36 protein-coding genes and 1 pseudogene (1 of these 37 running past the window's edge) are annotated in these 41,383 nt (G+C 72.0%); 21 read left to right on the top strand and 16 right to left on the bottom strand.

Annotated elements, in window-relative coordinates; all coding sequences use genetic code 11:
* Window positions 1–181 precede the first annotated feature (181 nt).
* Both AC07FT_RS02500 and AC07FT_RS02495 read left to right on the top strand, forming a co-directional pair.
* The gene (locus AC07FT_RS02500; RefSeq protein WP_479173347.1) at window positions 182–1,540 is read left to right on the top strand and encodes a sensor histidine kinase; all 1,359 of its coding nucleotides are present in this window, start codon (window positions 182–184) and stop codon (window positions 1,538–1,540) included.
* Window positions 1,537–2,262: a response regulator transcription factor gene (locus AC07FT_RS02495; RefSeq protein ID WP_479173345.1), complete on the top strand. Its 726-nt coding sequence runs from the start codon at window positions 1,537–1,539 to the stop codon at window positions 2,260–2,262. Before AC07FT_RS02500 ends, AC07FT_RS02495 begins: the two co-directional genes overlap by 4 nt.
* On the opposite strand, the gene AC07FT_RS02490 is transcribed toward AC07FT_RS02495, so the two are convergent.
* The gene (locus tag AC07FT_RS02490; RefSeq protein ID WP_479173343.1) at window positions 2,238–2,825 is read right to left on the bottom strand and encodes a carboxymuconolactone decarboxylase family protein; all 588 of its coding nucleotides are present in this window, start codon (window positions 2,823–2,825) and stop codon (window positions 2,238–2,240) included. The two genes, AC07FT_RS02495 and AC07FT_RS02490, sit on opposite strands and share 25 nt — an antisense overlap.
* 98 nt (window positions 2,826–2,923) lie before the next feature.
* On the opposite strand from AC07FT_RS02490, the gene AC07FT_RS02485 reads away from it, so the two are divergent.
* Window positions 2,924–3,391 carry a MarR family winged helix-turn-helix transcriptional regulator gene (locus tag AC07FT_RS02485; RefSeq protein WP_479173341.1) on the top strand — a complete coding sequence of 156 codons (468 nt, stop codon included), beginning with the start codon at window positions 2,924–2,926 and terminating at the stop codon, window positions 3,389–3,391.
* A 47-nt stretch (window positions 3,392–3,438) separates the two neighbouring features.
* On the opposite strand, the pseudogene AC07FT_RS02480 reads toward AC07FT_RS02485, so the two are convergent.
* From AC07FT_RS02480 to AC07FT_RS02470, 3 genes and pseudogenes are all read right to left on the bottom strand, one after another.
* Window positions 3,439–4,385, bottom strand: a pseudogene (locus tag AC07FT_RS02480) (hypothetical protein).
* Between the two features lie 99 nt (window positions 4,386–4,484).
* On the bottom strand, window positions 4,485–4,676 hold the full coding sequence (locus AC07FT_RS02475; RefSeq protein ID WP_479173339.1) for a YegP family protein: 192 nt from the start codon (window positions 4,674–4,676) through the stop codon (window positions 4,485–4,487).
* Between the two features lie 27 nt (window positions 4,677–4,703).
* Window positions 4,704–5,351 carry a GNAT family N-acetyltransferase gene (locus AC07FT_RS02470; RefSeq protein WP_479173337.1) on the bottom strand — a complete coding sequence of 216 codons (648 nt, stop codon included), beginning with the start codon at window positions 5,349–5,351 and terminating at the stop codon, window positions 4,704–4,706.
* 120 nt (window positions 5,352–5,471) lie between these two features.
* Here AC07FT_RS02470 and AC07FT_RS02465 point away from each other — a divergent pair, with 120 nt between their 5' ends.
* The gene (locus tag AC07FT_RS02465) at window positions 5,472–5,681 is read left to right on the top strand and encodes a helix-turn-helix domain-containing protein (RefSeq protein ID WP_244418743.1); all 210 of its coding nucleotides are present in this window, start codon (window positions 5,472–5,474) and stop codon (window positions 5,679–5,681) included.
* Window positions 5,681–6,247 carry a Clp protease N-terminal domain-containing protein gene (locus AC07FT_RS02460; protein ID WP_479173335.1) on the top strand — a complete coding sequence of 189 codons (567 nt, stop codon included), beginning with the start codon at window positions 5,681–5,683 and terminating at the stop codon, window positions 6,245–6,247. Before AC07FT_RS02465 ends, AC07FT_RS02460 begins: the two co-directional genes overlap by 1 nt.
* Before the next feature lie 22 nt (window positions 6,248–6,269).
* Here AC07FT_RS02460 and AC07FT_RS02455 read toward each other — a convergent pair whose 3' ends face one another.
* Window positions 6,270–7,826, bottom strand: a complete 1,557-nt coding sequence (locus tag AC07FT_RS02455) for a hypothetical protein (RefSeq protein ID WP_479173333.1) — start codon at window positions 7,824–7,826, stop codon at window positions 6,270–6,272.
* A 299-nt stretch (window positions 7,827–8,125) separates the two neighbouring features.
* Here AC07FT_RS02455 and AC07FT_RS02450 point away from each other — a divergent pair, with 299 nt between their 5' ends.
* From AC07FT_RS02450 to AC07FT_RS02435, 4 genes are all read left to right on the top strand, one after another.
* Window positions 8,126–8,650 (top strand): GNAT family N-acetyltransferase, encoded by a 525-nt coding sequence (locus tag AC07FT_RS02450; protein ID WP_479173331.1) that lies wholly within the window; start codon window positions 8,126–8,128, stop codon window positions 8,648–8,650.
* A gap of 89 nt (window positions 8,651–8,739) precedes the next feature.
* Window positions 8,740–11,559, top strand: a complete 2,820-nt coding sequence (locus AC07FT_RS02445) for an NACHT domain-containing protein (RefSeq protein ID WP_479173329.1) — start codon at window positions 8,740–8,742, stop codon at window positions 11,557–11,559.
* A 61-nt stretch (window positions 11,560–11,620) separates the two neighbouring features.
* On the top strand, window positions 11,621–12,367 hold the full coding sequence (recO, locus tag AC07FT_RS02440; protein WP_479173327.1) for a DNA repair protein RecO: 747 nt from the start codon (window positions 11,621–11,623) through the stop codon (window positions 12,365–12,367).
* Between the two features lie 99 nt (window positions 12,368–12,466).
* Window positions 12,467–13,303 carry an isoprenyl transferase gene (locus AC07FT_RS02435; RefSeq protein ID WP_479173325.1) on the top strand — a complete coding sequence of 279 codons (837 nt, stop codon included), beginning with the start codon at window positions 12,467–12,469 and terminating at the stop codon, window positions 13,301–13,303.
* A 21-nt stretch (window positions 13,304–13,324) separates the two neighbouring features.
* Here the strand turns inward: AC07FT_RS02435 and AC07FT_RS02430 are convergent, their stop codons facing one another.
* The 3 genes from AC07FT_RS02430 to AC07FT_RS02420 are packed head-to-tail and all read right to left on the bottom strand — an operon-like array spanning window position 13,325 to window position 17,495.
* Window positions 13,325–14,458 (bottom strand): (Fe-S)-binding protein, encoded by a 1,134-nt coding sequence (locus tag AC07FT_RS02430; RefSeq protein WP_479173323.1) that lies wholly within the window; start codon window positions 14,456–14,458, stop codon window positions 13,325–13,327.
* The gene (locus AC07FT_RS02425) at window positions 14,455–15,837 is read right to left on the bottom strand and encodes an FAD-binding oxidoreductase (protein ID WP_479173321.1); all 1,383 of its coding nucleotides are present in this window, start codon (window positions 15,835–15,837) and stop codon (window positions 14,455–14,457) included. Before AC07FT_RS02425 ends, AC07FT_RS02430 begins: the two co-directional genes overlap by 4 nt.
* Window positions 15,837–17,495 (bottom strand): L-lactate permease, encoded by a 1,659-nt coding sequence (locus tag AC07FT_RS02420; protein WP_479173319.1) that lies wholly within the window; start codon window positions 17,493–17,495, stop codon window positions 15,837–15,839. The genes AC07FT_RS02425 and AC07FT_RS02420 overlap by 1 nt, the downstream gene beginning before the upstream one ends.
* Window positions 17,496–17,664: 169 nt before the next feature.
* Between AC07FT_RS02420 and AC07FT_RS02415 the strand changes: the two genes are divergently transcribed.
* The 4 genes from AC07FT_RS02415 (at window position 17,665) to AC07FT_RS02400 (ending at window position 23,474) form a co-directional block, all read left to right on the top strand.
* Window positions 17,665–18,333 carry a GntR family transcriptional regulator gene (locus tag AC07FT_RS02415; RefSeq protein ID WP_479173317.1) on the top strand — a complete coding sequence of 223 codons (669 nt, stop codon included), beginning with the start codon at window positions 17,665–17,667 and terminating at the stop codon, window positions 18,331–18,333.
* A gap of 169 nt (window positions 18,334–18,502) precedes the next feature.
* The gene (locus AC07FT_RS02410; protein WP_479173315.1) at window positions 18,503–18,883 is read left to right on the top strand and encodes a WXG100 family type VII secretion target; all 381 of its coding nucleotides are present in this window, start codon (window positions 18,503–18,505) and stop codon (window positions 18,881–18,883) included.
* Window positions 18,880–23,229, top strand: coding sequence for an RHS repeat-associated core domain-containing protein (locus AC07FT_RS02405; protein WP_479173313.1), 4,350 nt, complete (start codon window positions 18,880–18,882; stop codon window positions 23,227–23,229). The genes AC07FT_RS02410 and AC07FT_RS02405 overlap by 4 nt, the downstream gene beginning before the upstream one ends.
* Window positions 23,226–23,474, top strand: coding sequence for a hypothetical protein (locus AC07FT_RS02400; protein WP_479173311.1), 249 nt, complete (start codon window positions 23,226–23,228; stop codon window positions 23,472–23,474). The genes AC07FT_RS02405 and AC07FT_RS02400 overlap by 4 nt, the downstream gene beginning before the upstream one ends.
* A 165-nt stretch (window positions 23,475–23,639) precedes the next feature.
* On the opposite strand, the gene AC07FT_RS02395 is transcribed toward AC07FT_RS02400, so the two are convergent.
* From AC07FT_RS02395 to AC07FT_RS02380, 4 genes are all read right to left on the bottom strand, one after another.
* Entirely contained in the window at window positions 23,640–24,062 is a 423-nt protein-coding gene (locus tag AC07FT_RS02395) for a Fur family transcriptional regulator (protein WP_254740304.1), read from the bottom strand.
* Between the two features lie 73 nt (window positions 24,063–24,135).
* A complete protein-coding gene (locus AC07FT_RS02390) occupies window positions 24,136–25,008 on the bottom strand; it encodes a metal ABC transporter permease (RefSeq protein WP_479173308.1) in 873 nt (290 codons plus the stop codon).
* Window position 25,009: 1 nt separating this feature from the next.
* Entirely contained in the window at window positions 25,010–25,882 is an 873-nt protein-coding gene (locus AC07FT_RS02385) for a metal ABC transporter ATP-binding protein (protein ID WP_479173306.1), read from the bottom strand.
* A gap of 20 nt (window positions 25,883–25,902) precedes the next feature.
* Window positions 25,903–26,937 carry a metal ABC transporter substrate-binding protein gene (locus tag AC07FT_RS02380; protein WP_479173304.1) on the bottom strand — a complete coding sequence of 345 codons (1,035 nt, stop codon included), beginning with the start codon at window positions 26,935–26,937 and terminating at the stop codon, window positions 25,903–25,905.
* Window positions 26,938–27,089: 152 nt separating this feature from the next.
* On the opposite strand from AC07FT_RS02380, the gene AC07FT_RS02375 reads away from it, so the two are divergent.
* Both AC07FT_RS02375 and AC07FT_RS02370 read left to right on the top strand, forming a co-directional pair.
* Window positions 27,090–28,472, top strand: a complete 1,383-nt coding sequence (locus tag AC07FT_RS02375) for a glycine--tRNA ligase (RefSeq protein WP_471204401.1) — start codon at window positions 27,090–27,092, stop codon at window positions 28,470–28,472.
* A gap of 131 nt (window positions 28,473–28,603) precedes the next feature.
* Window positions 28,604–28,897 (top strand): hypothetical protein, encoded by a 294-nt coding sequence (locus tag AC07FT_RS02370; protein WP_471204399.1) that lies wholly within the window; start codon window positions 28,604–28,606, stop codon window positions 28,895–28,897.
* A gap of 19 nt (window positions 28,898–28,916) precedes the next feature.
* Here the strand turns inward: AC07FT_RS02370 and AC07FT_RS02365 are convergent, their stop codons facing one another.
* From AC07FT_RS02365 to AC07FT_RS02355, 3 genes are all read right to left on the bottom strand, one after another.
* The gene (locus AC07FT_RS02365; RefSeq protein WP_479173302.1) at window positions 28,917–29,513 is read right to left on the bottom strand and encodes a TetR/AcrR family transcriptional regulator; all 597 of its coding nucleotides are present in this window, start codon (window positions 29,511–29,513) and stop codon (window positions 28,917–28,919) included.
* Between the two features lie 8 nt (window positions 29,514–29,521).
* Window positions 29,522–30,541, bottom strand: a complete 1,020-nt coding sequence (locus AC07FT_RS02360) for an aldo/keto reductase (protein WP_479173300.1) — start codon at window positions 30,539–30,541, stop codon at window positions 29,522–29,524.
* A gap of 167 nt (window positions 30,542–30,708) precedes the next feature.
* Complete coding sequence (locus tag AC07FT_RS02355; protein WP_479173298.1) at window positions 30,709–32,157, bottom strand: MFS transporter; 1,449 nt, start codon at window positions 32,155–32,157, stop codon at window positions 30,709–30,711.
* A 101-nt stretch (window positions 32,158–32,258) separates the two neighbouring features.
* Between AC07FT_RS02355 and AC07FT_RS02350 the strand changes: the two genes are divergently transcribed.
* Window positions 32,259–33,134, top strand: coding sequence for a helix-turn-helix transcriptional regulator (locus AC07FT_RS02350; protein ID WP_479173297.1), 876 nt, complete (start codon window positions 32,259–32,261; stop codon window positions 33,132–33,134).
* 27 nt (window positions 33,135–33,161) lie between these two features.
* On the opposite strand, the gene AC07FT_RS02345 is transcribed toward AC07FT_RS02350, so the two are convergent.
* Window positions 33,162–34,649: an MFS transporter gene (locus tag AC07FT_RS02345; protein WP_479173295.1), complete on the bottom strand. Its 1,488-nt coding sequence runs from the start codon at window positions 34,647–34,649 to the stop codon at window positions 33,162–33,164.
* Window positions 34,650–34,774: 125 nt separating this feature from the next.
* Here AC07FT_RS02345 and dusB point away from each other — a divergent pair, with 125 nt between their 5' ends.
* The 5 genes from dusB to AC07FT_RS02320 form a co-directional block, all read left to right on the top strand.
* Window positions 34,775–35,914, top strand: coding sequence for a tRNA dihydrouridine synthase DusB (gene dusB, locus AC07FT_RS02340; RefSeq protein ID WP_479173294.1), 1,140 nt, complete (start codon window positions 34,775–34,777; stop codon window positions 35,912–35,914).
* Between the two features lie 95 nt (window positions 35,915–36,009).
* Entirely contained in the window at window positions 36,010–37,248 is a 1,239-nt protein-coding gene (locus tag AC07FT_RS02335) for a hypothetical protein (protein ID WP_479173292.1), read from the top strand.
* The gene (locus tag AC07FT_RS02330; RefSeq protein ID WP_479173291.1) at window positions 37,245–39,497 is read left to right on the top strand and encodes a VMAP-C domain-containing protein; all 2,253 of its coding nucleotides are present in this window, start codon (window positions 37,245–37,247) and stop codon (window positions 39,495–39,497) included. The genes AC07FT_RS02335 and AC07FT_RS02330 overlap by 4 nt, the downstream gene beginning before the upstream one ends.
* Window positions 39,498–39,520: 23 nt before the next feature.
* Window positions 39,521–40,495, top strand: a complete 975-nt coding sequence (locus tag AC07FT_RS02325) for an AAA family ATPase (RefSeq protein ID WP_479173289.1) — start codon at window positions 39,521–39,523, stop codon at window positions 40,493–40,495.
* Window positions 40,495–41,383, top strand: partial view of an SAV_2336 N-terminal domain-related protein gene (locus AC07FT_RS02320; protein ID WP_479173383.1) — the start only. 2,576 nt of this gene lie beyond the right edge of the window; only the first 889 of its 3,465 coding nucleotides appear in the window; the start codon lies at window positions 40,495–40,497; its stop codon lies off the right edge, out of view. The genes AC07FT_RS02325 and AC07FT_RS02320 overlap by 1 nt, the downstream gene beginning before the upstream one ends.

Here is a 41,383-nt window from a genome sequence, read left to right as displayed (position 1 = left end):
GGAAGGAGAAGAAGGCAGGACCCACCCCCTCGCGTTAAAGGAAACACGCGGGGCCCCCCCCCCCCCCCCCCCCCCCCCGGGTCCGTACGCCGGGCCACCGCCCATGACCGTGCGACGCGAACGTGAACGCGGGCCGGACCGCCCCTGGTCCGGCCCGCGGCCGATCCCCGAGGATGAAGCCGTGACCCCACACCCCAAGCCCCCGCCCCGGCCTCCCCGGCGGCCGGGGCGTCAGCTGCCGGGCCGGCCCCCGCTGTGGGCGTTGCTGCACGCCCTCCACAGCGGCAGACGGCCGAGCGAGTCCCGCGCCGAGGCCCGGACGCGGCGGCGTACCGATGCCGCGATCGCTGGTGCCGTACTCCTCCTCCAGTGCGCCCTGGCCCTGTTCGACCCCGGCGGCAACGGCCACCGTCCGGACACGATCGGCTGGCTGCTGCTCACCGGCAGCGCCGCGGTGCTCGTCGGACGGCGGCACAGCCCCATGCTGGTGACGGCGGCCGTGGTGTTCATGGTCGGCCCGTACCACGCGCTGGACAATGTGCACCTCGCCGTCGTCCCGGCCGGACTGCTCGCCGTCTACACCCTCGCCGTCATCGGCCCGCCGCTGCGCTCCTTCCTGACCGTCTCCCTGGTCATCGCGCTCATGGTGACGGTCATGGCCGTGGGCTCCGCACCGCACGCCGGGGTCGACATGCTGCGCAGCTCCGGCTGGGTGCTGTCGGTCGTGGTGATCGGTGAGGCGGTCCGGATCCACCGCAAGTACATCGCGGCCATCCTGGAACGGGCCGAACGCGCCGAGCGCACCCGTGAGGAGGAGGCCGCCCGCCGGGTCGCCGAGGAGCGGCTGCGGATCGCCCGGGATCTGCACGATCTGCTCGCGCACAGCATCACCCTCATCGGCGTCCAGACCTCGGTCGCCGCACATGTCCTGATCGCCGATCCGGACCGGCTGGACCGCGAGGCGCTGTCCACGGCGCTCGACGGGATCTCCGACACCTGCCGGGACGCCCGCGCCGAACTGCGCGCCACGCTCCAGGTGTTGCGCGGGGACGAGAACGAGGGCAGCGGGGGCGGGGGCGGTGAGGACCCCGACGCCGTCGCGCCGCCTCCGGGGCTCACCGGACTGGCCGACCTGGCCGCGGCGGCCGAGGCGGCGGGCGTCCGCGTCGAACTCACCGTCGGCGTGGCCGGGTCGGAGCTGTCGCCCGCGGTGGGCGCCGCCGCGTACCGGATCGTGCAGGAGGCGCTGACCAACACGGTGCGCCACGCGCCCGGCACCCGGGTGCGGATCACCCTCGTCCGGGACGGGACGGCGCTCGCCGTCTCCGCCGTGGACGACGGCCCGGCCGGCGGGGGGACACCGCCCGACGGGGCGGAACCGGGCCATGGCATCGTCGGGATGCGCGAACGCGCCCGCAGCGTGGCCGGAACCCTGACCGCCGGACCGCGCGGGGACGCCCCCGGGTTCGCCGTCCGCGCGGCGCTGCCCTGGGGCAGGGCCGGTTCCGTCCCCGCGAGCCCCCTGGAGGCCATCCCGTGAACCCGAGCGAGACCGCGGACCCGCGGATCAGGGTGCTGCTCGCCGACGACCAGACGCTCGTGCGCTCCGCCTTCGCCATGCTCGTGGACTCCGCGCGGGACATGGAGGTGGTCGGTCAGGCGGGCACCGGCCGCCAGGCCGTCGAACTCGCCCGTGACGCCCGCGCCGACCTGGTGGTGATGGACATCCGGATGCCCGATCTCGACGGGATCGAGGCCACCCGGCGCATCGCCGCAGACAAGGACCTGGCCGGGGTCAGGATCCTGGTACTGACCACCTACGACACCGATGACCACATCATGGAGGCACTGCGCGCGGGCGCCTCCGGCTTCCTGGTCAAGGACACCCGGCCCGCCGAACTCCTGGACGCCATAAGGACGGTGGCGGCGGGGGAGTCCCTGCTGTCGCCCGGTCCGACCTCCCGGCTGATCGCGCGGGTGCTGCGCGCCCCGGCCGTCCCGGTGCCCGGTGTCCCGGCGGGCGCGACGGCGGCGCTGTCGGAGCGGGAGCGCCAGGTGCTCGTCCTGGTCGCGCGCGGGCTGAACAACGCCGAGGCGGCGGCGACGCTCGGGCTCTCCCCGCTCACCACCAAGACGCATGTCAGCCGGATCATGGGCAAGCTGGGTGCCCGGGACCGGGCCCAACTGGTCATCGCCGCCTATGAGTCCGGTCTGGTCGCCCCCTCCGGCGCCGGGGGTCAGCCCGCGGTCGGACCCTCCTGAGCCGGGTCCGTCGCGGGCTCGCGCAGCGGCGCCCCGGTCATCCGGTTGGCGAACGTCGACAGAGTGTACGCGCCGATGCCGAGCACCACCTCCAGCGCGTTGCGCCGGGTGTACCCGTGGGCCAGGAAGGCGTCCAGGGCACCGGGGCTCAGCGCACCGGCGGTGGCGAGCACGTCCAGGGCGAAGACCCGTACCGCGTCCAGCCGTGCGTCCTCCAGCGGCCGGGCCCCGCGCAGATCCTCGATGAGCGCGGTGTCCGCGCCCCGCGCCCGGAGGGTGGCGGTGTGCATCTCGACGCAGAGGTGGCAGGCGTTGCGGACCGCGACCGTGAGGATGAGCACCTCTCGGGCGATCGGATCGAGGGTGGTCCTCTCGAACGCCCCGCTGAGCGTGAGGAATCCCTCCAGCAGCTCCGGCGATTCGGCCATCCGCGCCACGGCGGGGGAGAGGTGGCCGAGGTGCTTGACCGTGGCCTCCATGGCCCGCCGGGCGCCGGGCGGCGCGGAGTCCAGGGTGTGTGCGGGGAAGGCGTGGTCGACGGTGGTGGTGGCGGACGCGGACATGGGGAACCCCCGGAGTAAAATGGTCAACGTGGTTGTCGAAAAGGTAAACCAGGTTGTCGACCGGTGCAAGGGCGACAGGGGTCGCGAGGGGGATTCGCATGGCTGAGGACGCTCCGGGATTCGAGCTGCCGCTGCTGCTCTTCGCCGGGTTCCGGTCGATCGCCGACCAGTTGCACGCCGAACTGGCCCGCCAGGGCCATCCCGACATCCGTCCCGCCCATGGCTTCGCGATGCAGGCCATCGGACGGGACGGCACCACCGCCAGCGAACTGGGCCGACGGCTCGGGGTCTCCAAACAGGCCGCGGGCAAGACCGCCGACCGGCTGGCGGCGCTGGGCTACGCGGCCCGGGTGGACGACCCGGCCGACGCCCGCCGCAAGCTCATCCGGCTCACCCCGCGCGGCTACGACGTACTGGCCCGGTCGGCCGCCGTCTTCGACGAACTGCGCGCGGCGTGGGCCGAGCGGCTGGGCGAGGACCGGCTGCGCCGACTCGAGGCGGACCTGCGGACGATGGCGCCGCCCAGCGGCTTCCGGCTGGACGTGGCGGGCTGGTTCGGAGCCTGACAGGCCCGGGCCCGGGGGCCTCGCGCCCGCGGTGCGCTGTGACCCGCTCACCCCGTACCCGGCGCTCCCCAGCCCGTCCGGTAGGCACGCCAGTCCTCCTCCGTGGCGGCGAAGTCCACGTACAGCGCCGCCCCGAACCGCTTCCGGTGGCGGTCCTGACGGCCGAGGCCGAGCCGGGTGCCGCGTACCGCCGCCGTGACCGTCTCGGCCCAGGCGTGACGGCCGATGTTGTCGGTGTGGTAGCCGGGCAGGCCCATCAGCAGATCCGTACATAGCCGCCGTACAGGCTCTCCAGCGGCATGGCGGTGTCGTACGACATCACCGCGATCTGGTCGACCCGCCGTGCCACCTGGCTGAAGTACTTCTGGGACCACCACTTGGGGTGGCCGGTGAAGAAGTCCGCCGCCGTGTGCAGCCCCGGCAGTGGGTCGATCTGATGGGCCGCCACCGACAGCGGGGCGCGGCGGGCGCGGGTGAGGGGGTGCAGTGCGTCGAGGAGCGCGAGGTAGGCGCGGTCACCGGAGTGCAGTGGCTCCAGGTCGAAGTGCACCCCGTCGAAGCCCGCGTCCAGCACCTGCCGCGCGGACCGCACCACACGGACGCGGTTGTCCCGGTCCTCCAGCCGGAGCCCGGTCGGGCCCTCGGTGGCCAGCACATCGCCCAGCCACGCCTGCACCCGGACCCCGGGCAGTTCGCGGTGGACGGCCTTCAGCAGCCAGGCGGCCTCGGGATAACGGGCCGCGGGCAGCGTGCCGTTGTGAGCCAGCGGGCCCGCGTGGACGTACAGATCGCGGATGCCGCTGCCGCGTACCCGCCGGGCCAGCGCCGCCAGTTCCCGTTCGCCGTTGCGGCCGTCCACCCAGGCGTGGCCGAGCCAGACCGCGTCCCGGCCCCGGGTCTGGGTGCCGGGCTTGACGTCCCCCGCGTACAGCAGCCGCAGTGAGACCCCGGCGGCGAGAACGGCGAGGGCCGGAGCGCCCGCCAGAGTCGCCATGACGCGCTTGGGCCACTTCAGCCGTGGATGTCTCCAGACGCGTCGCACGCCGCGCAGCGCCCCCGCATCGCGTCTACGCCCGCCCCTTCCGCGCCGATGTCACATCGTGTCGTGCGGGATTTCCTTGACCTCGGCCGTGGGCGCGTTCTTCTTGACCGATTCCACGCCTTTCTCGGCGGCGCCCTTGGATTCGTATGCCTCGCCGACCGCGATGATCTCGCCATTGCCCGCCTTCAGGCGGAAACGGTGCTTACCGGCCTTGTCCTCGTAGATTTCGAACTTGCCCGCCATAGGATCTCCACCTCCACTGCGGGGCTGTCACCGGGCACCGAACAGTGCGCGGCACGGCTCGAGTCCGGTGATCTCCACCGGGGTGGCGGTGCGGTGTTCCGCCCAGGCGGCGCGGTCCAGCCGCAGCCGCTGGAGGGTCCGGGCCGTGCCCCGCACCGCGACGGTCTCCTTTCCGTCGGGGCGGTAGCCGAGCCGTCGAGACACCCCGAGCGAGCGCCCGTTCTCCATCATCGCGCCCGAGGTCAGCGAGCGCGCCCCCAGGCCCTCGAAGGCCAGGTGCGCCACCGCGGTCCGCATCTCCGTGCCGAAGCCCCGGCCCTGGTGGACCCGGCCCAGCCAGGAGCCGGTCTGCGCCTCGCGGGTCACCGCGAAGTCGCGCGCCGTCAGGTCCTGCCGTCCGATCACCGTTCCCTCGTGCAGTACAGCCAGGCTCAGTGTCCACTCCTCCGGGTGCCACTCCGCGACGGTCCGCAGGACGTGCTGGAAGGTGGCGCGCCCGCGCTCCTCCGGGGTGGTGTCGGTCCACGGCACGCTGAACGGCATCTCGGCCGGGTCGTGCACCCCCTCCGCCGCGACCGCGGCCAGCTCGTCGAGCCGGGGGAGGTCGGGCAGGCGCAGTTCGAGGCGCGGGGTGCGGACGCGGAGCCCGTACAGGGGCCAGAAACGAGGGTCCATGACGGGAGGTTGCCCGACCCCGGCGACCGCGTCGAACCCATGACGCCCCGGGCGCCGTGCCGGCCTCCGTCTCTGTCAATCAGGGTTGACGCGAGGGGAGCGTCAACCTACATTGACACCATGACCGAAGCAACGGATCTCGCCGAGCGGGCGGGCGACCGGGACCCGCGGATCGGACTGCGCGCCGTCGCCGCGCTGCGGCGGCTGCTGGAGCAGCTGGAGGCCGTCCAGGTCCGCAGCGCCCGCGCCAAGGGCTGGTCGTGGCAGGAGATCGCCGCCGAACTGGGCATCAGCAGGCAGGCGGTCCACAAGAAGCACGGGAGGCGTTGATGTTCGAGAGGTTCACCGGCAGTGCCCGTGAGGTCGTCCACGGGGCCGTACAGCACGCACAGCGGACGGGCAGTCCCACGGTCGGCGAACCGGAGCTGCTGCTCGCGCTCCTGGACCGCGCCGGGAGCCCCGCCGCCACGGTGCTCGCCGGCCTCGGCGCGCACCGGAGGCGGGCGTCCATCGAGCGTTCGCTGGCCGAGGTGCGCCGCCGCGGCGGCCTCTCGGACGCGGATACGGAGGCCCTGGCGGGGCTCGGTATCGACGTCGGGGAGATTGTCGCCCGGGTGGAGGAGGCGCACGGCGTGGGCGCTCTCGCCGCCACCGGCCCCGGCACCCGGCCCGGCCCCCGGCGGGGCGGGCGGCGCCCCTTCGCACCGGAGGCCAAGTCGGTGCTGGAGCGGTCGCTGCGGATCGCCGTCGGCCGCGGCGACCGCTCCATCGGCGACGAACACCTGCTGCTGGCGCTCCTCGCCCGGCCCGGCGTCGCCGCCCATGTCCTCGCCGACCACGATGTGACCTACGTCCGGGCCGAACGCGCCCTGGGCGTACGTCCGGAGGCGAGCTGAGCCCGCCTCCGGCCGTACGGGGTCATTCGGTGCCGATCACCATGGCCAGCGGTACGTCCAGCTTCTTGTGGTACTCGCTCGACGGTTTGCCGGCGCTCTCCTTGCCCAGGTAGAGCCGCTTGCCGGCGTACAGGTACTGCGCGTGCGTCTCGATGTACGACTCGACCTCGGCGTTCTCCGGCGGGTTCCGCATCAGCTGCTTCTTCTTGTACGACGCCGGATCGATCTGCCAGACCGCGCTTCCCTCCGAGAGCGTGGGCCTCTGGTAGGCGATGACGGAGCCGTTCTCGTCGAGCCCCAGCGGCATCAGCGGACCCGCCTCGGTGCCGTCGGCCTTGCCCGCCACCTTGCCGGTCTCCAGGTCGATGCCCACGATCTCGTTGCTGGGGCCGGAGGCGGACCCGGCGCGGTAGTCCGTGCCCAGGAAGAGGGTCATGGACCCGGGGTCGACGGCGACCTGCGCACAGCCTCCGAGCTCGGTCGCCGGGCAGCCTTCCTCGTACTCGTACCTGCCGCCCTTCAGGGCGACCGTGCTGAGCTGCTTGCCCCGCTTCCCGCTGTCGTCGATGGTCAGGACCTCGGAGACGCCGGTCCCGCCCTTGTTGATGCCGACCACCAGCGGGGAAGTGGAGATCACATGGGCGTATTCGGTGCCCGGCTCCAGCGTGTAGGCCGATGTCACCGCCCGGGTACGGGGGTTGAGGGTCCGGATCTCGAGCTGTTCGGTGTCCGACGCGGACGCCTGGCAGGAGCGCAGCGCGATCAGCTTCTTCTCGTCGCCGACATAGCCCTTGTCCTCGCAGTCCCCCGAGGAATCCGGCATCCACAGCGGTGTGCCGTCGGTGGTCCACGCCGCGCCGCCGCTGATACCGCCCGCCGCGACGGTGCCGCCGCCGATGGACACCTCGTCGAACATCACGGGCCCGTCCGACGCCAGTTCACCGGTCTCCTTGCCCTGCTTCGTCCAGAGCAGCTTGCCCTGGTCGAGGTCGACGAGGCCCACCTGGGTGCAGACCGACGGGTCCTTGGAGTCGTCCTCGAACAGCACGGTGGTCAGACCGTCCTTGGTGACCTGCCGGGAGGACCAGCACAGTTCACCGCTGAGCGGGATCTTCCACCGGGCGGAACCGCCGTCCAGCGGATAGCCGACGATCTGTTTGACGCCGGCCTTGGCGAAGGTCTTGCCGGTGACCCACATACCCGGGGTGTTGACCATGTCGCCGCGGATCTTCGGCGCGGGGACCCTGCCGAGCACCTTGCCCTCGGCCGCACCGGCCGTCGAATCACCGCCTCCGCCACCGGAGTCCTTGTCCGCGGTGACCCAGATGCCCCCGCCGATCAGCAGTGCGACCGCCACCACCGCGCCGATCACCTTCGCCATGGGCGACTTCGGGGGGCGACGGCGGCTGCCGCGTCCCCCGCCGGGCGGCACGGGAGGCGGCCCGGGCTGCCCGGGAGTCGCCGGCGGCTGGTACGGCGGCGGCCCCTGCGGCGGATAGCCGTAACCGCTCGGATGGCCCGGGGCGGCGCCCGGATGCGGGGCACCGTCATAGGGCGGCTGCGGAGGCGGCTGTGACATGAAGAATTCTCCCTCTCGCGCGGATTGCGTATCCCGGCGGGCCAATTGCGGGAAGGATTGTTTATCAGTGGTCGCCACCACTGTGGAATCCGGGGGTCGAATTCCTGGAATTCCGCAGCTCAGGCAATTAGTTATCTCCGATCCAGCGAAAATGATCCGCGGTTCATTTCGCGGGACGGGGTGGCGTTGTCCGGTATGCCGGGGTCGCTCCGGCGCCCCGGCGGTGCCCCCGGCGGCTCCGTACTCCGCGGCTCACAAATCGGTTGCCCGTCCCCGGTTCCGGCGCCCACACTGTGCCGGTGCTGATCCGACGAGAAACCCCGGCAGACATCGCCGCCGTGGCCGACGTCACCGCGGCGGCCTTCGCGGGCAGGTCCGAGACCCCGGTCCCCATCGAGGTCACCCTCCTGGGGGAACTCCGCACCTCCGACGCCTGGTTGCCCGCGCTCTCCGTCGTCGCCGTCGGTGACGCGGGTGAGGTCATCGGTCATGTGGTGTGCACCCGCGCCCATATCGGCCCGGACCAGTCCCTGGCGCTCGGCCTCGGTCCGCTCAGTGTGGTCCCCGCCCATCAGCGGCGCGGGGTGGGCAAGGCGCTGGTGCACGCCGTACTCGGCGCGGCCGACGCGTTCGGCGAACCGCTGGTGGCCCTGCTCGGCAGCCCCGACTACTACGGCCGCTTCGGCTTCCGCCCCTCCACCGAGGTCGGTGTCACCGCGCCCGACCCGGCCTGGGGCGCGTACTTCCAGGTCCGCACCCTGACCACGTATCAGCCGACCCTCAAGGGCGCGTTCAGCTACGCCGAACCGTTCTCCCGCGTCTGAGGCCCGCGCGCCGGCCTGCGCCGAACACGGTCCCAACCGGTGGTGGTTGCGCTATAACGGAACGTCACGGGCCTCTCGGGGGGAGAACGGTGGCGGGTGGCAAGGGCGCTGAATTCCTGACGCGCGGTGCGCTGGCGACGGCGAGCCTGGTGCCGCCCGCGGTGCTGGGGGCCCGGTTCTGGTCCTCCGTGCACCGCCATCCGGTCGTCTCGCTGCTGCTGTTCCTGGTCTACGCGGCCCTGCTGGCGGGTGTCGCCTTCCTGGCCAAGGTGTACGGGAAGGTGGCAGACCGGTGGGTGGAGCGGGTCGCCGACGCGGTCGACCGGCGGCTCCAGTGGCGCGTCTCCCGCTTCGAACGCGACTACCGCGCCTATGTGCTGAGCCACCACCGGTTCATCGACCTCAAGGGGCTGGCGACGCGCGGTGACTACACCCCGGGGCTCGAGGAGGTCTTCGTCGACGTCAGCCTGATGCCGCGCTCCGCGCACCAGGTGGCGCGCGAGTCCCTGGCGGGCGCCGACGGCGGGGCCTTCCCCGCGCGGCGGTCGGTGCGGGACTTCCTCGGCGGGCCGGAGGGCACCGCCCTCGCCGTCATCGGCTTCCCCGGCACCGGCAAGACCACCATGCTCAAACACCTGGCCCTCGGCCTGGCCCGGGAGTCCGGCCGACGGGGCCGCCGCGACCTGCCGGTGCTGCTGTTCCTCCGGGACCACGCCGCGGCGATCACCGCGAACCCCGCGATCACCCTTCCGCAGATCATCGGCGCCTCACTGGGACGGCTCACCGGTGACCAGCCGCCCGGCTGGTTCAACGGCCAGCTCCAGCAGGGCCGCTGCACGGTGCTGCTGGACGGGCTGGACGAGGTGGCCCGCGAGGAGCACCGCCGTGAGGTCTCCCGCTGGGTGGAGCGGCAGATCGAGGGCTACGAGACCAATGACTTCGTCCTCACCTCCCGGCCGCAGGGCTACCAGGGCGCCCCGGTCAACCGCGCCCGGGTGCTCCAGATCCGCCGTTTCACCGGTGAGCAGATCGGCCGCTTCGTGCACGGCTGGTACCGCGCCATCGAGCGGCTGAGCACCGGCGCGGACGACACGGCGGTCGCCGACCGCGCCCACGAGGGCGCCGAGGACCTGCTGAACCGGCTGCGCGCCCGGACCGTCCTGTACGACCTGGCCGCCAACCCGCTGCTGCTGACGATGATCGCCAATGTCCACCGCTACCGGGGAGCCCTGCCGGGCAGCCGCGCCGAACTGTACGGCGAGATCTGCGAGGTGCTGCTGTGGCGGCGGCAGGAGGCGAAGGGCGGGACGGCCGCGGCGGCCGACGAACTCGGCGGCGCGAAGAAGGAGGTCGTCCTGCGCGAACTGGCCTTCGTGATGATGGCCGACCGGATGCGGGACATCCGGGGCGAGTACGCCTCCGACGTCCTGCGGCCGCTCCTGTTCCGGGTCTCCTCGGCCATGTCCTCCCAGGAGTTCCTGGACACGATCGTGGTCAGCGGACTGCTGGTCGAGCGGGAACGCGGACTGTACGCCTTCGCCCACCTCACCCTCCAGGAGCACTTGGCCGCCCTCCACATCCAGCACCGCCGTCTCGTCGACCATCTGGTGGCCCAGGTGGACGACGACTGGTGGCGGGAGACGACCCTGCTCTACGCGGCCCGGGAGGACCCGGCCCCGGTGGTCGAGGCGTGTCTGGCGTCCGGAACCGTCCGGGCCCTCGCGCTGGCCTACGACTGCGCGGCCGAGGCGACCGAATTCGCCCCCGAGGTGGCCCGGCGGCTGGAGGCGCTGCGCGAGGAGTCGCTCGGCGGGCCGGTCGGCTCCGCCCGGCGGCGGCTGATGACCGCGATCACCGTGCTGCGCGAACTGCGCCAGACCGTACGGCTGGGCGAGACCACCCTGGTCTGCGCGCGCCCGGTGACGCGGGAGATCTACCGGCTGTTCGCGGAGGAACGCGACCGGCCCGGCGCGCCCGGTCTCACGGACGGCGGGGCGGACGACATCGCGGTGGGGGCGACCCGGGCGGAGGCGCGGGAGTTCGTGAACTGGGTCAACTCCCTGGCCCCGGACGGGGACGCGTACCGCCTGCCGCTGGAAGAGGAAGCGACGGACGGGGCGTTCGACCTGGTGGCCGGGGTGGCCCGGCACACGGTGTGGTGCGCGAACACGGCGAATCCTTCGCTGTCGTTATGGGTGCCGGAGGGGACTCACCACCCCTGGGTGGTTCCGGCGCGGGAGACGGCCGGGCCGTGGCTCGGCCACGGCCCCGGGGACGAGGAGGCGCTGAACCGCGGGAACGCCGCGCTGGCCGCGGTCCTGGGCATGCCCCCCGCCATGGTCCGGAGCGGCGGCGTCAGCAGCCCCGATGTCCGCGCCCGGCTCCAGGCCGCTGATCTGGCCCAGGCCGGATTCCCCGAACGGGCCGACACCGCCGCCCGTGTCGCCGCGCTGCTGCACCTCATGGCCGAACCCGGGGGCGGATCCCTGCTCACCCTGCGGTCCCCCACCTTCGCGGAGCGGGTGGCGCCGCTGCTGAGCCACGCCGTCGACACCAGGTTTCCGGGGGACGCGGCGGACCTCTCCACCCTGGCCACCCTCTACACCGGAGAACTGGATGCCCTGCCCCGGTCCGCCCCGGAGTGGGCCGCACCGGCCCTGAACACCCTGGTGGAACGCATCACCGACTGGTCCAGGGCGCTGACGGACCGGCCGCGCTCCCTGGACCCCCAGGACGGTCCGTACGTCCGGCTGGCCGCCCTCACCGTCGCGGCCGTCGCCGAGCGGCTGCTGGGCGACCGGACCGTGGCCTACGCCTACCGCGGTATCGCCGCCCGCTTCCTGCTGCTGCAGCGTCGTGCCGAGGGCGTCACCACCCCCTGCGAGACGATCGTGCTGGTCCGCGCCTGATCCCCGGCGAACCGGCCGGGGGCGGTTCGATCAGGTGTGCCGCTGAGGGAGAATGGCCGCCATGAGTCTGTTCCGCGACGACGGCATCGTGCTGCGCACCCAGAAGCTGGGTGAGGCGGACCGGATCATCACCCTGCTCACCCGCCACCACGGCCGGGTGCGCGCGGTGGCGCGCGGGGTGCGCCGGACGAAGTCGAAGTTCGGGGCGCGGCTGGAGCCGTTCTCCCACGTCGACGTGCAGTTCTTCGCCCGCGGCGGGGAGCTGATCGGACGCGGGCTGCCGCTGTGCACCCAGAGTGAGAGCATCGCTCCGTACGGTGGCGCGATCGTCACCGACTACGCCCGCTACACCGCCGGTACCGCGATGCTGGAGACCGCCGAGCGGTTCACCGACCATGAGGGCGAGCCCGCCGTCCAGCAGTATCTGCTGCTCGTCGGCGCCCTGCGCACCCTCGCCTCCGGGGAGCACGCACCGCATCTCGTCCTCGACGCCTTCCTGCTGCGCTCGCTCGCCGTCAACGGCTACGCGCCCAGTTTCGACAACTGCGCGCGGTGCGGGATGCCCGGTCCCAACCGGTTCTTCTCGGTCGGCGCGGGCGGAGTGATATGCGGGGAGTGCCGGGTGCCGGGAAGCGTCGTACCCTCGGCGGAGTCGCTGACGCTGCTGGGCGCCCTGCTGACGGGGGACTGGGCGACCGCGGACGCGTGCGAAATGCGGCACGCCCGGGAGGGCAGCGGGCTGGTGGCGGCGTATCTGCACTGGCACCTGGAGCGCGGGCTCCGGTCGATGCGGTACGTGGAGAAGTAGGGAAGCGGCCGCCGGTCCGGCACCGGCGGCAGGGACGACGGACAGAAGCACGGCAACACCGGGACCGACCGGGACGACGGACGAGGAGACGTGGCAGGCATGGCACGACGCGGGATTCTGGGGCGACAGCGACGCGAGTACCGGGCGCCGGACCCCCACCCCTCCGGCGCCCGGCCGCCCAAGCTCCCCGGTGAGCTGGTGCCCGGCCACGTCGCCGTCGTCATGGACGGGAACGGCCGCTGGGCGAAGGAGCGCGGTCTGCCCCGCACCGAGGGCCACAAGGTCGGCGAGGCCGTGGTGCTCGATGTGCTCAAGGGCTGTCTGGAGATGGGGATCAAGAACCTCTCCCTCTACGCCTTCTCCACCGAGAACTGGAAGCGCTCGCCCGACGAGGTCCGCTTCCTGATGAACTTCAACCGTGACGTCATCCGCCGCCGCCGTGACGAGATGGACGAGATGGGCATCCGGATCCGCTGGGCGGGCCGGATGCCGAAACTGTGGAAGTCCGTTGCCCAGGAGCTCCAGGTCGCCCAGGAGCAGACCAAGGACAACGACGCCATGACGATGTACTTCTGCATGAACTACGGCGGCCGCGCCGAGATCGCGGACGCCGCGAAGGCCGTGGCGGAGGACATCCGGGCCGGTCGGCTCGACCCGTCGAAGGTGAACGAGAAGACCTTCGCCAAGTACCTCTACTACCCGGACATGCCGGATGTGGACCTCTTCCTGCGTCCCTCCGGCGAACAGCGCACCTCCAACTACCTGATCTGGCAGAGCGCCTACGCCGAGATGGTCTACCAGGACGTGCTCTGGCCCGACTTCGACCGCCGAGACCTGTGGCGCGCCTGTGTCGAGTACGCCTCCCGCGACCGCCGCTTCGGCGGCGCGATCCCGAACGAGGACCAGGCGGAGCAGGACGGCACCCAGCCCGCCTGAGCACCGTCCGCCCGCCGCCGGTCACGGTCCGGCCATGGCCAGGAACTCCGCGAGGTGGACCGCCCGGACCGGGGACCGGTGGCGGCGCAGGTTCTGCTGGAGCTGGCGCTGGCAGCCGGGGTTGACCGTGACGACGAAGTCGACGTCCAGCCGTGCCAGTGCCTCCAGCTTCGGGTCCAGGACGGCGCGGCTGTCGGCCGGGCGGAGCATCGCGTATGTCCCGGCGGCTCCGCAGCACTCGCCCGCGCCCGGGAGTTCGACATAGTCGGCGACGGCGGCGATCAGGTCGCGGGGCTGACGGGTGACCCCCAGGCCGTTGCGCAGATGGCAGGAGTCCTGGAGGGCCGCCCGCGCCCGGCGGCCGTCCACGGTGACCTGGCCGGTGGGGCGGTGGCCGGTTTCCTCCAGGTACTGGCTCAGCTCCCGCACCCGGTCCCGGCCCAGGTGGTGGGCGAGATGGGCGGCGCAGCCGCCCGCGGTGGTGACGATGGTGCCGGGCAGCCGTTCCCCGAGGGCGCGGGCCATCTCGCCGCCGGTGGTGGAGTCGCCGTTGTGGGCGTGCAGGGCACCGCAGCAGCCCTGGCGGGCGGGGACGGTGAGTTCCGGGCGCAGCGCGGTGGTGGCGCGGGAGACCTTCGGATACAGACCCCGTTCCACACAGCCCAGCATCAGGGAGGCGGTGTCCGGGTCCGCACCGGACCCACCGGACCCACCGGACCCACCGCCCCGGGCGTGGCGGCGGACCAGGCCCTGGAGCCACAGCAGCGCAGGGCGGGAGACCAGCGCCATCAGGATCCGGGCGATCCACGGCCGGTCGCGGCCCCGCCACTGGTGGTCGCGCCACTGCTCCAGCAGTGAGCCGTACTCCACCCCCGCCGGGCACACCGTCTCGCAGGCCCGGCAGCCCAGGCAGTACGAGGACTCCTCGGCCAGCGTCGGGTCGTCCTCGGGGAGTTCACCCGTCTCCAGCGCGCGCATCAGGGTGATCCGGCCGCGCGGGGAGGAGGTCTCCTCGCCGGTGAGGGCGTAGGTCGGGCAGGCGGGCAGACAGAAGCCGCAGGAGATACAGCGGTCGAGCTGCCGTTTGTCGAAGATGCCCAGGCCGCGGCCGGGTTCGGGGGCGGGACGGGGGCTGTCGTCCGTGGGTCCGGTCATGATCCGAGCTTTCCGGGGTTGAGGATTCCGGCCGGGTCGAAGGCCAGCTTGAGCCGGCGGGCCAGGGCGATCTGGTCGGCGCCGATCCGGTCGGCGAGATACGGCAGCTTGGCCGCGCCCACACCGTGTTCACCGGTGATGGTGCCGTCCAGGGCGATGGCCGCGGCGAAGATCTCGCCGAAGGCGCGGTGCGCGCGGTCCACGGCCGCTCCGTCGTCGGGGTCCAGCACACAGGTGGGGTGGAGGTTGCCGTCACCGGCGTGGCCGAAGGTGGCGATCCGCAGGTCGTGGCGGGCGGCGACGGCGTCGATGCGGTCCACCATCTCGGCGAGCCGGTGCCGGGGCACGGTGGCGTCCTCCAGGATGGTCAGCGAACCGAGCCGGGAGAGCGCGGGCAGGGCGCAGCGGCGGGCGGCGAGCAGCGCCTCGGCGCGGGCCACGTCCTCGGCGAGGGTGACCTCCAGCGCCCCGGCCCCGGTGCACACCTCCGCGATCCGGGCCAGGGTGCCCGCCACCGTCCGCGGGGCGCCGTCGTCGCCGAACATCAGCAGCGCGCCCGCGTCCGTCCGCAGGCCGAGCCCGGCGAACTCCTCGACCGCGGCGATGCACTTGTGGTCCAGGAACTCCAGCGTGGCCGGGACGATCCCGGCGGCGATGACGGCCGCCACCGCCCGGGAGGCGTCCGCGAGCGAGGCGAAGTAGGCCACGCCGGTGCCGCTGTCCTCGGGCGCGGGCAGCAGCGCCACCGTGGCCTCGGTGATCACCGCGAGGGTGCCCTCGGAACCGGTCAGCAGCCGGGTCAGGTCATAGCCCGCCACGTCCTTCCAGAGCCTGCCGCCGGTGCGGATGATCTCGCCGGTGGGCAGCACCGCCTCGAGGCCGAGGACGTAGTTGCGGGTGACGCCGTACTTGAGGCCGCGCAGTCCGCCCGCGCAGGTCGCCACGTTGCCGCCGATGGTGGAGACGGTGCGGCTGCCCGGGTCCGGCGCGTACAGCAGTCCCTCGCGCGCGGCGGCGTCGGCGAGCTTCTGGGTGGTCACCCCGGTCTGCACCCGTGCGAGCAGTTCCTCGGCGCTCACCTCCAGGACGCGGTCCAGCCGGGTGAGCACCAGCACGATGCCCCCGCGGAGCGGGACGGTCCCGGCGCACAGGTTCGATCCCGCGCCCCGGGGGACGACCGGTACGCCCCGGTCGGTGGCGTACCGGAGGACGGCGGCCACCTCCTCGGTGCTGCCGGGGAGCACCACCGCCTGCGGGCGGGCGTGGAAGAGCGGGGTGGCGTCGCGGGCGTAGGCGGTCAACGCGCCCTCGTCCACCCGCACATGGGCGTCGCCGACGATGGCCGCCAGGTCGCGGGCCAGCTCCGTGGCGGCGGCCATCAGCGCACCACCATCCAGCCGAGCACCGGGGTGGACTGGAGGTACACCAGCAGACAGACCGCGACCAGCAGGCCGAGTCCCCAGCCCACCACCTTGCGGAACAGCTCGCCCTCGCGGCCCTCCAGACCCACCACGGCGGCGGCGATCGCCAGGTTCTGCGGGGAGATCATCTTGCCCAGGACACCGCCGGTGGTGTTCGCGGCGCCGAGCAGATAGGGCGAGATGCCCGTCTTCTCGGCCGCGGTGACCTGGAGCAGTCCGAACAGGGAGTTGGAGGAGGTGTCGGAGCCGGTGACGGCCACGCCCAGCCAGCCGACGACAGGGGAGAGCAGGGCGAACGCGCCGCCCGTCTCGGCCAGCAGCAGTCCGAGGGTGACGGTCTGGCCGGACAGGTTCATCACATAGGCCAGCGCGAGCACCGCGGTGACGGTGACGATGGTCCAGCGGAACTGCCGGACGGTGTCGCCGTACGCCCGCGCCGTACGTCCGGCGCGGATCCGGTAGAGGACCGCGGTGAGCAGTCCGGCCAGCAGCAGGACGGTGCCCGCGGCGTTGAACACGTTGAGGTTGAAGGTCATGGTGGACAGCGGGGTGCCGTCCAGGGTCGTCACCTCCAGGCCGGGCCAGCGGTACGTCCATCCCGAGTGCGTCTCCAGCCAGGACTTCACCGGCCCGGACGTGGCCACCGCGAAGAGCACCACCACGATCAGATAGGGCGCGAACGCCATCAGCGCGGAGCCCTCGCCGGTCTGCTTGCGGCGCTGTACGGCGTCGAACCGCTCGTCCTCGGCGGCGCCCCCGGCGATCACCGGGGTGCCGGTCCGCGCGGCCATCACCTCACGGGGCTGCCAGACGCGGAGCACACCGATGACGGCCAGGGCGCCCGCGAAGGCCGCCACGATGTCGGCGATCTCGTAGCTGAGGTAGTTGGCGCTCACGAACTGGGCGGCGGAGAAGGCGAATCCACCGGCCAGCGCCACCGGCCAGACCTGCCGGACACCGCGCCGTCCGTCCACCATGAACACCAGCAGCAGCGGGACGAACAGGGCCAGCAGCGGGGTCTGCCGCCCGACCATGGCGCCCAGGTCCGCCGCGTCCATCCCGGTGATCCTGCCCAGGGTGGTGATGGGGACCGCGATCGCGCCGAACGCCACCGGTGCGGTGTTGGCCACCAGGGACACCGCCGCCGCCTTCATCGGCCGCAGTCCGACGGCCATCAGCATCACCGAGGAGACCGCCACCGGGGTGCCGAACCCGGCCAGCGCCTCCAGCAGCGCGCCGAAGCAGAAGGCAATGATCACCGCCTGGACACGCTGGTCGTCGGAGAGCGAGCCGAACGCCCGGCGCAGTGCCGCGTCCCAGCCGGTGATCTCCGTCAGCTTGTAGATCCACAGGGCGTTCAGCACGATCCAGATGATCGGGAAGAGGCCGAACGCCGCCCCCTCGCTCGCGGCGAGCGCCGCCTGTCCTACCGGCATCCCGTAGGCGAACACCGCCACGCCGAGTGCCATCGCGAGCGCCACCAGCGACGCCTTCCACGCCTTCCATCGCGCCCCGCCCAGCAGGACGAACAGCGTCACCAGCGGAAGCGCCGCGAGCAGGGCGCTGTAGCCGAGGGAATCGCCGACGGGGTCGAATACCTGTTCATAGGCGGCCATGATCGTTCTCGCCTCTCCTCGCCTCGTCCGGGCTGCCCGGGGTAGGGCCGTGTGACCCCCGCCACGTTCGTGATGAAGGTTCCGGCGATTGTCAGACAATGACTCATGGCAGTCAATGGCTCCGACATGACACATGCGAGAATGGCGATGTCCCCGCGTGGAGGTGTTCATGGCTCAGGACGCCGCGTTCCGGCTGTCCACCGTCTCGGTCGTCGAGGCGCTCGCGGCATCCCTGCGCGACCGGGTGCTGGACGGACAGCTTCCGCCCGGCACGGCGCTCGCCGAGACCGAGATAGCCACCGAGTACGGCGTGTCGCGCCCCACCGCGCGCAGCGCCGTGACCGCCCTGGTCCACGAGGGACTGCTGCACCGCGACGCCAACAAGCCCGCCTGCGTACCGCGGCTGACCCGCGCCGACGTCGAGGACCTCTTCCTGGTCCGCACCCCCCTGGAGGCGGATGTCGTCCGTGTCCTGGTCCGGCGCGGCACCGTCCCGGTGACCGCCGCCGCCCGCGCCATCGGCGACCTCGGCCGGCTGGAGCCCGACGCCCCGCACAGCGCGTTCGCCGAGGCGGATCTGCGCTTCCACCAGTCGCTGGTGGAAGCGGTCGGCAGCCAGCGGCTGAACCGGCTGTACCGCGGCATCCAGGGCGAGGTCCACCTGTGCATGGTGCAGACCCGGCGGACCCTCGGCCGTGAGCGCATCATCGCCGAACACACCGCCGTCCTCGACGCGTTGAAGGCGGGGGACGAGGAGGGCGCGGCACGGTGCATGCGGGCGCACCTGGACGGCGCGTGCCGGTCGCTGCGGGAGATGTCCGAGGAGCCCGCGCGCTGACGAGACCGTTCGAGGGCCATCGTCACAGCGAGTGCTGAAAGTCCGTCAATTTCCCTATGCAACGACTCGACGAAGTCTTTACCCGCCATAGGGCCCGCATTGAGCAGGTCATGATCATCCAAATCTAATCTGGAGGCTTTGCAGCAAAGAGCGCAAGGGGGGCGTCGGGGTGAGCGGCGGGCACGCCAAGGGCAAGGTCCTGGACATCAAGGTGGCGGACATCAAGGCGGTCGCGCCGACTTTCCAGCATCAGGCGGTCAAGCTGAGCGAGGCGCTGACCACGCTGATCACCGCGCTGGACGGCTACGGGGAAGCCTGGGGGGACGACAAGCCCGGCAAGCAGTTCGGGAACAAGTACAAGCCGCACCAGAAGGACATCGAGCGAGCGGCCGGAATCCTCGTCCTGGGCCTGACCAGCATCCACGAGGCCATGCAGGACATGGCGGACGGTCATGTCGACAACGACGAGCTCATCGAGGGCATGTTCACCAAGGTCAAGCGGCCCGGCTCCGCCCACGATGGTGAACACGGCAAGGGCGGTCACCGGTGAGCTTCGGCAGTGAGCTCGAGGAGAAGGCCAAGGCCCTCCTCATGAAGCTCGGCATGTGGTGGCCCGACGCCAACTCCGGCACCCTGCGCAACGCAGCCGATGCCTGGCGGACGTTCGCCGGCAGTGTGGATGATGTGCGGGTCGCCACCAATAAGGCGGCCTCGACGCTGATCCACCACAACGAGGGCGAAGCGATCGACGCCTTCGAGATCTTCTGGGGGCGTTACGCCAAGGGCAAGGACGAGGGCTGGCTCACCAATCTCGCCAAGTCCGCCCGCAACATGGCGAAGGCCCTGGACAAGTTCGCCGACACCGTCGACGACGCGATCGAGAAGCTGTGGACCCAGATCAGCATCGACGCCATCGCACTCGTCGGCGGCGGGCTGCTGACCGTCTTCACCGGTGGTGCCTCCGACGGGGTGGCGGCGGAGATCATCGCCATGGCCGCGAGCCTGGGCATCGCGGTGGAGGAAGCGGTCGCCGTCATCGCCGCGGAGCTGCTGGCGGGCGCGGTCTTCACCAGCGTGTTGTCGGTGACCATCGACGCGGCGGTGGCCCAGCCGCTGAAGATCGCTCTGGGGCAGCAGAAGGGCTTCAGCCTGGAGGAGGTCAACGAGGCCGCCAAGCAGGGCATGATCGACGGCGGGATCTTCGGTGCCGGGTTCGGGGTGCTCAAGCCCGGTGTGATCCCGAAGAGCCGGGTGCCGTTTTCGCTGCGGCCCCCGAAGGCCCCCTCGATCCGCCCCAACCTCATCGAAGAGGGCGCCGCGTGCCGCGGGTCCAAGGCATGTCCGCGGATCGGTGAGCCGATTGACGTGGCCACCGGCGCGATGCTGATGGAGCAGACCGACCTGACACTCCCCGGCTCGCTGCCGCTGGTCTTCGAGCGCACCCATGTGTCCTCGTACCGTGGTGGCGTGCACTTCGGCCCGACCTGGGTGAGCCTGCTGGACGAGCGGGTGCAGCTCGACGCGGAGGGAGTGGTCTTCGCCGCGGCGGACGGTATGCGGCTGGTGTACCCGGTGCCCGGCGCCGGGGTGCCGGTGCTGCCGAAGAAGGGCGCCCGCTGGCCGCTGGAGTGGGACGGCGAGGCCGACGGGGTCATGACCGTCACCGATCCGGAATCCGGTGTGGTGCGCACCTTCAGCCGGGCGGCCGCCACCGAGGAATCGGGGGCCGTGTATCTGCCGCTGGAAAGTCTCGAAGACCGCAACGGTGCCCGGATCGGCATCGAGCGCGCCGCGAACGGGGTGCCCTTGGCGGTCCGGCACTCCGGTGGCTACTACGTGGCCGTCGACACCGAGGGTGAGCGGGTCACCGCGCTGCGGCTGCTGGACCACGCGCCGTCGGTCTACGAGCTGAGCGGCGGCGCGTCCGAGGCCGGCACGGTCGTGATGCGCTACGGCTACGACGACGCGGGCAACCTCACCGAGGTCATCAACTCCAGCGGTGAGCCTCTGCGCTTCACGTACGACGACGAGGGCCGGGTCACCTCCTGGACCGACCGCAACGGCACCTCGTTCACCTATGTCTACGACCCGGCCGGGCGCGTGGTGCGCACCGAGGGCAGCGACGGCGTCTTCAACGGTGCGCTGGAGTACGACGACGAGGCGCGGACCACGGTCTACACCGACTCCCTCGGCCACCGCACCACCTTCCGCCACAACACCGACGGTCAGGTGATCGAGGAGACGGATCCGCTGGGCCACACCACGCGGACGGAATGGGACGCGCGGGGCCACCGAAGGCTCTCGGTGACGGACCCGCTGGGCCGTACCACCCGCTACGGGTACGACGGGAACAGCAACCTGACGACCGTCACCCTCCCCGACGGCAGCGAGGCCCACGCCACATACAACGACCTGTGCGTGCCGGTGGAGGTCACCGAGCCGGACGGCGGGACGTGGCAGCACACGTACGACGATGCCGGGAACCTCACCGCCACCACGGACCCGGCAGGCGCGGCGACCCGGTACACGTACAACGACACCGGCCACCTCACGGCGGTGACCGACGCCCTGGGCCACGTCCGCAGCGTCGTGTGTGACCCGGCGGGGCTGCCGGTGGAGATCACCGACCCGCTGGGGCACACCACGACGGTCCGCCGGGACTCCTTCGGCCGGGTGGTCGAGGCGACCGACCCTCTGGGTCACACCACGCGGATGGGCTGGACGACCGAGGGGAAACCGGCATGGCGGGAGGAGCCGGACGGTGGGAGGGAGAGCTGGACCTGGGACGGCGAGGGCAACCTCCTCACGCATACGGACGCGGCCGGCAACACCACCCGTCAGACCTCCACCCACTTCGACGTCCCGGCCACCCGCACCGAAGCGGACGGCGCGGAGTACGCCTTCGCGTACGACACCGAACTGCGGCTGACCCAGGTCACCAACCCCCAGGGCCTGACCTGGACGTACATCTACGACCCGGCGGGCCGCCTCGCGGCCGAGACCGACTTCAACGGCCGCACCCTCAGCTACACCCACGACGCGGCAGGAGACCTGCTCACCCGCACCAACGGCGCGGACGAAACGCTCCACTTCACCCGCGACGCGCTGGGCCGCACCGTCGAACAACGCACCGACGCGGGCGAGACCACGACCTTCGCCTATGACGTACGAGGCGGCCTGGTCGTGGCGACCAACCCAGACGCGGAGCTGACCATCGAACGCGACCCGCTGGGCCGGGTCCTCACCGAAACGGTCAACGGCCGCACGACGAGGTACGCGTACGACGTCCTGGGCCGCCGCACAGAGCGCACCACCCCCTCGGGACTGACGTCCACGTGGTCCTATGACGAGGCGGGCCGCCTGACGGATCTGAGCGGTGACGCCGGTTCGCTGGCCTTCGCGTACGACGCGGCGGGGCGGGAGGTGGAACGCCGTCTGGGCGAGGCCGTGCGGCTGACCCAGACGTGGGACAGGGCGGACCGCCTCACCACCCAAACCCTCACCACCGGTCTCGACAACGAAGCGGACCGCATCCTCCAGCACCGCTCCTACGCGTACCGCGCAGACGACTATTTGACCGAGATCCGCGAACTCACCTCCGGCACCCGCCGCTTCGACCTCGATCCGGTCGGCCGGGTCACCGCGGTGCATGCCCATGGCTGGACCGAGACCTACGCCTACGACACCCTCGGCAACCTCACCCACGCCACCGCCCCGGCCCACGAGTCGCCCGGCGGCCGTGAGTTCTCGGGCACGATCATCCACCGCGCGGGCCGCACCACGTACGAACACGACGCCCAGGGCCGCCTGACCCGCCGCACCCGGAAACTGCTGAACGGCCAGAGCCGGACCTGGACCTACACCTGGAACGCCGAAGACCGCCTGACGGACGCGACCACCCCGGACGGCGACCACTGGACCTACGCCTACGACCCCCTCGGCCGCCGGATATCCAAACAACGCCTGGCCGAGGACGGCACGGTGGCGGAATCGGTGGCCTTCACCTGGGACGACACCCGGCTGGCTGAGCGGACGACGAGTGCCGACCAGATCACCACCTGGGACTACGCCCCGGGCACCCACCGCCCCCTGACCCAGACCGACCACACGGCCCTGTCCCGCGAACCCGGTGCGTCGCTGGTCGAGAAGTTCACAGGCGTGGACGACGCCGACCTTCACACCCGCTTCCACGCGATCGTCACCGACCTCGTCGGCACCCCCACGGAATTGATCGCCCCGGACGGTGAACTCGCCTGGCAGCACCGCACCACCCTCTGGGGCACGGATTTCCCCTCCCCACTCGCCCCGGAAGCCGTCGACTGCCCCCTCCGCTTCCCAGGCCAGTACGCGGACCCGGAAACGGGTCTGCACTACAACTACTTCCGCCACTACGACCCCGAAACCGCACGCTACGCCACCCCTGACCCGCTGGGCTTCGAACCAGCGCTCAATCATTACGCCTATGTTGCGGATCCGTTCGGTTGGGTCGACCCGCTCGGACTTGAAGGGTGCAAATCTGGAAAGGTAAAGTGGGTTACTGAGGGGACAACCAGATCAGCGGCCGCAGATGAGTATGAAGCGGGTGCGCATGGAGCTCGAAGTGAAGTTGCCTCACAAAAGAGGCAGGTTCCGGCACTGGACTATGTCAAAACGGATGGCACCCCTGCATCGGTCCGGTTCGACGGACTTCGCGATGGTCAATTGATCGACAGAAAACTTGGTGTGGCCACGACGGCCAAGGCAAAACTTGCAGCCACAAGGCAGTCCATGGCACTCAGTCAGAATGAACGAACGGCCATTTGGGAGGTCGCGGATCAACGCGCCTACCGGCGTGCTACTAGGATGCTCGGGCAGCAGAGCATCATCAACATCAAGGTGAGGATTGTTTCGCCATGAGCGTCATCGTTGCCCGCGCGCTGATCGAGTTGCTTGTATCTCTTGAGTTGTCCGACGAAGATTCCGTCTCGGTGGAGGCCTCTGCGGCCTTTGCTGAGGACGTCGCGACGTCGCTAGGAGAATTGTCGGATTCCGAACGAGCGGAACTCATCTCGGTAATTCGCCAGATGGGCGAAGCGACCCAGGACGAAGATCGTCGACAAGTTCTCCTGGAACTCCCCGAAGGGCTTGGGCTCACTGAGTGACGGGTATCGCGCGTGGCCGGGCCACACTGCTCGACCGGAGCGATCTCGTCGCCCTCGTTCCTGACAGCGGTACGCGAGCAGCAGACCCAGGGCGGGGCGGGGGGACTGCCTCGCCTCGCTGAGGGAGCTGCGGGCGGCCGTGGGGTGAGGACGGCCGCCCGGGGGTCAGGCGTCGGAGGAGGCCGCCGCGCAGTCCCCGCAGGTGCCGAAGATTTCGATCGTGTGGGCGACATCCACGAAGCCGTGCTCGGCGGCGATCGCGTCGGCCCACTTCTCCACGGCCGGGCCCTCCACCTCGACCGCCTTGCCGCAGGAGCGGCAGACCAGGTGGTGGTGGTGCTCATCGCTGTTGCACCGGCGGTAGACCGCCTCGCCCTCCGTCGTGCGCAGCACGTCGACCTCACCGGCGTCGGCGAGGGACTGGAGGGTGCGGTAGACGGTGGTCAGGCCGACCGAGTCGCCGCGGTGCTTCAGCATGTCGTGGAGTTCCTGCGCACTGCGGAACTCGTCCACCTCGTCCAGCGCCGCCGCCACCGCGGCGCGCTGCCTGGTGGACCGGCCGCGTACTGGGGGACCCGCGGTCGCCACAGCTGCCTCCTCAACCTCGCACGCTCCGTCGCCTTTGCCCGGCCATTGTGCCAGCTAACGGAGCGGGCACGGACTAGACGAGTACATCGTCCCTCAGGGTGCACCTCTCCTCGGCCGCCGCGGCCCGCCGGGCGCGGGATTTCGCCAAGGGCGCGGCCAGGGCCGTCATCACGGCGAAAACGCCGATGGCGAGGACGACGATGCTCGCGCCCGGGGGGACGTTCTCGTAGAACGAGAACACCGTGCCGGACAGAGTGACCACCACTCCGATCGAGACCGCGAGGGCCAGCGTCATCGCGAACCCGCGGGTGGCCTGCTGGGCGGCGGCGACCGGGACCACCATCAGGGCGCTGACCAGCAGCAGGCCCACGACGCGCATGGCGACGGTGACGGTGACGGCCGCGGTGACGGCCAGCAGCAGATTGAGGGTGCGCACCGGCAGCCCGGTGACCCGGGCGAACTCCTCGTCCTGGCAGACGGCGAAGAGCTGGCGGCGCAGCCCCAGGGTGATCAGCATGACGAAGCCGGCCAGCAGACTGATCACCACCACGTCCTGCTGCGAGACCGTGGTGATCGAACCGAAGAGGTACGTGGTGAGGTTGGCGTTGGAGCCGTTGGGCGAGAGGTTGATCAGCAGCACACCGCCCGCCATCCCGCCGTAGAAGAGCATCGCGAGCGCGAGATCGCCGCGGGTCTTGCCGTACCAGCGGATCAGTTCCATGAGGACGGCGCCGAGGGCGGAGACCGCGATGGCGGTCCAGACCGGGTTGGTGCCGGTCAGGAAGCCGAGGGCGACACCGGTGAGCGCGACATGGCCGATACCGTCGCCCATGATCGCCTGGCGGCGCTGGACGAGGTAGATGCCGACGGCGGGCGCGGTGATGCCGACGAGGACGGCGGCGAGCAGCGCCCGCTGCATGAAGGGGTAGGTCAGGAGCTCGAGCATCTCAGGTCAGCAACCCTGTCCGGATCGGTTCGGCGTCGGGCGCCGCATGGGGGTGGACGTGGTCATGGCCGGGCAGCGCATGCTGGCCGACGGCCTTGGGCGGCGGGCCGTCGTGGACCACGCAGCCGTCGCGGAGCACCACCGCGCGGTCGATCAGCGGCTCCAGCGGGCCGAGCTCATGCAGGACCAGCAGCACCGTGGTGCCGCTGGCCACCTGCTCGCGCAGGGTCCCGGCCAGGACCTCCTGGCTGGCGAGGTCGACCCCGGCCATCGGCTCGTCCATGATCAGCAGTTCGGGTTCACCGGCCAGCGCGCGGGCGATCAGCACCCGCTGGTGCTGGCCGCCGGAGAGGGCGCCCACCGGGTCCTTGGCGCGGTCGGCCATGCCCACCAGCTCCAGGGCCCGCTGGACGGCCGCGCGGTCGGCCTTGCGCGGCGGGGCGAGCCTGCGGCGGGCCAGCCGTCCCGCGGAGACGACCTCGCGGACGGTCGCGGGGACACCGCTGGCGGCCGTGGTGCGCTGCGGTACGTAGCCGATCCGGGCCCAGTCGCGGAAGCGGCGGCCGGGGGTGCCGAAGAGGGCCAGCTCACCGCCGCTGAGCGGTACCTGTCCGACGACGGAGCGGACCGCGGTGGACTTGCCCGAGCCGTTGGCGCCGAGCAGGGCCACGACCTCGCCGCGGTGCACGGACAGGTCGACACCGCGCAGCACCGGGCGCCCACCGAGGGAGGCGGTGGCTCCGCGCAGGGATATGACCGGATGCGACGCCGGACGCGGATCCGGACGCGGATCCGGACGCTCCGGGCGGGGGTCGCCGTCCGTGCCCGGAGCCGCGGCGGGCGCCGGGACCGGGGTGCGGGGTTCCTCGGGCATGGATTCCTCCGTCACAGGGCTCATACGGCGCCCAGGGCCTTCCGCAGGGACGCGAGATTGGCTCGCATGACCTGCAGGTAGTCATCGCCCCTGGACTTCGTGCCGATGCCCTCGAGGGGATCGAGCACATCGGTTCTCAAGTGGAGATCGTCCGCGAGGGTCCTGGCCGTCCGGTCGCTGACGAGGGCCTCGAAGAAGACCGTGCGGACCTTGTCCTTCTTGACGATCGAGTGCAGTTCGCGCATCCGGGCCGGGCTGGGCTCGGACTCGGGGTCGAGGCCGGCGATGGACTCCTGGTGCAGCCCGTAGCGTTCGGAGAGGTAGCCGAAGGCGGAGTGGGTGGTGACGAAGGTGTCCGTGGTGCGGTCCTTCAGGCCGGTGCGGAAGTCCTTGTCGAGGGTGTTGAGCTCGTCGACCAGGGCCGCGGTGTTCTTCTTGTAGAACGCCGCGTGGTCGGGGTCGGCCTTCCCCAGGGCCTTGCCGACGCCCTCGGCGACCTCCGCGTAGCGCACGGGGTCCAGCCAGACATGGGGATCGGCACCGGCGTCACCGGCGTGCGCCTCGTGGCCGTGGCCCTCGTGGCCTTCGTCACTCCCGTGCTCCTCGTGGCCCGCCTCGTCCTCGTGGCCCTCGGCGCCGTGGTCCCCGCCCCCGTGGTCGTGGCCGTCCACCTCCGTGCCGTGGTTCTCCAGCGTGGTGTACGACGCGGCGTCGGCCACCTGACGGGGCTCGGCCTGGCCGATGGCCCGGTCCACGGCGGGCTGGAGCCCCTTGAGGTAGACCACGAGACCGGCCTTGCTGAGTGTCGCCGTCTGCTGCGGACTGATGTCGAGGTCGTGCGGTTCCACGCCCGGTTTGGTCAGCGTGGAGACATTGATCTTGTTTCCGCCGATCCGCTCGGCCAGGAACTGCAGGGGGTAGAACGACGCCACCACATCCAGCTTGCCGTCCGTCCTTCCGTCTCCGGGGCTGAAGGAGCAGGCTGTGAGCGTGGTCAGACCCAGTGCCATGGCCCCGACCAGGGCTGTAGCAGGGCTCGAGCGGCGTATGTTCATGACTCCCATTTTCAACAAAGTTGGAAATGATTGTCAACAAAGCGGTTCCTGTCGATCACTTCGCCAACCGATTTGATCCCAGGGGTGCCGCCGCCGGTAACCTGAAGCATTCGCTTCGTCGTCCTCAATGTCGTCACAATGAAGAGAGCACCGTGGCCGCCGACAAGATCGACACCATCGTCAGCCTGAGCAAGCGCCGTGGCTTCGTCTACCCGTGCAGCGAGATCTACGGTGGCCAGCGCGCCGCCTGGGACTACGGACCGCTCGGCGTGGAGCTCAAGGAGAACATCAAGCGCCAGTGGTGGCGTGCCATGGTCACCTCGCGCGACGACGTCGTCGGACTCGACTCGTCCGTGATCCTGGCCCGTGAGGTCTGGGAGGCGTCCGGCCACGTCGCCACCTTCACGGACCCGCTCACCGAGTGCACCTCCTGCCACAAGCGGTTCCGCGCGGACCACCTGGAGGAGGCGTACGAGGCCAAGCACGGCAAGCTCCCCGAGAACGGCCTCGCGGACGTGAACTGCCCGCACTGCGGCAACAAGGGCAGCTTCACCGAGCCCAAGCAGTTCTCCGGGCTGCTCTCCACCCACCTCGGCCCGACCCAGGACTCCGGCTCGGTGGCCTACCTGCGTCCCGAGACCGCGCAGGGCATCTTCACCAACTTCCTCGCGGTGCAGCAGACCTCGCGCCGTAAGCCGCCGTTCGGTATCGCGCAGGTCGGCAAGTCCTTCCGGAACGAGATCACCCCGGGCAACTTCATCTTCCGGACCCGTGAGTTCGAGCAGATGGAGATGGAGTTCTTCGTCAAGCCGGGTGAGGACGAGACCTGGCACGAGTACTGGATGGAGCAGCGCTGGAACTGGTACCGGGACCTCGGCCTCCAGGAAGCGAACATCCGCTGGTTCGAGCACCCGAAGGAGAAGCTCTCCCACTACTCCAAGCGCACCGCGGACATCGAGTACCGCTTCAGCTTCGGCGGCTCGGAGTGGGGTGAGCTGGAGGGCGTGGCCAACCGCACCGACTACGACCTCAAGTCGCACTCCAAGGCGTCCGGCCAGGACCTGTCGTACTTCGACCAGGAGGCCGGCGAGCGCTGGACCCCGTACGTCATCGAGCCCGCGGCGGGCGTGGGCCGCGCGATGCTGGCCTTCATGCTCGACGCCTACGTCGAGGACGAGGCGCCCAACGCCAAGGGCAAGATGGAGAAGCGCACCGTGATGCGGCTCGACCCGCGGCTGGCGCCGGTCAAGGTCGCGGTGCTGCCGCTGTCCCGCAACCCGCAGCTGTCCCCGAAGGCCAAGGGGCTCGCCACGGACCTGCGCAAGCACTGGAACATCGAGTTCGACGACGCGGGCGCCATCGGCCGCCGCTACCGCCGTCAGGACGAGATCGGCACGCCCTTCTGCGTCACCGTCGACTTCGACACCCTCGACGACAACGCGGTCACCGTGCGCGAGCGCGACACCATGAAGCAGGAGCGGGTCTCGCTGGACCAGATCCAGTCCTACCTGGGCGGCCGCCTCATCGGCTGCTGACCGGCGCTTCCGGCGGCGGACACCGAAACACCACGACGGGCTCCGGCACCGCGGACGAACTGCCGCGGGACCGGAGCCCGTCGGCTCGGCAGGAATGGTCAGGAACGGGGGGTCCACACATCGTGCGAGGCGTGACGCACCGCATCACCGCCACCCGCGAGGACGGCACCGACTTCGAGGTGGCCTACGGCTACGGCCGGGGCCGCAGGCGCCTGCTCGGCTGCCGCCACTGCGACTGGCGGGAGCGCACCACCCACGGCGAGGCGCGGCACCAGGGCCTGGACCATCTCGCCCAGGCCCACGGCGCCCTGGGCTCCCCCCGGATGACCGCCGACCCGCCCGCGCACCGTCAGACCGTGCTGATCATGCTGGCGTGTGTCGCGGTGGCGGCGGTCGTGGTGTGGTGGGCGGCGTCCCAGGGGTGACGGCCGTCCCGGACCGCCCCTACGAGACGGCCTGGGCGCGCAGACCGTCCAGCAGCAGGTCGCAGACGGCCCCGAAGGCCGTCTCCACCTGGGGATCGGACCACTCCGCCGCGTAGACCGGGTCGTGGAAGCGGCCGGTGGCGTCCCACAGGGCGCGGGCCGTGCGGTGCGCGTCCCGGGGGGCGAACTCGCCACGGGCGACACCGCTTTCGACGATCGTGGCCAGCTGGCCGACCATCGTCTCGATATGGCGCGCGACGGTGACGCTGTTCTCGGCGACCAGGGCCAGATAGGTGGCGAACAGCTCCGGATCGTCGCCCGCCTTGCGGCGTTTGGCGGCGAACAGGGCGGTCAGCCAGTCGCGGAGCCGCTCGGCCGCCGGGGCCCCGGCGCGGCTGATGGCGGAGAGCTGGTCGTGCGCCTGGTCCAGCCAGCGCTCGGTGACCGCCTCGCGCAGCGCCGCCTTGGTGCGGAAGTGGCGGTAGACGCTGCCGTGGCTGACCCCCAGGGCGCGGGCCACGTCCACCACGGTGGCCTTGGCCGGGCCGTAGCGTCGCAGCACCTCCTCGGTGGCTTCGAGGATGCGGTCGGCGGTCAGGGGCGTCTCGGGCGGCATCGGGTCCCTTACTTCTTCTCGCTGTCGAGGTGGCCCATCTGGCTCTCCGGGTAGCGGGCTCCGGCGGCGGCCCCGGCCGGGACGGCCTCCTCGATGGCGTCCAGATCGTCGGCGTCGAGCGTAACGTCAAGCGCTCCCAGCGCCTCCGCCAGCCGGTCGCGGCGGCGGGCGCCGACCAGCGGTACGACGGCCGCGGCGTGGCGCGGTCCCTGGGCGAGCACCCAGGCGATGGCGGTCTGGGCGACGCTGACGCCCTTGCCGTCGGCGACCTTGCGGAGGGCCTCGACGAGGGCGAGGTTGCGCTCCAGGTTCTCCCCGCTGAAGCGCGGGCTCATCCTGCGGAAGTCATGGGCGGCCAGGGTGCGGTCGGCGCTCCAGTGGCCGCTGATCAGCCCGCGGGAGAGCACCCCGTACGCGGTGATGCCGATGCCCAGCTCACGGCAGACGGGCAGGATCTCCTCCTCGATGCCGCGGGAGATCAGGGAGTACTCGATCTGGAGGTCGGCGATCGGGGCCACGGCCGCGGCCCGGCGAACGGTCTCCGCGCCCGCCTCGGAGAGCCCGATGTGCCGGACGTGACCGGCCTGGACCAGCTCCGCGATGGCGCCGACGGTCTCCTCGATGGGCACGTCCGGGTCGACCCGGGCGATCCGGTAGATGTCGATGTGGTCGGTGCCCAGCCGCTGGAGCGAGTAGGCGGCGAAGTTCCTGACGGCGGCGGGACGGCCGTCGTAGCCGGACCAGCCGCCGTCCGGATCGCGCAGGGCGCCGAACTTCACGCTGGTCTGGGCGCGTTCGCGCTGGGCGGCGGGGGCGGTGCGCAGGGCCTCGTTGATGAGCAGCTCGTTGTGGCCCATGGCGTAGAAGTCGCCGGTGTCCAGCAGGGTGATCCCGGCGTCGAGCGCGGCGTGGACGGTGGCGATGGATTCGGCGCGGTCGACGTCGCCGTAGAGGGCGGACATGCCCATGCAGCCGAGGCCGAGGGCGGAGACCTGGGGACCGGCGGTGCCGAGGGTGCGGATCTGCACGGTGGAGCTCCTTGGGGACGGAGGGCGATTTCCGGGTACCCGGAGGCCGGGCACCCGGGAAGAGTGACATATGCACTGACAGATTTCAATATCTGTCAGTGCATAGTGGTGGCCGGGTGGCCGGGTGGCCGGGTGGCCGTCACCCGTCGCGGTCGCATCCGCCCGTGTCAGACCACCGCCCTCGGCAGTCGCAGGCTCAGGCGTGCGGTCACCGCGACCATCGCCAGCTGGGCCGCCAGCGTGATCACCAGCGCGTCCCCCATGCCCCGCGACGGCGCCAGGGAGAGGAAGAGCGTGCCCAGCGTCGCCACGCCCAGGGCCAGCGCGGACTGCTGGGTGGTGACCATCACGCCACTGCCCACCCCGGCCCGCTCGGCCGGTACGTCGGCCAGCACGATCCGGAACAGCAGGGGCAGTTGGAGTCCCTGTCCGAAGCCCGCGAGGGCGACACCCGGCAGGAGTCCCAGGAGCGACACATCCGGCCAGTCGCGCCCCACGGCCAGCATCAGCAGCGCGATCCCCACCGCCTGCACCCCGCCGCCGACGGTGATCACACGGCTGCCGTACCGGCTCACCAGACGCGGCCCCATCAGCGAGGCCACGAAGAACGCGGTGGCCATCGGTGCCAGCGCCATGCCCGCCGCCACCGGCCCGTAGCGCAGCCCCTGTTGCAGAGCGACCGCGATGACGAACATGAAGCCGCCGAAGCCGATCGAGAACGGCAGCACCATCGGCAGTCCACGGCGCATCCCGTGCGACGCGAACAGGCTCGGCGGCAGCAACGGCGTCAGACCGGCCCGGTCGGCCCGCCGCTCCACCGCGTAGAACGCCGCCGCGGCGAAGGGGAAGACACCGAGCAGCAGCCAGGTCCACAGCGGCCAGCCCGCCGCCCGCCCCTCGGTGAGCGGCACCATCAGCGTGATCAGGGTGACGGCCAGCAGCACGGTGCCGGGGACGTCCACCGGCGCGGGCCGCTCCGAGCGGGTCTCCGGCACGGTGCGCACGGCGAGCGCCAGACCGAGCAGCGCGACCGGCACATTCACCAGGAACACCGCGCGCCAGCCGGTCCCCGCCAGATCCGCGGCCACCAGCACCCCGCCCAGGATCTGTCCCGCGACCATCGACAGACCCGCCGTGGCGCCGTACATGGACAGCGCGCGGGCGCGGCGGGTACCGGTGGTGGAGGAGTGGATCGTGGCGAGCACCTGCGGGAGCATCAGCGCGGACGCGGCGCCCTGCGCCACCCGCGCGGCCACCAGGCTCCAGGCGTCCGGCGCCAGACCGCAGGCCAGCGAGGTCACTCCGAAGGCCGCCATCCCGGCCAGGAAGAGCCTGCGCCGTCCGAAGGTGTCGCCCAGCCGCCCGCCGAGGACCAGCAGAACGGCGTAGGCGACGCCGTAACCGGCGACGACGAGCTCCAGCAGGGTCGGGCCCGCGTGCAGATCGCGGTCCATGGCGGGCAGCGCGACATTGACGATAAAGAAGTCGATCAGTGGGAGCGCCGCCCCCAGCAGTACGGTGAACAGCCCCAGCGGGGTCAGCGGCCCTCCGTCGGCCGTGGCCCGCGCCGTGGTCCGGGGAGCGGAGGTCGGGGTGCGTATCTCGGTATCGGTCACGGATACGACGATCGCCGACCGCTGAGACGGGTACCAGATTGTCTTTATCCTGGTAGTAGCAGTACCTGGCAACTGGCTGAGCCGCACGGCACCCTGGAGCCATGACCACAGTGGTGCGGGAGACCGCGACGGGCGGCGGGGCCCGGATACGACGCGCCGAACTGGCCGCGTTCCTGCGCAGCCGACGTGAGCGGATCACCCCCGAGCAGGTGGGGCTGGTGCGCGGACGCCGCAGGCGCACCCCCGGGCTGCGCCGCGAGGAGGTCGCCCATCTCTCCACGGTGGGTGTCACCTGGTACACCTGGCTGGAACAGGCCCGCGACATCCATGTCTCCGCGCAGGTCCTGGACGCCATCGCCCGTGCGCTGCTGCTGGACCGCAGTGAGCGGGCCCATCTCTTCGCGCTGGCCGGGGCCGCCGATCCGACGCCCGCCAGTGAGTGCTCCGGGGTGTCGCCCGCGCTCCAGGCGATGCTGGACCAGCTGGAGCCGTTCCCGGCGTGCGTCCAGAACAGCCGGTTCGACCTGCTCGCCTACAACAGCACCTACCGGCTGATGCTGTGCGATCTGGACCAGGTGCCGCCGGAGGACCGCAACTGCCTGTGGCTGGCTTTCACCCACGAGGGCTGGCGGAGCAGTCTGGTGGAGCGGGACGAGGTGATCCGGATCATGGCGGCCAAGCTCCGGGCCGCGATGGCCGGACATGTCGCGGAGCCCGCCTGGAAGGCGCTGGTGAAGCGGCTGGAGGACGCCTCACCGGAGTTCCGGGAGATCTGGGCGCGGCATGAGGTGCTGCGCCCTGCCGACAAGGTCAAGCTCTTCCGGCAGGCCCAGGTGGGAATGCTGCGGCTGTCCGTCACCAGCCTGTGGACCGGCCCGAACCAGGGGCCCAAGCTGCTCACCTACAGCCCGGCGGACGCCGAGACCCGGGAGCGCCTGGAGCGGCTCCAGGAGCTGGCGTCGGCCCCCGCCGTCTGAGGCCGTCCTTGAGGCCGCCGTCCGACGTCACCGGCGCGACCGCGCCGAGGTCTGCCCCGTCGGAGCCCCTTCCTCGAAGAGCGCGGCGGCGTGCCGGGTGGTGCCCTCGGCCCAGCGGCCGGTGGTGACCACCCCCAGCAGCAGGATCAGGGCTCCGCATCCGGCGATGATCCACCACGCGGGCCGGGCGGCCGCCACGAACTCCGCGGCCGCCCGTGCCGAGGCCGTGTGCCCGGCCGTACCGGCCGCCGAGGCGGCACCCGTCGCCAGCACCGCGCCGATGACCGCGACCCCCAGCGAGGTGCCGACCTGGCGGCTGGTGGAGGCCACGGCGGCGGCCACCCCGGCCTGGGAGCGCGGCATCCCGGAGACCGCCGTATTGGTGATCGGGGCGTTGACCAGGCCGAAGCCGATACCGAAGAGCACGAAGCCGAGCAGCAGCAGGGCGTCGGTGGCCTCGGCGTCGAAGACCGCGAAGAGCACCCCGCTGGCCGCTGTCGTCACCCCGGCCAGCACCAGGGGCAGCCGGGGCCCGTAGGTGCCGACCAGCCGTCCCGACAGCGGGGCGCAGAGGAAGCACATCAGCGCCATCGGCAGGATCCACAGTCCGGCGCCCAGCGCGCTCAGCCCGCGCACGTCCTGGAGGTAGAGCGTGTTCATGAAGAGGAAGCCGCCGAACGCCGCGAACGCGCTCACCGCGACCACCGTGGCCCCGCTGAACGGCGCGCTGTGGAAGAACCGCACGTCGATCAGCGGCTCGCTGCGCCGCCGCTCGTAGTGGATCAGTCCGGCCAGCGCGGCGGCGGAGAGCGCGGCGCAGGTCAGGATCAGCGGGGAGGTCCAGCCCCGGCCCGGCGCCTCGATGATCGCGTAGGTGAGGAGGCCGAGGACGGCGATGACCAGCACCTGGCCGACCGGATCGGCCCGGCGCGGTGTGGGGGCACGGGACTCCGGCACATAGCGCACGGTCAGCACCAGGGCCGCGATCCCGAGCGGAAGGTTTATCCAGAAGATCGAACGCCAGCCGACCGACTCCACCATCAGTCCGCCGATGATCGGTCCCGCGGCCATGCTGATGCCGACCACGCCGCCCCACGCCCCGATCGCGCGGGCCCGTTCCCGGGGCTCGGTGAAGGTGTTGGTGATGATCGACATGGCGACCGGGTTGAGCATCGAACCGCCCACCGCCTGCACCATCCGGAAGCCGATCAGTGCCCCCAGACTGGGCGCGAGACTGCACAGCGCCGAGCCGACCGTGAAGATCACCAGCCCGGCCTGGAAGGTGCGCCGCCGCCCCACCCGGTCCGCCGTGGAGCCCGCGAGCATCAGCAGCGAGGCCAGGACCAGGGTGTAGGCGTCGATCGTCCACTGCATCCCGGAGACGGAGGCGTGCAGCTCGCCCCGCATCGAGGGCAGCGCGACATTGAGGACGGTGTTGTCGAGACTGACGAGCAGCAGGCTCATACAGCAGATGGCCAGTACGAGCATCCGGCGGCGGTGGCTCAGCTCACCCATGGTTGAACGTTACATCGATACCGTCGGGGGGCGGGACGCGCCGCCCCGCGGGTGCGGGACAATGAGAGGTCCGGCCCGCCCGGCCACTGCCGTACCCGCTGTCGTACCTCCGAGGAAGCTCACCCATGACCCAGCCTCAGTTGCAGTTCGGACCGCATACGGTCCAGCCACCGGTCGTGCTCGCACCGATGGCCGGGATCACCAACGCGCCGTTCCGCACCCTGTGCCGGGAGTTCTCGGGCGGCAAGGGTCTCTTCGTCAGCGAGATGATCACCACCCGGGCGCTGGTCGAACGGGACGCCAAGACCATGCGGCTGATCCACTTCGACGGCACCGAGAAGCCGCGTTCGATCCAGCTGTACGGGGTGGACCCGGTGACCGTCGGCAAGGCCGTCCGCATGATCGTGGACGAGGACCTGGCCGACCACATCGACCTCAACTTCGGCTGTCCGGTGCCCAAGGTCACCCGCAAGGGCGGTGGCTCCGCGCTGCCGTTCAAGCGCCATCTGCTGCGCGCGATCCTCCGCGAGGCGGTCTCCGGCGCGGGGGCGCTCCCGGTGACCATGAAGATGCGCAAGGGCATCGACGACGATCACATCACCTACCTCGACGCGGGCCGGATCGCCGTCGAGGAGGGCGTCACCGCCATCGCGCTGCACGGGCGCACCGCCGCCCAGCACTACGGCGGGACGGCCGACTGGGACGCCATCGCGCGGCTGAAGGAGGCCGTCCCCGAGATCCCGGTGCTGGGCAACGGCGACATCTGGTCCGCCGACGACGCGGTGCGGATGATGCGCGAGACCGGCTGTGACGGCGTGGTCGTCGGCCGCGGCTGTCTGGGGCGGCCCTGGCTCTTCGGCGACCTGGTGGCCGCCTTCGAGCCGGACGCCGGCGCCGGGTACGCCCGGCCCACCCTCAAGGAGGTCGCGGCCGTGATGCTGCGCCACGCCGAACTGCTCGCCCAGTGGCTGGAGGACGAGGAGCGCGGCGTGATCGACTTCCGTAAGCACGTCGCCTGGTACACCAAGGGCTTCTCGGTCGGCTCCGAGATGCGCAAGAAGCTGGCGATCGCCTCCTCCCTGGCCGAACTGGACGCCCTGCTCGGCGAACTCGACCTGGACCAGCCCTGGCCTCCCGGTGCCGACGGCCCGCGCGGCCGTACCTCCGGCCGCAACCGCGTGGTCCTCCCGGACGGCTGGCTGAACGACCCCTGGGACCGGGCCGGGGTGGGCGAGGACGCGGAGCTCGACACCTCGGGCGGCTGAGCTTCGGCCCCCGGCGGGTCCGCCACTTCGGGTGACCGCCCGGTGATCGCGCGTTAAAGTTGAGGGCGCAACCGCGGTGGGGATCGGGGGGATCGGTGACGGGCGTCGTCTTCGTCCATGGCACGGGGGTCCGGGCCGCCTCCTACGACAAGAGCTTCGCGCGCGTGCGCGACGGGCTGGAGCGGGTGCGTCCCGACGTCCGTGTGGTCCGCTGCTTCTGGGGTGAGGAGCACGGTGCCTCGCTCGGGCTCGACGGGGCCTCGGTCCCGGTGCGGACGGGGAACCGCGGCGCCGGGGACACCGGCCCGGACGACGACGATCCACTGGCCCTGTGGGCCCTGCTGGAGGCCGACCCCCTGGCCGAGCTGTGGGAGTTCACGGAGACGGCGCGCGGCGACGACGGGGACACCGGCTTCGCGCCCGGCCGGGTGGACCCCTGGGAGACCGTCGCGGACAAGGTGCGCGCACTGAGCCTGGCCGGGGTCGGGGACACCGCCCGGCCGGGTCTGTGCCGGCTCGTGGCCGACCTCGCCCCGGCCCTGGACGGGGCCGCGGAGCGCGTCGCCGACGAGATCTCCCGTGAGCTGGGCGGCGCCCCGTACGCCGAAGGCGTCGGGGCCGTCGCCGCCCGCGCGGTCTACGCCCTGGCCCTGCACTCCGCCGAGACCGCCCGGGACATCGACGCGCTGCTCCCCGTGGACGGCGCCGACCGCGACACCGTCGTCGGCGCCCTCACCGACCAGCTGGGCGGGGCCGACCGCGGCGGGGTCGTCTCCCGCGCCGCCCGCGGTGCCGGCGGCCGGATGCTCAACTCCTATCTGTCACCGCTCTCCTCACTGGCCCGGACGTTCCGCGGCGGGATCACCCGGGGCTCGGTCCCGGCCGGTGGCGACATCCTCCGCTACCAGGCACGCGGCGCCGGGGTGCGCGCCGCCATCGCCGCCGCGGTGCGGGAGGCCGCCGACGGCGGCGGCCCGGTCGTGCTGCTCGCCCACAGCCTCGGCGGTATCGCCTGCGTCGATCTGCTCGCCGACGCGGCCGGACCGCCGCCCGGGGTGGAGCTGCTGGTGACGGTCGGTTCGCAGGCGCCGTTCCTCTACGAGCTGGACGCCCTCACCTCGCTGCGCCGCGGTGCGCCGCTGCCCGCGGCGTTCCCCCGCTGGATCAACGTCTACGACGAGCACGATCTGCTCGGCTTCGTCGGCGGCAAGGTCTTCCCCGGCCGGGTCACCGATCTGCGCGTGACCACCCGTCAGCCGTTCCCGCGCGCCCACACCTCCTACTTCGCCCATCAGCGGCTGTACGACCTGCTCGGCCCGGAGCTGCCGCGGTGACGGAGCCAGGACACGACTGGCGGCGTACCCACGCGGTGATCGTGGCCGTCGAGCAGTACCGGGGCAGTGACGACTGGACCCTCGACGGCCCGGTCAAGGACGCGCTCGGCATGCGCTCATGGCTGACCGGACTGGGTGTGCCCCCGGCCAACATCCGGCTGCTGGCCTCGCCGAAGGAGGAGAACCGGGCCGCCCTCCAGGAGGCGGACCCCGGCCACCGCGCGGCCGACAGCGGCACCGTCCGCGAGGTCTTCATGGACGAACTGCGCCGGATCGACGCCGACTGGCTGTGGATCTACTGGGCGGGGCACGGGGTGCAGGCGCCGGGCGGACGCTGGAGCCTGCTCTACCCCGAGACGCGCGACACCGATATGCGCGGACTGGACGCGCACAACCTGATGTCGCTGCTGCGCACCGAACATCTGCCCCGGCAGGGCGTGCAGCGGGTGACGGTGGTCATCGACGCCTGCTGGCGGGCGCTCCCCGCGCGCGCCCACGAGATGGTGGCCGATCCGGAGAACCTCACTCGCAAGAGCGAGGTCAACCGCGACCGCGAGATCTTCTGGATGCGGGCCTGCCGGCCCGGGGCCGTGGCCAAGAACCAGCAGGGCGCCGGGGTGTTCAGCTCGGTGCTGCTGGAGCAGCTCGCGGCGGCCTCCGGCGGTGGGGCCGCCCCGGACCTCGGCCGGGTCTGGCAGGGCGTCCAGGACGAGTTCCAGCGGCTGCACGAGGAGGAGGGACTGCGGCAGTTCCCCACCGTGCACGTCAGCGACGGGACCAGGGACGGCCGGGAGCTCCCGCTCGGACCGCCCGTCCCCACCGGGCCGTCCCTGGACGACCCGGGGCGGCGGGCGCGCGGGAAGCTGGCCGCCTCGGTCGCCGGGCTGCTGGCGGCGGAGCCGGGCCGCGCGGCGCGCGTCCTGGTCCGGCTGTCCGAGGAGTTCACCACCGCCCCGCCCGCCACCGAGTCCCCTTCCGCCGGGGAGCTGGTCGACTGGGCACTCGCCGAGCACCACGGCGCCGCCACCCTGCTGGACGCGCTCGCCCAGGAGGCGCCCGGCGAACCGGTGCCCGCCCCGGCCCAGGGGGCGTGCCAGGTCCTCCAGCCCGGCCGCTGGCTGCTCCGCGCCGAGTACGACGCCCTGGTGGCCCTGCTGGACCGGCTGACCCCGGGCCGGCTGGCCGACTTCGCCGACGCGGCCCGCGCCGAGCTCCCCGGGGTGGGCCTGCCGCCCGCCGCCCCCGGACCGCTGGCCGACGCGCTGGAGGAGCTGCTGCGCACCCCGCACCAGCTCCCCCAACTGCTGCGCGCGGTCGAGCGGTTCGCCGCCGCGGAGAGCGAGCCCGGGACCGGCACCGGCACCGGCACCGGGGCCGGGGCCGGGACCGCGGAGGCGCTGCGGGAGTGGTCGCTGGGGTGCGCGGTGCGGATCGGGCTGGAGGGCGCCCTGCGGGACCGGCGCGCCGAGGCCGAGGAGCGGGCGGCGTCCGCGGACGCCGCCGCAGCCGTGGACGAGCGGGTGCAGATCCGGCTGCACCCTGCGGTCGGCTCCGGTCGGCTGCGGGCCTACGAGGTGTGGGTGCGCCGCGGCGACCGGGTCGAGTCCCTGGCCACGGTGGACACCCCCGCCCCCCTGGAGGAGATACAGCGCGGGGTGGACGAGCTGCTGCGTATCCACGCCCGCAGCCAGGAGACCCTGGTCGAGTTCTTCGTGGCCGCCGCCGATCTCGAACTCGATGTCCACTGCTGGCAGCTGACCACCCCCTTCGAGCGTTCGCTCGGCACCGACTACCCGGTCGTCGTGCGGTGCGGTGAGTTCCGTGCGGAACAGCGCCATCTGTGGTTGCGGCGCTGGCAGACGGTCGAGGGGGCGAGCACCGACGATCTGTACCGGCTGCCCGCCCACCTGGTCAGCAGCAAGCACGTCTACGGCGATCTCCAGGCCCGGGAGGACGTGCCCGGCGTGGTGATGACCACCCCGGCGCGCGCCCGCCCGGAGGTGTTCACCGCCTGTCTGTTCGGTGGCGTCCCCGTGCTGGTGTGGCACGGCGCGCATGAACGGGAGGGAGCGGAGGCCGAGTTGGGGGTGCTGCTCGGCACCGAAAGTCTGCGCTCGCTGCCCCAGCGGCTGCGTAAACTCCGCTCGGCGAGCGACGCCGACGCCGCCCACCCGGGCAGGCACCTGGCGCTGCTCTGGGACGATCCGCACCGCCCGCTGCCCGGCCCGCTCGATCTGTCGGCCCCCTGACCGCCCCGAGGAGAAGGAAGCACATGACACAGGACTGGCGGCTCTTCCACGGCGGCGACACCGCGCCCCACGTAGTGGAGACCTGGCCCGCGGCCCCGCCGTGGCGGCGCTTCGGCGAGGACTCCCCGCGCCGTACCGCCGGCCGGGGGCTGCCGTACCTGATCTCCGACGAGCACCGGGACACCGTCAACATGGCGCTGCATCTGCACCGCCCGCTGCTGGTCACCGGCCGTCCCGGTACCGGCAAATCCACGCTCGCCCATGCCGTGGCCCGTGAACTCACCCTCGGCGAGGTGCTGCACTGGCCGGTCAACAGCCGTACCACGCTGACCGACGGGCTGTACGCGTACGACGCCGTGGGACGGCTGCGTGACGCCTCCCTGCGGCAGCGCACGGACGGCCGGCGCACGGACGGCCAGGGCGCCGCCGACGAACCGGACATCGGCGACTACCTGCGGCTCGGCGCGCTCGGCACCGCGCTGCTGCCCGCCGACCGGCCGCGGGTGCTGCTCGTCGACGAGCTCGACAAGGGCGATGTGGACCTCCCCAACGACCTCCTCACCGTCTTCGAGGAGGGCGAGTTCGAGATCCCCGAACTGGCCCGGCTGCGCGATCCGGAAGCCTCGGTGCGGATCACCGGCTCCCGCGAGAAGGTGCGGATCGAGGACGGCTGGGTGCGCTGCCGGGTCTTCCCCGTCGTGGTCATCACCAGCAACGGCGAGCGCGAGTTCCCCCCGGCGTTCCTGCGCCGCTGTGTACGGCTCGACCTCCAGCAGCCCGACGAACGACAGCTCCAGCAGATCGTCACCATGCACCTCGGGGAGGAGGTCGGCCACCGCGCCATGGGGATGATCGCCCATTTCGTGGCCCTGCGGGAGGAGCGCGAGCTCGCCACCGACCAGCTGCTGAACGCCGTCCGGCTGCGCTCCTCCGGGGCCCAGGTGGACCACGAGGTCATCGACAAGCTGTTCCGCTCGCTCAACGAAGCCGACGTGTGATGATCGGGCGGCTGTGCGCGCTGCTGGAGGACGCCGGGGTCGAACTCTCCCCGGAGGAGCTGCGTGACGCCCTGTGGTTCGCCGCCACCACCGCACCGGCCGCGCCCGAAGGAGACGACGGCGGCCGGACACCGTCCACCGGCACCGGCGAGCCCGTCGAGCCGGCCCCCGACGAGGACACCGGGGGAGCGCCGCACCACCGCGACCCCACCGGTCCGCGCGCCGATGACCCCGGGGCCGGACCCGCCGCCCCCACCGGGCTGTTCGCCCCCGGAGCGGTCCGCGCCGCCGCGGCCCGCCCGGCCCGCGCGGTGGACGTCCGCGGGGTACGAGCCCTGCCCGGCGCCCGCGGACTGTCCCGCGCGCTGCGCCCGCTGCGCAGATGCGTCCCCTCCCGGAGCGCCTTCGCGCTGGACGAGGCCGCCACCGCCGACTGGATCGCCGAGACCGGACTGCCGGACGTCGTCCTGCGCCCCCGGCCCGAGCGCTGGCTGAGCGTCGCGCTCGTGGTGGACGACGGACCGTCGATGGTGCTGTGGCGGCAGCTCGCCGCCGAACTGCGCGGGGTGCTGGAGCGACAGGGCGCCTTCCGCTCGGTGCGCGGCTACGGCCTGGACAGCTCCTCGGAGACCCGGCCGGTGCTCAGGGCCCGCCCGTACGCACCCGGCGCCCCGCGCCGCGGCGTCCGGCAGCTGCTGGACCCCTCCGGCCGCACGGTGGTGCTGGTGCTGTCCGACGGGGTCGGCCCCGGGTGGAGCAGCGGCGCCATCCCGCGGCTGCTGCACCGCTGGGCCCGCCACTCACCGGTGGCGGTGGTGCAGCCGCTGCCCGCGCGGCTGTGGCCCGAGCGCGGTATGCCCACCGAACGGCTGCTGGTCGGCGCGGGCG

The sequence above is a fragment of the Streptomyces sp. NPDC045899 genome, assembly GCF_056431485.1.
This window is presented reverse-complemented; position numbering and strand designations above follow the sequence as displayed.

What these genes read in the sequence shown, in the direction of transcription:
- AC07FT_RS02490 (WP_479173343.1), bottom strand. Translation starts at nt 2,825, where the DNA reads ATGTCCGCGTCCGCCACCACCACCGTCGACCACGCCTTCCCCGCACAC.
- AC07FT_RS02485 (WP_479173341.1), top strand. Translation starts at nt 2,924, where the DNA reads ATGGCTGAGGACGCTCCGGGATTCGAGCTGCCGCTGCTGCTCTTCGCC.
- AC07FT_RS02475 (WP_479173339.1), bottom strand. Translation starts at nt 4,676, where the DNA reads ATGGCGGGCAAGTTCGAAATCTACGAGGACAAGGCCGGTAAGCACCGT.
- AC07FT_RS02470 (WP_479173337.1), bottom strand. Translation starts at nt 5,351, where the DNA reads ATGGACCCTCGTTTCTGGCCCCTGTACGGGCTCCGCGTCCGCACCCCG.
- AC07FT_RS02465 (WP_244418743.1), top strand. Translation starts at nt 5,472, where the DNA reads ATGACCGAAGCAACGGATCTCGCCGAGCGGGCGGGCGACCGGGACCCG.
- AC07FT_RS02460 (WP_479173335.1), top strand. Translation starts at nt 5,681, where the DNA reads ATGTTCGAGAGGTTCACCGGCAGTGCCCGTGAGGTCGTCCACGGGGCC.
- AC07FT_RS02455 (WP_479173333.1), bottom strand. Translation starts at nt 7,826, where the DNA reads ATGTCACAGCCGCCTCCGCAGCCGCCCTATGACGGTGCCCCGCATCCG.
- recO (WP_479173327.1), top strand. Translation starts at nt 11,621, where the DNA reads ATGAGTCTGTTCCGCGACGACGGCATCGTGCTGCGCACCCAGAAGCTG.
- AC07FT_RS02435 (WP_479173325.1), top strand. Translation starts at nt 12,467, where the DNA reads ATGGCACGACGCGGGATTCTGGGGCGACAGCGACGCGAGTACCGGGCG.
- AC07FT_RS02430 (WP_479173323.1), bottom strand. Translation starts at nt 14,458, where the DNA reads ATGACCGGACCCACGGACGACAGCCCCCGTCCCGCCCCCGAACCCGGC.
- AC07FT_RS02425 (WP_479173321.1), bottom strand. Translation starts at nt 15,837, where the DNA reads ATGGCCGCCGCCACGGAGCTGGCCCGCGACCTGGCGGCCATCGTCGGC.
- AC07FT_RS02420 (WP_479173319.1), bottom strand. Translation starts at nt 17,495, where the DNA reads ATGGCCGCCTATGAACAGGTATTCGACCCCGTCGGCGATTCCCTCGGC.
- AC07FT_RS02415 (WP_479173317.1), top strand. Translation starts at nt 17,665, where the DNA reads ATGGCTCAGGACGCCGCGTTCCGGCTGTCCACCGTCTCGGTCGTCGAG.
- AC07FT_RS02400 (WP_479173311.1), top strand. Translation starts at nt 23,226, where the DNA reads ATGAGCGTCATCGTTGCCCGCGCGCTGATCGAGTTGCTTGTATCTCTT.
- AC07FT_RS02390 (WP_479173308.1), bottom strand. Translation starts at nt 25,008, where the DNA reads ATGCTCGAGCTCCTGACCTACCCCTTCATGCAGCGGGCGCTGCTCGCC.
- AC07FT_RS02385 (WP_479173306.1), bottom strand. Translation starts at nt 25,882, where the DNA reads ATGCCCGAGGAACCCCGCACCCCGGTCCCGGCGCCCGCCGCGGCTCCG.
- AC07FT_RS02380 (WP_479173304.1), bottom strand. Translation starts at nt 26,937, where the DNA reads ATGAACATACGCCGCTCGAGCCCTGCTACAGCCCTGGTCGGGGCCATG.
- AC07FT_RS02365 (WP_479173302.1), bottom strand. Translation starts at nt 29,513, where the DNA reads ATGCCGCCCGAGACGCCCCTGACCGCCGACCGCATCCTCGAAGCCACC.
- AC07FT_RS02350 (WP_479173297.1), top strand. Translation starts at nt 32,259, where the DNA reads ATGACCACAGTGGTGCGGGAGACCGCGACGGGCGGCGGGGCCCGGATA.
- AC07FT_RS02345 (WP_479173295.1), bottom strand. Translation starts at nt 34,649, where the DNA reads ATGGGTGAGCTGAGCCACCGCCGCCGGATGCTCGTACTGGCCATCTGC.
- dusB (WP_479173294.1), top strand. Translation starts at nt 34,775, where the DNA reads ATGACCCAGCCTCAGTTGCAGTTCGGACCGCATACGGTCCAGCCACCG.
- AC07FT_RS02325 (WP_479173289.1), top strand. Translation starts at nt 39,521, where the DNA reads ATGACACAGGACTGGCGGCTCTTCCACGGCGGCGACACCGCGCCCCAC.